The organism is Pseudoalteromonas sp. NCCP-2140 (assembly GCF_023708065.1).
In the GTDB taxonomy this organism is placed as follows: Bacteria; Pseudomonadota; Gammaproteobacteria; order Enterobacterales; family Alteromonadaceae; genus Pseudoalteromonas.
In genome coordinates, this window is the sequence record NZ_BRCZ01000005.1 from 258,809 (window position 1) to 316,479 (window position 57,671).

At 40.7% G+C, this 57,671-nt stretch carries 54 protein-coding genes (1 of these 54 cut by a window edge); 25 read left to right on the forward strand and 29 right to left on the reverse strand.

All coding sequences use genetic code 11. The features are described from left to right. The first annotated feature begins 26 nt into the window (after positions 1-26). Together NFU46_RS20495 and NFU46_RS12650 are read left to right on the forward strand one after the other, a co-directional pair. Complete coding sequence (locus NFU46_RS20495; RefSeq protein WP_054563095.1) at positions 27-344, forward strand: hypothetical protein; 318 nt, start codon at positions 27-29, stop codon at positions 342-344. Between the two features lie 255 nt (positions 345-599). Beyond that, positions 600-2,159 carry a PAS domain-containing methyl-accepting chemotaxis protein gene (locus NFU46_RS12650; RefSeq protein ID WP_175081425.1) on the forward strand — a complete coding sequence of 520 codons (1,560 nt, stop codon included), beginning with the start codon at positions 600-602 and terminating at the stop codon, positions 2,157-2,159. 11 nt (positions 2,160-2,170) lie between these two features. Here NFU46_RS12650 and NFU46_RS12655 read toward each other — a convergent pair whose 3' ends face one another. The 5 genes from NFU46_RS12655 to NFU46_RS12675 all read right to left on the reverse strand — a co-directional run bounded on the left by NFU46_RS12655 (position 2,171) and on the right by NFU46_RS12675 (position 7,745). Then, positions 2,171-3,220, reverse strand: a complete 1,050-nt coding sequence (locus NFU46_RS12655; protein ID WP_175079956.1) for a patatin-like phospholipase family protein — start codon at positions 3,218-3,220, stop codon at positions 2,171-2,173. A 27-nt stretch (positions 3,221-3,247) separates the two neighbouring features. Then, the gene (locus tag NFU46_RS12660) at positions 3,248-4,657 is read right to left on the reverse strand and encodes a sodium:alanine symporter family protein (protein WP_250660674.1); all 1,410 of its coding nucleotides are present in this window, start codon (positions 4,655-4,657) and stop codon (positions 3,248-3,250) included. Between the two features lie 120 nt (positions 4,658-4,777). Next, complete coding sequence (locus NFU46_RS12665; RefSeq protein WP_175079958.1) at positions 4,778-5,734, reverse strand: patatin family protein; 957 nt, start codon at positions 5,732-5,734, stop codon at positions 4,778-4,780. A gap of 174 nt (positions 5,735-5,908) precedes the next feature. Continuing rightward, positions 5,909-6,904 (reverse strand): LLM class flavin-dependent oxidoreductase, encoded by a 996-nt coding sequence (locus NFU46_RS12670; protein ID WP_175079959.1) that lies wholly within the window; start codon positions 6,902-6,904, stop codon positions 5,909-5,911. A gap of 67 nt (positions 6,905-6,971) precedes the next feature. Then, the gene (locus NFU46_RS12675; protein WP_175079960.1) at positions 6,972-7,745 is read right to left on the reverse strand and encodes a siderophore-interacting protein; all 774 of its coding nucleotides are present in this window, start codon (positions 7,743-7,745) and stop codon (positions 6,972-6,974) included. Between the two features lie 112 nt (positions 7,746-7,857). Here NFU46_RS12675 and NFU46_RS12680 point away from each other — a divergent pair, with 112 nt between their 5' ends. From NFU46_RS12680 to NFU46_RS12690, 3 genes are all read left to right on the forward strand, one after another. After that, on the forward strand, positions 7,858-8,292 hold the full coding sequence (locus NFU46_RS12680; protein ID WP_054563088.1) for a MarR family winged helix-turn-helix transcriptional regulator: 435 nt from the start codon (positions 7,858-7,860) through the stop codon (positions 8,290-8,292). Positions 8,293-8,355: 63 nt separating this feature from the next. Beyond that, positions 8,356-8,769, forward strand: coding sequence for a LexA family transcriptional regulator (locus tag NFU46_RS12685; protein ID WP_054552219.1), 414 nt, complete (start codon positions 8,356-8,358; stop codon positions 8,767-8,769). Then, complete coding sequence (locus tag NFU46_RS12690) at positions 8,757-10,013, forward strand: Y-family DNA polymerase (RefSeq protein WP_251602300.1); 1,257 nt, start codon at positions 8,757-8,759, stop codon at positions 10,011-10,013. The genes NFU46_RS12685 and NFU46_RS12690 overlap by 13 nt, the downstream gene beginning before the upstream one ends. Here the strand turns inward: NFU46_RS12690 and ybaK are convergent. Then, positions 10,010-10,471, reverse strand: coding sequence for a Cys-tRNA(Pro) deacylase (ybaK, locus tag NFU46_RS12695; protein ID WP_058584327.1), 462 nt, complete (start codon positions 10,469-10,471; stop codon positions 10,010-10,012). The genes NFU46_RS12690 and ybaK overlap by 4 nt on opposite strands. 150 nt (positions 10,472-10,621) lie before the next feature. Here ybaK and NFU46_RS12700 point away from each other — a divergent pair, with 150 nt between their 5' ends. The 3 genes from NFU46_RS12700 to NFU46_RS12710 all read left to right on the forward strand — a co-directional run bounded on the left by NFU46_RS12700 (position 10,622) and on the right by NFU46_RS12710 (position 12,414). After that, the gene (locus NFU46_RS12700) at positions 10,622-10,858 is read left to right on the forward strand and encodes a hypothetical protein (protein ID WP_130167504.1); all 237 of its coding nucleotides are present in this window, start codon (positions 10,622-10,624) and stop codon (positions 10,856-10,858) included. A 77-nt stretch (positions 10,859-10,935) separates the two neighbouring features. Continuing rightward, positions 10,936-11,280, forward strand: coding sequence for a DUF3302 domain-containing protein (locus NFU46_RS12705; RefSeq protein ID WP_054552213.1), 345 nt, complete (start codon positions 10,936-10,938; stop codon positions 11,278-11,280). A gap of 3 nt (positions 11,281-11,283) precedes the next feature. After that, the gene (locus tag NFU46_RS12710; protein WP_251602302.1) at positions 11,284-12,414 is read left to right on the forward strand and encodes an HlyD family secretion protein; all 1,131 of its coding nucleotides are present in this window, start codon (positions 11,284-11,286) and stop codon (positions 12,412-12,414) included. A gap of 75 nt (positions 12,415-12,489) precedes the next feature. Here NFU46_RS12710 and dnaJ read toward each other — a convergent pair whose 3' ends face one another. Both dnaJ and dnaK read right to left on the reverse strand, forming a co-directional pair. Continuing rightward, the gene (dnaJ, locus tag NFU46_RS12715; protein ID WP_054563084.1) at positions 12,490-13,629 is read right to left on the reverse strand and encodes a molecular chaperone DnaJ; all 1,140 of its coding nucleotides are present in this window, start codon (positions 13,627-13,629) and stop codon (positions 12,490-12,492) included. Between the two features lie 233 nt (positions 13,630-13,862). After that, the gene (gene dnaK, locus NFU46_RS12720) at positions 13,863-15,785 is read right to left on the reverse strand and encodes a molecular chaperone DnaK (RefSeq protein ID WP_175081430.1); all 1,923 of its coding nucleotides are present in this window, start codon (positions 15,783-15,785) and stop codon (positions 13,863-13,865) included. Between the two features lie 239 nt (positions 15,786-16,024). Here dnaK and NFU46_RS12725 point away from each other — a divergent pair, with 239 nt between their 5' ends. Further along, a complete protein-coding gene (locus tag NFU46_RS12725; RefSeq protein WP_251602304.1) occupies positions 16,025-16,825 on the forward strand; it encodes a thioesterase family protein in 801 nt (266 codons plus the stop codon). Here the strand turns inward: NFU46_RS12725 and NFU46_RS12730 are convergent. Further along, entirely contained in the window at positions 16,814-17,590 is a 777-nt protein-coding gene (locus NFU46_RS12730) for an ABC transporter substrate-binding protein (RefSeq protein WP_251602306.1), read from the reverse strand. The genes NFU46_RS12725 and NFU46_RS12730 overlap by 12 nt on opposite strands. Before the next feature lie 140 nt (positions 17,591-17,730). Between NFU46_RS12730 and NFU46_RS12735 the strand changes: the two genes are divergently transcribed. Genes NFU46_RS12735 through NFU46_RS12745 form a run of 3 tightly spaced genes read left to right on the forward strand, consistent with a single transcriptional unit; the run spans position 17,731 to position 21,232 of the window. After that, the gene (locus NFU46_RS12735; protein ID WP_063529372.1) at positions 17,731-18,969 is read left to right on the forward strand and encodes a PqiA/YebS family transporter subunit; all 1,239 of its coding nucleotides are present in this window, start codon (positions 17,731-17,733) and stop codon (positions 18,967-18,969) included. After that, positions 18,966-20,621 carry an intermembrane transport protein PqiB gene (gene pqiB, locus NFU46_RS12740; RefSeq protein ID WP_251602308.1) on the forward strand — a complete coding sequence of 552 codons (1,656 nt, stop codon included), beginning with the start codon at positions 18,966-18,968 and terminating at the stop codon, positions 20,619-20,621. The genes NFU46_RS12735 and pqiB overlap by 4 nt, the downstream gene beginning before the upstream one ends. Further along, a complete protein-coding gene (locus tag NFU46_RS12745; RefSeq protein ID WP_130167506.1) occupies positions 20,621-21,232 on the forward strand; it encodes a membrane integrity-associated transporter subunit PqiC in 612 nt (203 codons plus the stop codon). Before pqiB ends, NFU46_RS12745 begins: the two co-directional genes overlap by 1 nt. On the opposite strand, the gene NFU46_RS12750 is transcribed toward NFU46_RS12745, so the two are convergent. After that, complete coding sequence (locus NFU46_RS12750) at positions 21,215-21,706, reverse strand: GNAT family N-acetyltransferase (protein ID WP_062565485.1); 492 nt, start codon at positions 21,704-21,706, stop codon at positions 21,215-21,217. The two genes, NFU46_RS12745 and NFU46_RS12750, sit on opposite strands and share 18 nt — an antisense overlap. Before the next feature lie 3 nt (positions 21,707-21,709). Beyond that, positions 21,710-22,114 (reverse strand): NUDIX hydrolase, encoded by a 405-nt coding sequence (locus NFU46_RS12755; RefSeq protein WP_251602310.1) that lies wholly within the window; start codon positions 22,112-22,114, stop codon positions 21,710-21,712. Between the two features lie 285 nt (positions 22,115-22,399). Here NFU46_RS12755 and NFU46_RS12760 point away from each other — a divergent pair, with 285 nt between their 5' ends. Beyond that, a complete protein-coding gene (locus tag NFU46_RS12760; protein ID WP_251602312.1) occupies positions 22,400-23,782 on the forward strand; it encodes a Na+/H+ antiporter NhaC family protein in 1,383 nt (460 codons plus the stop codon). 49 nt (positions 23,783-23,831) lie between these two features. Here NFU46_RS12760 and NFU46_RS12765 read toward each other — a convergent pair whose 3' ends face one another. Next, complete coding sequence (locus NFU46_RS12765; protein WP_251602314.1) at positions 23,832-26,717, reverse strand: insulinase family protein; 2,886 nt, start codon at positions 26,715-26,717, stop codon at positions 23,832-23,834. Between the two features lie 166 nt (positions 26,718-26,883). On the opposite strand from NFU46_RS12765, the gene NFU46_RS12770 reads away from it, so the two are divergent. Then, positions 26,884-27,297 carry an MAPEG family protein gene (locus NFU46_RS12770; protein WP_175080616.1) on the forward strand — a complete coding sequence of 138 codons (414 nt, stop codon included), beginning with the start codon at positions 26,884-26,886 and terminating at the stop codon, positions 27,295-27,297. A 61-nt stretch (positions 27,298-27,358) separates the two neighbouring features. Here the strand turns inward: NFU46_RS12770 and NFU46_RS12775 are convergent, their stop codons facing one another. Then, positions 27,359-28,066, reverse strand: a complete 708-nt coding sequence (locus tag NFU46_RS12775; protein WP_405030664.1) for a peptidylprolyl isomerase — start codon at positions 28,064-28,066, stop codon at positions 27,359-27,361. Between NFU46_RS12775 and NFU46_RS20535 the strand changes: the two genes are divergently transcribed. The 3 genes from NFU46_RS20535 to ushA all read left to right on the forward strand — a co-directional run bounded on the left by NFU46_RS20535 (position 28,044) and on the right by ushA (position 30,224). Continuing rightward, the gene (locus NFU46_RS20535) at positions 28,044-28,112 is read left to right on the forward strand and encodes a hypothetical protein (protein WP_350338400.1); all 69 of its coding nucleotides are present in this window, start codon (positions 28,044-28,046) and stop codon (positions 28,110-28,112) included. The two genes, NFU46_RS12775 and NFU46_RS20535, sit on opposite strands and share 23 nt — an antisense overlap. Before the next feature lie 231 nt (positions 28,113-28,343). After that, a complete protein-coding gene (locus tag NFU46_RS12780) occupies positions 28,344-28,541 on the forward strand; it encodes a hypothetical protein (protein ID WP_054563072.1) in 198 nt (65 codons plus the stop codon). A gap of 75 nt (positions 28,542-28,616) precedes the next feature. Then, positions 28,617-30,224: a bifunctional UDP-sugar hydrolase/5'-nucleotidase UshA gene (gene ushA, locus NFU46_RS12785; RefSeq protein WP_251602318.1), complete on the forward strand. Its 1,608-nt coding sequence runs from the start codon at positions 28,617-28,619 to the stop codon at positions 30,222-30,224. 58 nt (positions 30,225-30,282) lie between these two features. Here ushA and NFU46_RS12790 read toward each other — a convergent pair whose 3' ends face one another. Beyond that, positions 30,283-31,230, reverse strand: a complete 948-nt coding sequence (locus NFU46_RS12790; RefSeq protein WP_251602320.1) for a hypothetical protein — start codon at positions 31,228-31,230, stop codon at positions 30,283-30,285. Continuing rightward, a complete protein-coding gene (locus tag NFU46_RS12795; protein WP_251602322.1) occupies positions 31,217-32,119 on the reverse strand; it encodes a hypothetical protein in 903 nt (300 codons plus the stop codon). The genes NFU46_RS12790 and NFU46_RS12795 overlap by 14 nt, the downstream gene beginning before the upstream one ends. 219 nt (positions 32,120-32,338) lie before the next feature. Here NFU46_RS12795 and NFU46_RS12800 point away from each other — a divergent pair, with 219 nt between their 5' ends. Both NFU46_RS12800 and NFU46_RS12805 read left to right on the forward strand, forming a co-directional pair. Further along, positions 32,339-33,202 (forward strand): S1/P1 nuclease, encoded by an 864-nt coding sequence (locus NFU46_RS12800; protein ID WP_251602324.1) that lies wholly within the window; start codon positions 32,339-32,341, stop codon positions 33,200-33,202. 34 nt (positions 33,203-33,236) lie between these two features. Further along, complete coding sequence (locus NFU46_RS12805; protein ID WP_251602326.1) at positions 33,237-36,362, forward strand: TonB-dependent receptor; 3,126 nt, start codon at positions 33,237-33,239, stop codon at positions 36,360-36,362. A gap of 329 nt (positions 36,363-36,691) precedes the next feature. Here NFU46_RS12805 and NFU46_RS12810 read toward each other — a convergent pair whose 3' ends face one another. From NFU46_RS12810 to NFU46_RS12830, 5 genes are all read right to left on the reverse strand, one after another. Continuing rightward, positions 36,692-37,702, reverse strand: a complete 1,011-nt coding sequence (locus NFU46_RS12810) for an ABC transporter ATP-binding protein (protein ID WP_251602328.1) — start codon at positions 37,700-37,702, stop codon at positions 36,692-36,694. An 11-nt stretch (positions 37,703-37,713) separates the two neighbouring features. Further along, a complete protein-coding gene (locus NFU46_RS12815; protein ID WP_251602330.1) occupies positions 37,714-39,213 on the reverse strand; it encodes an iron ABC transporter permease in 1,500 nt (499 codons plus the stop codon). Continuing rightward, on the reverse strand, positions 39,213-40,253 hold the full coding sequence (locus tag NFU46_RS12820; RefSeq protein ID WP_251602332.1) for an extracellular solute-binding protein: 1,041 nt from the start codon (positions 40,251-40,253) through the stop codon (positions 39,213-39,215). Before NFU46_RS12820 ends, NFU46_RS12815 begins: the two co-directional genes overlap by 1 nt. Beyond that, entirely contained in the window at positions 40,253-41,065 is an 813-nt protein-coding gene (locus tag NFU46_RS12825; protein WP_251602334.1) for a hypothetical protein, read from the reverse strand. The genes NFU46_RS12820 and NFU46_RS12825 overlap by 1 nt, the downstream gene beginning before the upstream one ends. A gap of 94 nt (positions 41,066-41,159) precedes the next feature. Next, positions 41,160-41,615 (reverse strand): MarR family winged helix-turn-helix transcriptional regulator, encoded by a 456-nt coding sequence (locus NFU46_RS12830; protein WP_175081443.1) that lies wholly within the window; start codon positions 41,613-41,615, stop codon positions 41,160-41,162. A 103-nt stretch (positions 41,616-41,718) separates the two neighbouring features. Here NFU46_RS12830 and hmgA point away from each other — a divergent pair, with 103 nt between their 5' ends. Both hmgA and maiA read left to right on the forward strand, forming a co-directional pair. Then, complete coding sequence (gene hmgA, locus NFU46_RS12835) at positions 41,719-43,023, forward strand: homogentisate 1,2-dioxygenase (protein ID WP_251602337.1); 1,305 nt, start codon at positions 41,719-41,721, stop codon at positions 43,021-43,023. After that, positions 43,023-43,652: a maleylacetoacetate isomerase gene (gene maiA / locus NFU46_RS12840; protein WP_251602339.1), complete on the forward strand. Its 630-nt coding sequence runs from the start codon at positions 43,023-43,025 to the stop codon at positions 43,650-43,652. Before hmgA ends, maiA begins: the two co-directional genes overlap by 1 nt. A gap of 53 nt (positions 43,653-43,705) precedes the next feature. Here the strand turns inward: maiA and NFU46_RS12845 are convergent, their stop codons facing one another. Beyond that, positions 43,706-43,936, reverse strand: a complete 231-nt coding sequence (locus tag NFU46_RS12845) for a TIGR02647 family protein (RefSeq protein ID WP_054563059.1) — start codon at positions 43,934-43,936, stop codon at positions 43,706-43,708. 77 nt (positions 43,937-44,013) lie between these two features. Here NFU46_RS12845 and NFU46_RS12850 point away from each other — a divergent pair, with 77 nt between their 5' ends. Continuing rightward, entirely contained in the window at positions 44,014-44,313 is a 300-nt protein-coding gene (locus NFU46_RS12850) for a DUF1496 domain-containing protein (RefSeq protein ID WP_175081446.1), read from the forward strand. 56 nt (positions 44,314-44,369) lie between these two features. After that, positions 44,370-44,636, forward strand: a complete 267-nt coding sequence (locus tag NFU46_RS12855) for a VF530 family DNA-binding protein (protein ID WP_054552185.1) — start codon at positions 44,370-44,372, stop codon at positions 44,634-44,636. Between the two features lie 4 nt (positions 44,637-44,640). On the opposite strand, the gene NFU46_RS12860 is transcribed toward NFU46_RS12855, so the two are convergent. Continuing rightward, positions 44,641-46,263 (reverse strand): diacylglycerol kinase family protein, encoded by a 1,623-nt coding sequence (locus NFU46_RS12860; protein WP_251602341.1) that lies wholly within the window; start codon positions 46,261-46,263, stop codon positions 44,641-44,643. Positions 46,264-46,567: 304 nt separating this feature from the next. On the opposite strand from NFU46_RS12860, the gene NFU46_RS12865 reads away from it, so the two are divergent. Both NFU46_RS12865 and NFU46_RS12870 read left to right on the forward strand, forming a co-directional pair. Next, complete coding sequence (locus NFU46_RS12865; protein ID WP_251602343.1) at positions 46,568-47,257, forward strand: anti-sigma factor domain-containing protein; 690 nt, start codon at positions 46,568-46,570, stop codon at positions 47,255-47,257. 179 nt (positions 47,258-47,436) lie between these two features. Then, positions 47,437-48,534: a HupE/UreJ family protein gene (locus NFU46_RS12870; RefSeq protein ID WP_251602345.1), complete on the forward strand. Its 1,098-nt coding sequence runs from the start codon at positions 47,437-47,439 to the stop codon at positions 48,532-48,534. 8 nt (positions 48,535-48,542) lie between these two features. Here the strand turns inward: NFU46_RS12870 and NFU46_RS12875 are convergent, their stop codons facing one another. The 7 genes from NFU46_RS12875 to NFU46_RS12905 form a co-directional block, all read right to left on the reverse strand. After that, positions 48,543-49,160, reverse strand: coding sequence for a TetR/AcrR family transcriptional regulator (locus tag NFU46_RS12875; RefSeq protein ID WP_058584303.1), 618 nt, complete (start codon positions 49,158-49,160; stop codon positions 48,543-48,545). A gap of 128 nt (positions 49,161-49,288) precedes the next feature. Beyond that, a complete protein-coding gene (locus NFU46_RS12880; protein ID WP_251602347.1) occupies positions 49,289-50,692 on the reverse strand; it encodes an efflux transporter outer membrane subunit in 1,404 nt (467 codons plus the stop codon). Next, a complete protein-coding gene (locus NFU46_RS12885) occupies positions 50,692-53,823 on the reverse strand; it encodes an efflux RND transporter permease subunit (RefSeq protein WP_054563051.1) in 3,132 nt (1,043 codons plus the stop codon). Before NFU46_RS12885 ends, NFU46_RS12880 begins: the two co-directional genes overlap by 1 nt. Before the next feature lie 12 nt (positions 53,824-53,835). Further along, on the reverse strand, positions 53,836-54,999 hold the full coding sequence (locus tag NFU46_RS12890) for an efflux RND transporter periplasmic adaptor subunit (RefSeq protein ID WP_063529955.1): 1,164 nt from the start codon (positions 54,997-54,999) through the stop codon (positions 53,836-53,838). A gap of 213 nt (positions 55,000-55,212) precedes the next feature. Next, positions 55,213-56,301 (reverse strand): 6-phosphofructokinase, encoded by a 1,089-nt coding sequence (locus tag NFU46_RS12895; protein WP_175081452.1) that lies wholly within the window; start codon positions 56,299-56,301, stop codon positions 55,213-55,215. Between the two features lie 71 nt (positions 56,302-56,372). Continuing rightward, the gene (locus tag NFU46_RS12900) at positions 56,373-56,786 is read right to left on the reverse strand and encodes a hypothetical protein (RefSeq protein WP_250660651.1); all 414 of its coding nucleotides are present in this window, start codon (positions 56,784-56,786) and stop codon (positions 56,373-56,375) included. 87 nt (positions 56,787-56,873) lie between these two features. Then, positions 56,874-57,671 carry the final stretch of a cyanophycinase gene (locus NFU46_RS12905; RefSeq protein ID WP_251602349.1) on the reverse strand. 897 nt of this gene lie beyond the right edge of the window, so only the last 798 of its 1,695 coding nucleotides appear in the window; its start codon lies beyond the right edge, outside the window; the stop codon is at positions 56,874-56,876.

Sequence of the window (57,671 nt, forward strand, 5' to 3'; positions counted from 1 at the left end):
CTAAACAATAATAACAAGGATTCATCATGAGGAAGTTTTTTCTAATCATCATAATTGGCTATTTCGCATGGGATTATTATGCAGTTAATTATGGGGGTATCTCACCAACACAAACGCTTCAAACAAAAATTATTGATCCCGTAAAATCAAATTACAGCCATAATCGAGATATCACAATATCTGATTATGAAAAGCCAGAGTATGAATGTGATGGCCGACAATATTGCAGCCAAATGAACTCTCTAGAAGAAGCGTTATTTTTTACTAAAAATTGCCCTAACACAAAGTTAGATCAAAGCCCTGGTGAAGCCCCCTGCCAGAGTGATTTTATTTTGCGAGATTAATGTATTTTAAAAATCAAGTTGGCTAAATTTTACAATTTAGCTAACTTTTAACCCATCTCCCCAACTTTTCTTAGTTAAATAATATTAACTTTTGTAACATAAAACCGGAATTTTCCTAGTTCTTTATCACGAATTTATCGCTAAATTGTTTATAAACATTAGTGTTCAAATTAACACTACCTCTTTCTGGTTCAGACTGTTTTTACTCCGCTAATTTACTTTCTGAACTTAAAGCTGTACTTGGGTGATTTTAACGTGAAACATAGAATTAATACCGATACCGAAGTTAAATTTTCTGAATCTGACATCCTCTTATCAACTACAGATTTACAAAGTCATATTACTTATGCCAATGATGAGTTTTGCAAAATAGCTGGTTTCACGCTAGACGAAATGCTAGGTAAGCCTCATAACCTTGTTCGTCACTCTGATATGCCAAAACTGGCTTTCGCTGATTTATGGCAACATCTAAAAAATGGTCAATCTTGGATGGGGCCTGTTAAAAATCGCTGTAAAAATGGTGATTATTATTGGGTTAATGCCTTTGTAACACCGATTAAAGATAAAAGTGGTCGTACCGTTGAGTTTCAATCAGTCAGAACTAAACAAAGTGATGATGTCGTACAAAGAGCGACCGCTGAATACGCTAAAATAAACAATAATCAAAAATCTCATGCTACAGCAGCCAAGTTCGATTCCACTCTTTACATAAGTGCCCTATTATTCATTAGTTTTTTAGGTTCGCTGGCTGCCGTTTTTAGCTCTGGATTCGATATTTTTAATTGTCTACTAGTTCTATTTTTAGCATCAGCTAATGGGCTTATGTATTTTTGGCGTCAAAAATATTTAGCGCTTATAAATAAAGCAAAACAAGTGTTTGATAACCCTTTAATGGCCTACCTCTACTCTGGTACTAATGATCAATCTGGCTTTTTACATCTTGCCCTTGAGATGCAACAAGCTAAATTAAAAGCGGTTGTTGGTCGTGTAAATGATGTGACCATGGGCGTTAATTACAACGCGCAACAATGTGCAGAGTCTGGTCATAACGTGACTGAACTTTTAAATAAACAAACAGATGAAGTCTCTCAAATTGTTGTTGCCACAGAGCAAATGACGGCCTCAATCAATGAGCTTTCATCGAGTACAATGCAATCTAATCAAGCTGCTGAAGAGTCAAACCAAGCAACCGAACAAGGCTCACTTGCGGTCAAACAAACGATAACTTCAATTAGTGAGCTTGATGAAAAACTCAAAGCAGCGAGTAGCCAAGTAGAAAACTTAATTGAAGGCAATCAACACATTGTTGCAATTTTATCTGAGATAAACGCCATTGCTGATCAAACTAATTTACTTGCTTTAAATGCGGCCATCGAAGCTGCCCGAGCAGGCGACCATGGCCGTGGCTTTGCCGTTGTTGCTGGTGAAGTACGTGCATTGGCCTCACGTACTCAGCAATCCACAGAAGAAATAAACAATGTATTAAATCAGCTCACACACGCCTCAAAACAAGCACAACTTGCCATGCAAGATGGACTTAATTTGTCGGCTAAAAGTGTTGAGCTTGCACATCAAAGTGGTGATAGTTTAGACCATATTAAAGCTCAGTCTATCAAACTAAGTGAACTCAATAGCATCATAGCGCATGCAATGAACGAACAACTAACAGCAAGCCAAGTTATTGCTACCAACTTAACGTCAGCACAAGACTTTGCTCATGAGTGTACAGAGCTTGGCCATACTTCGCAGCAACTTTGCGAAGCGCTCCTCAGTAAAGTGACAGAGCAAACTTCCTTGATTAATCAGTTTAAGTAGCGAAAGCAATACTATTTAATAAGCTTTATTTTCGGTGTGTGCTTATTAGTACACACCGCATCGAATGCTTCTGCTAGCCGTTCTGTTTCTTTGAATACCTGCTGCCAATATTTAATGCGTGTATCAGCATCAAGTTCTGTAAAGTCTTTACGATCAGGGATTTTGCCATAAGGTAATGAAGCAACAAAGTCAGCTGATGGAGTGATCATCACTACGTTATCATAGTTACTCGGGGTAATACCGCGCTTTAGGCTCTTATCAAACCAACCTGCTTTAGGGCTGTTATTAAAATGCGGATATAAAATAAGCCCGTCATTATGAATACTTAAGTCAAAGTGATAATCGATAATACCGCCATCACGATACATACCAGGCGGTGTTCCTGTTATATTTTTAATACCCTGCATGACTAACGGAATAGAGCCTGAAGCAAGTAACGCATCCGCTAAATTATCTTCGCTTAGCTCAATAGTATGGGTATTGAAAGTATTATTATCGGAAAAAGATAACTGACTATCCGCAGGCTGAAATACATAACGTTCATATTGCTTACTTAACAAACGTCTATTCATTCGATTGACTAAGTAGCTTTTAGATAAACCCATTAACTGCATCACTTTGTTTTCTGATGCTGTAAAGCCATTCGATTTTGCAACTATAAAGTGGGCTTTAAAAATAGGGTTGTTAATGATTTCTTGAATACCATTTTCAGCAAAAACTATGCTTAATAACTCTCGCGCTTTTGTTGTTATTTCTTCTGGTTTTGCTTTATTCGATGAATAGCGTGTTTCAGAGTAAGACTTGGCTAATCGAGATATTGCAGCAACAGGGTCATTTTGTGCAAAACAAGCAGATCTAAATGCCCCGGCACTTGACCCTAATAAGTTTAAAGGTGTGGTACGGCCTTTAAAAAACTCACCAAATAGATATTTATCCAAACCAAATAATGTAAACCACTTGGGCCCGCCGCTTGCTCCTAAAAAGGTATTAAACAAATCGGCAGACAGGCCTTGCTCTTGAATTACTTTTGCAGCACTAGGCCCTGCATAAATATCTATCATGGTTACTTTTCTCGTTATTGTTTTAGCTTATTTGCGCCAAATCCCTTGTTCTGTTTGACCTTGAACCTGCACTTTTTCAGAATCAAAACTAGGTTCTTGTCCTGCTTCACGTTGACTATGATAGTCTTTTGTCACAGATAAGATGGTTGGCGTTAAGCGTATGATAGCGATAACGTTCACCACTGTCATTAAACCTAAAGCAATGTCTGCAAGATCCCACACTTGTTTAATGGTGGCCGATGCGCCCCAAATCATCATTGATAAATATAAACAGGTATAAATACCTCGGCCTAGTTTATTATCTAGTTTAAATAAATGTAGGTTACTTTCTGCATAGGCATAGTTTGCAACCACAGAAGTAAACGCAAATAAACAAATTGCAGCTGCTACAAAGTAAATGCCACCAGCAGCCATATGCGCTGTCATCGCAGATTGAGTTAAGCGGATCCCTTCCATTTCGCCGCTAATATCAATGTCAGCTAATAAAATAATCACCGCCGTACAACTACACAGCACAATGGTATCGAAAAACACCCCTAGCATTTGAATGTAGCCTTGAGTGACCGGATGATTTGGTACGGGTGATGCACAGCCAGATGCATGGGGCACACTCCCCGCTCCGGCTTCATTCGAATAAAGTCCTCGCTGAATACCATTTTTAATTGCTGCGCCCATTGCCCCTGCGCCGGCCTCTTGTAAGCCAAAAGCGGAGAGTAAAATATCTTCAATCATCGCAGGCACTTTACCGATATTCAATAAAGTAATAATAATGGCGGCGAGTACAAATAATATGCCCATGACTGGTACAATGCGTTCAGCAAAGCGGGCAATAGCTTTAAAGCCACCTAAAATAATAGAGCCTGCCAGTATCGTGATCACAATACCTGAATACAAAGTTGGAATTTCAAATGCGTAATTAAGGGCATCGGTAATGGTATTCGTTTGCATGGCACTAAACGTAAAGCCATAACCAAGGAATAAGCAAAAAGCAAAACACACTGCAAGCGCTCTGCTGTCTAAGCCTTGCTGAATATAATAAGCAGGACCGCCTCTAAACTCGCCATTGGCATCCCTAACTTTATAGACTTGCCCAAGTACGCTCTCAGCAAAACCAGTGGCCATGCCCAAAATGGCAATCACCCACATCCAAAATATTGCACCGCTGCCCCCTAACGAAATTGCAACGGCAACCCCTGCAAGGTTACCAGTACCTACACGTGCTGAAAGACCTGTACATAAAGCTTGAAACGAACTGATTGAGTTTTTATCGGTGCTGCTACTCGACTTTAATAGGCTGAACATATGGCGAAACTTAACTAATTGAATCGCTTTTAGCCTTACCGAAAACCAGATCCCAGCAAACAGAAGAATATAGATAAGAATTTGGCCTTCTCCCCAAAGAAGACCATTGATTGTCGATACAGCACTGTTAAACATGGTAAGCCTTTATTGTTCTTGTAGATAAAAAATCACAAAAAATGAATAGCTAACCACTTTAACTCTATTTACAAATATCTCAAGTAGGCAATGGGATTAATTAACTGAGCCTGCTACCAACTAATTTAGCAGTTGCTTCTCTAAAAAGGCACGACCTGCCGCTAGGCCTAATTTGTGATCATAACGAAGATCATAGTCTGTGCTACCCAGTAGCTTACTGCGTAATTTATCGCCTGCAAAAATTTGCGTGATACGGGCATCACTTGGTGGGTTGGCAATGAAATCCAGTTCATCTTGATAAGCTTGTTCGTGTTGAACCAAGTAATCAATGGTTTTAGGGCAATAACCTGATACGCAAACCAGTGACTTTAACTTATTTACCCATTCAGATTGTACTTGAAAGTTTTCATCAACAGTTCTAATAACCACAATATCACGAGCACCACGGTTATAAGCTTCTTTCACAGGTAAAGGTGCAGCTAAGCCACCATCTAAATACATATCATGCACTAAATCAGTATTAGAGCTTTGAATAATGGCATCGTTTGCGGCCTTTGTTGTTAACCAAGGTGTTAAGTTAACGCCGTCTTTATATAAAAAGGGTAATGCGCTTGATGCTTTTAACAAGGCCAACCATTGTGTATCTTCACCATTTGGGCTCAAATAATACGGTTTACGGTCAGCCGCGTTTGTGGTTGTGATCAACAGTTCGCGTTTACCTAGGCTTTGTGTTGCTGTTTTAAAATCAAGGGCACGGTTTACCTCTTTGGTTTTATCAAAATACCAATCAAGGTCAACAATGCTTTTACCAAACAGCCCGCGGCCAAGTTGGAAAAAACGTTTATGACGAGAAAGGCCTCTGATCAAACGTTTTGCATAGCCTTTTTGACGCGCTAAATAACTTGTTAAGTTCTGTGAGCCTGCTGATGTACCAATGAATAAATCGAATGGATCATAATTATTTTCTAACCACGCATCGAGTACACCTGCGGTAAAAATCCCTCGTTGCCCACCACCCTCAGCGATTAATGCTGTTTTTGTTTGTGGTTCTACTGCGGCAATTGTTTGAGATTTCACGGTGCACCTTCCTAGGGTAATAGTTAATAAATGTATTGTATAAAGTTAAATTCAATCCTTAAAACGGATTATATAAATTGATTTAATCTATAAAACCGTTTAATAAATGAGTGTCAGGGCTTAAGCAATGCGCATAAAAACTCATTACACGCATTAACTATTTGCTAAACCGTATTAGTGCATGATGCTTGCTAATATTTCCAGCGCATGTTGTCTGTCACTCAATTCATACAGGTCATTTGTAAAAATAAACTCATCAACCTGTAGCGTTTGTTTAATCATACTCAGCTTATGCTTAACGCTCGCTTGACCGCCAACAACTGAAAGCCCTAAAAAGCTTTCTACTTGCATTTTTTCTTGCGCTGTCCACAATCCTTCCATTGTTGCAACAGGCTCTTTAAGCCAAAGTGGCTTGCCGCGCATAAGTGCTAAGATACGTTGTTTCGCTGTGGTTGCTAAAAACTGTGCTTGTTCGTCGGTGTCAGCGGCAACAACAGGCAAACCAAGCATGACGTATGGCTTATCTAATACCTCAGATGGTTGAAATTCTCTGCGATACAATGCTATGGCATCTTCAACAAAGCGTGGCGCAAAATGACCCGCAAATGCATATGGCAAACCTTTTTTAGCAGCAAGCCCCGCACTATAAAGGCTTGAGCCCAGTAACCAGATTGGGACATTAGTGTCTTCACCTGGGATTGCGCGTACTGGAGAGTCACCTTTATATGGGCCAAGTAAAGCTTGCAGCTCCGTTACTTCATCATTGAAGTGTTCAGCGCGTTGTTCGTCACGGCGCAAAGCACGGCTGGTAATTGGGTCACTACCTGGTGCTCGGCCTAAACCTAAATCAATGCGACCGGGGTATAAACTCTCTAGGGTGCCAAATTGCTCAGCAACCACCAGCGGTGGATGGTTAGGTAACATCACCCCACCTGCACCTACGCGGATATTCTGAGTTTTACCTGCGATATGACCTATTAGTACTGAAGTTGCGGCACACACGATACCGCGCATATTATGATGCTCTGCCATCCAAAACCGATTAAAACCCAGTTTGTCGGCTGTTTGTGCATAGGTAACACTGTTAGCTAGTGTTTGCGAAACGGTTTCATGCTCTTTCATTGGGCTCAATTCAAGCAATGAAAAAGGTGTGTTGCTAAGATCTGACATTCGCTCTCCAAAGTTTAACTCTTTATACTTAGTTAATGAGAGCGAATGGCTATTTTTCAAATGCTAATTAGGCACGGCTTTGTTGCTGTTTTTCCACCTTTAGGCCATCGGCATCAATACCACGCTTCCAATAGGCCGATGCAACTATGTGTTCACGATCAATTTCAAAACTGCTTGTAATTAAACGGCGAATTGCCTTCACCAAATTTGCTTCTAGCGCCATAAACACCATAGGTTGCGTGTTATAACCTGCGCATAAGCGTGTTATTTGGTCGAGCAGATCGGTTTCTGGCTCATCTGTAACTAACCATTCAACACTGTGTTGGGTATGTGCTTTAATTTGCTCAAGTTCAATGATGTCGGCTTTATCAGCAACATGAATAATGACATCGACAGTGGCATCTTGTGGCAGGGCTTGTAAGTAGCCATTGATTGCATTTACAGAGGTTAAATCTGCCAGCATTAAATAATGTGTTTGCGTAAAATCAGTGAGTTTTTTAGGGCCTGGGCCTGCTATGCCTACCTCGTCGCCTACACACGCATTTTGTGCCCAGTTGGTTGCCACGCCTTGATGTTGGTTAACCACAAAGTCGAGGGTAATTGCACCGTTAATTGGGTTGATATCACGAATAGTGTAAGAGCGCATTAATGCAGGATGCTCAGCGTGTAAATCAAGTTCAACCTTAGATTCACCGGCATGCGGGAGTAATACCTTTACGTACGCACCTTTTGCATCTTGTGGAAAATCGGCAAACTCCTCTGAGCCAACAACAATTCTTTGTAGATGCGGGGAAATACGTGTAGTACTTAATACGTTTGCACGACGAACTTTTCTAGCCATCTTGGTCTCCTAGCTGGTTAAATTGCACAACGCCCCAATAGTTGATATAGTCAACTATACGCTTTTAATTGACTTTGTCAACTAATGAAAACTTGCTTAACTTAGGTGAACCATGCCACAAACCTCTCTTTCTTCTGCTTTATTTACACTGGCACAAAGTTACCGTGTCACTGTTCGCGAAGCCATTAACGCCAACGAGCTTGGTCTTAACGCACTGCATGTACGCTGCTTACATATCATTGCCGAAACACAGCACTGTACTGCCAATGATATTGTTGCCAAAACAGGTCGTGATAAAGCACAAATAGCACGCTTAGTAAAAGAGCTTATAAAGCTTGAACTGGTTTCTAAATGTGCTGACGAAAATGACAAACGCTGTTTAATTTTATCCTTTACTGATCAAGGTAACGCCCTGTTCTCGCGTTTAGAAGTTGCAGAGCAAGAGGTTGATGCCAAACTTTGCCACGGTTTAACTGATCAGCAAGTACGTGATTTTATCGCTATTGCCACAACCATGATCGAAAATATCAATCACAACACCCCGTGATCTTATTGGCAAGATAACCACAAACCACTATACTGTACAAACGTACAGTATAGTGGTTTTGTTATGCGTGTTATTCCTATTTATATCGAAGCTGGCGTATGTGGTTTTGAATCACCGGCAGCACAATACAAAGAGCTAGGCTTATCATTAGATCAGCTATTGATTAAACACCCTGATGCAACATTTATTGGTATTGCCTCTGGCGAATCAATGCAAGGTGTGGGGATTTTTGATGGTGACTTATTACTGGTTGATCGCGCCGAAGATGTTAAAAATGGCGATGTCATTGTCGCGAATCTAAATGGTTTATTTGTTTGTAAGCTATTAGATAAACACAATGCCCAGCTATTATCAGCCTCGCCTAAATACCCTGCAGTGCAACTACGCCAATCGGATGAATTTCAATTAGAAGGCGTGGTCACTCGCTCAATTCGCTTACATCGCAGTAGTAAAGAGCTATTAGCATGTACGCCTTAGTCGATGCGGTGGCCTTTTATGCCAGCGCCGAAAAAGTATTTGACCCAGCTATTCGTAGTAAACCGGTCGTGGTTCTTACTAACAACGATGGCTGTATTTGTGCCGTGTGCCCTATTGCACGAAAGCTGGCTATTCCAAAATTTCAGCCTTATTTTCAAGTAAAGAAAATACTCGAAGATAACCAAGTGGTGATCCGCTCATCTAACTATGAGCTGTATGCGGATTTAAGCGAGCGGATGATGAACGTGATTGGCCGCTTTTGCGATAATCAGCACATATACTCTATTGATGAATCATTTTTAAACTTTACTGGTTTCAAAAAACTTATCCATGATTGGCATCGCTATGGCCATGATATTCGCCGTACCGTATGGCGCGAAACAAAGCTGCCTGTCGGTGTTGGATTTGGCCCAACAGCAACCCTAGCCAAAGCCGCCAATCATGCAGCGAAAAAACTCCCCGGCTTTGATGGCGTTGCAGTGATTGACTCAGAAGCTTCACGGGTAGCCATTTTAAAAGCCATGGACGTACAAGATGTTTGGGGCGTTGGTCGACGCTTAGCTAAAAAACTCAAAGCAATGAATATTAATACAGCCTTTGATTTAGCCGAGCAAGAACCACGAAAAATAAAGCGCCTATTTAGTATTGTATTAGAGCGCACAGTGAACGAGTTACGCGGTAAAAGCTGTTTAGCCTGGGATGAAGTACGCCAAGACAAAAAAGAGATTTTTTCGACCCGTAGTTTTGGAGAGCGTATCACTGACGCCACCGCGCTGAAAACGGCACTGATCAATCATTGTGTCATTGTAGCAAGAAAACTACGTGCGCAAGGCTCACACACTCAACGCTTATTAATGTTTGTGGCCAGTTCTCCTCACCAAGATGGCTATTATAAAAAGTCCTATATTTATGAGTTTAGTGTCGCCACCGCCGATAGTTGTGTGTTCGCCAATGCTATCAGCGAAGTATTTGAGCACCTTTATAAACCTGGAGTACGATTTTATAAATGTGGTGTAGGTGCTCTTGAGTTATCAAGCCAAATGTTCCAGCAACCTGATCTATTTCAAGCGCCTATCGATAACCCAAAACTGATGAAGTGTCTTGATAGCATTAACACTCGTTATGGCGTGGGTACCCTTGCCATAGCCAGCGAAACTCCAACGACCCGTTGGCATATGAAACGCGCGTACTTATCACCTCATTACACAACCCGCTGGCATAACCTACCAAAAATACATTGTTAAAAGTCTGCCAGCTTAGCATTTAATAAACTGCATAAATCCTTAGGCGCCAAAGCAATCTCAAGGCCTCGCTTACCAGCTGAAACATACATCACATCAAAGCTATCTGCAGATTGATGCACATAGGTATTAAGGCGCTTTTTCTGACCTAGCGGGCTTACCCCACCTAAAATATAACCTGTGGTATTTTCGACTTTTTGTTGTGGAGCCATTTGTACTTTTTTAACCTTTGCCGCTTTTGCTAGCATTTTAAGGTTAACTTGCTGGCTAACTGGCACAATAGCAACCAAAAGCTGGTGGTCAGCATCTTCAAGTACTAATGTTTTAAATACTTGCTCTGCTGGTAGCTTAAGCTTTTCAACCGCTTCAAGGCCAAACTGTTGTTGCGAAGGCTCATGCTGATAGCTGAGCACATCAAAACTAATACCTTTCTTCTTCAGTAAGTTTATAGCCGGCGTCATTGATTTTCCTATAACTAATTAATTAGCAGTCACTTTATGAAACATACCGTGAACAAGGAATATAAGGCAATAGAAAAACCGCTACAAAACACACTAAATAGGCCTAATTCGACTACACTAAAGTAATGAATCCTGGGCAGGGTATCAAGCATGTCTAGACACACAGGGCTCTATCTAGCCAAACAGTTATTTATCATACTCACCCTATTGTATGCAGTGAATTTTGTGTGCAACGAATACCTAGCATGGAATGCTTACATGGATTGTCAGAGCAAATGCCATACGCTTGGCTTAGAAAAAGGCCGAATACAAAACACTACATTTTCAGAGGATGTGACTTTATGTCGTTGCCTTGCTGATACCGACTACTACGTTGTGCTGAACTAAATCTGAAAATACCGACTAGGAATTAGGTAAATTTCACGTATTATTAAATTGATTATAAGTTAAACAAAGGAAAGTACATGTTTTTAGACTACTTTGCACTGGTCATGCTAGTGTTTGTAACGGTAGTAATATTTTATGGTGTTATTGCCATTCACGATATTCCCTACGAAATTGCCAAAAAGCGTAATCACCCTCATCAAGATGCCATCCATTATGCAGGCTGGGTTAGCCTATTTACCCTACACGTGCTGTGGCCATTTTTATGGGTTTGGGCGACATTATGGCGTGATGACCGCGGTTGGGGTTTTAACCAGATCCAAAAGGAACAAGAAGACTTAGCTGAAAAAGTGGCAAGCCTGACAGCCACAGTGGCAGCGCTACAAGCACAAATAAATGCTCAATCGAATAATAAAGAGAAATAGAATATGGATTTGTTATTAATACTCACCTATACCGCATTGTGCATTGGTATCTTTAAAGTTTTTAAAATCCCACTTAATAAATGGACAGTACCTACCGCGGTACTCGGTGGTGTGGTCCTTATCGGCGCTTTGATCCTGTTAATGAACTATAACCATCCACATTCAAATATGGCCAGCAGTGCCTATGTCACAACACCGATTGTGCCAAATGTACGCGGTACCGTTGAAGAAGTTGCAATAAAACCAAATCAGCCTGTTAAAAAAGGTGCCTTACTGTTTCGCCTAGACGATACCTTATATCGAGCCAAACTAAATCAAGCGATTGCCGCTTTGCAAGATGCAAAACAGTCAGTGCTCGGTTTAGAAGCGGCCTATAAATCAGCACAAGCCAGTGCCCTAATGGCTAAAGCTGAATATGATCGTAGTAAGAAAGAATACGAACGTTATGAAAAAGGCGCAAAAAGCGGTGCTTACTCAAAAGGCCAAGTTGATAATAAATTAGGTGTATACTTAGCAGCAAAGGCAAGTTACGAAGCAGCACAGGCCGAAGAGTTACGTCAGAAACTTGCATTTGAGTCAGAAATAAATGGTGAGCAAACTAAAATTGCCGCAGCTCGCGCTAATTTAGAGCAAGCTCAATTTAACTTAGACAGCACAAGCGTTTATGCACCTACCGATGGCTATGTTACACAACTAACATTACGCCCTGGGATGATTGCAGTACCAATGCCACTACGCCCAGTAATGACCTTTGTGCACAAAGAAGATACCGTTTACGTCGCTGCATTTAGACAAAATTCACTATTAAGACTCGAACCAGGCTACAAAGCAGACTTTATCTTTAAAGCTATTCCTGGCAAAACCTTTGCGGGTGAAGTAATCGATGTATTACCTGCTATTGGTGAAGGGCAAGTACAAGCACAGGGCACACTGATGGGCACTGAGTTTTTTGCTCGCCAAGGCCGCGCAATTGTCACCTTAAAAATCACAGACGACATGAGTGAATATCACCTACCACAGGGGACAAGCACAGAAGTCGCTGTTTATTCAGAACACTTCGAGCACGTATCAGTAATGCGTAAAGTATTGATCAGAATGAAAAGTTGGCAAAACTACCTATTCTTAGATCACTAAAGTAGGCAATTACCAATAAAAAAAGGCGCTTATTAGCGCCTTTTTTACTCTCTAACTAAAGTTGCTTAACTAGAGTTACTTAGTTAGGTCATCGAAGAATTTCTTCACACCGTCAAAGAAACCTTTTTCTTTTGGACGGTTTTTAGAGCCATCTTTACCCATGCTTTGCTCAAGTTCTTCAAGCAATTCACGTTGACGATCATTAAGATTAACCGGCGTTTCAATAACCACTTTACAGATCAAGTCACCTTGAGCGCCACTACGTACAGACTTAACGCCTTTACCACGCATACGGAACATCTTGCCCGTTTGGCTTTCTGATGGGATCTTCAGTTTTGCACGGCCATCCAGTGTCGGAACTTCAATTTCACCGCCCAGTGCTGCTGTTGTAAAGCCAATAGGCACTTCACAATACAGGTTATTACCATCACGTTGGAAAATCGGATGTTCACGTACAGAAACCTGAACGTATAAATCACCAGCTGGTGCTCCATGCATGCCCGCTTCACCTTCGCCCGATAGACGAATACGGTCACCTGTATCAACACCCGCTGGGATCTTAACTGATAAGGTCTTAGTTTTTTCTACGCGACCTTGACCATGACAGCTGTCACATGGATCAGAAATAATTTGACCTGTGCCCTGACACGTAGGACACGTTTGCTGAACCGCGAAGAAACCTTGGCGCATTTGTACTTGGCCTGCACCATGACAGGTAGTACATGTTTTTGGTTTAGAACCAGCTTTTGCACCGCTACCGTCACATGGCTTACAGCTAACCCAGGTTGGTACTTTAATTTCGACATCTTTACCACGAACAGCCTCTTCAAGGCTTAAGTCCATGTTGTAACGTAAGTCCGAACCACGTTGTTGACGTGATTGACGACGACCACCGCCACCACCAAAGATATCTCCAAACACATCACCGAAAATATCACCAAAATCACCATGACCGCCGCCGAAGCCACCGCCATGACCGCCACCACCTTGTTCAAAGGCTGCATGGCCGTACTGATCATACATTTGACGCTTTTGCGGGTCAGTTAGTACTTCGTAGGCATCTTTTACTTCCTTAAATTTAGCTTCAAGGTCTTTATCGCCTGCGGTACGGTCTGGATGATATTTCATCGCTAAGCGCTTATACGCTTTTTTTATGTCTCGTTCGCTGGCATCTTTGCTCACGCCGAGAACTTCATAATAATCGCTTTTTGACATATCTATCACACTACTCTTTTTACTGCAGCTACACTGCGTAAGGTAAATCGACTGATACAAATCGTATTATGGTCAAAACCATTTAAGAGGATTAGCAACTTATCAATTTACCATTTATATACATGCAAAAGGCGCGTCAAGCGAAATCGCTGGCGCGCCTCAATCATTTCATCCTAACTTAATTGGCTAAACAAAGCAGCCATTATTACGTTAGGCAGAAGCGAAACAAGCAATTACTTGTCGTCTTTCACTTCTTCGAACTCTGCATCAACAACATCGTCGTCTTGTTTTGCAGAAGATTGCTCAGCACCTGCATCCGCACCGCCTTGTTGCTGCTGTGCTTTAGCTTGTGCAATTTCCATTAGCTTTTGTGACTTCTCAGCAAGAGCTTGTGTTTTCGCTTCAATCTCTTCTTTATTGTCACCTTTAATCGCCGCTTCTAGCTCTGTAAGCGCAGCTTCGATTGCTTCTTTATCTTCTGCAGGTAATGCATCACCCGCTTCTTCGATTTGCTTACGTGTACCGTGAACCATTGCATCAGCTTGGTTACGAGTCGCTACTAGCTCTTCGAATTTCTTATCTTCTTCAGCGTGCGCTTCAGCATCACGAACCATTTTTTCTACTTCATCATCGCTTAGACCTGAAGAAGCTTGGATTGTGATCTTCTGCTCTTTACCTGTATCTTTATCTTTAGCAGATACATGTAAGATACCGTCCGCATCTACGTCGAATGTTACTTCGATTTGTGGAGTACCACGTTGTGCTGGGCGAATACCTTCTAGGTTAAATTGACCTAGTGATTTGTTATCGCTTGCACGCTTACGCTCACCTTGTAGTACGTGAATCGTTACCGCTGATTGGTTGTCTTCAGCTGTTGAGAAAACTTGTGATTTCTTAGTAGGAATCGTCGTGTTTTTCTCGATTAGCGCTGTCATTACTTGACCCATAGTCTCGATACCTAGTGATAACGGAGATACGTCAAGTAGTAGTACGTCTTTAACGTCACCAGCTAGTACACCACCTTGAATCGCTGCACCTACTGCAACTGCTTCATCTGGGTTAACATCTTTACGAGGCTCTTTACCAAAGAACTCAGCAACTGTTTTTTGTACTAAAGGCATACGTGTTTGACCACCAACAAGGATGATGTCATTTACGTCGCTTACTGATAAATCAGCATCAGCTAGTGCGCGCTTAAGTGGCTCGATTGACTTAGTTACTAAGTCTTCAACAAGTGACTCAAGTTTTGCACGAGTAACTTTCACGTTCATGTGCTTAGGACCAGTTGCGTCAGCAGTCACGTACGGTAAGTTAACTTCTGTTTGTTGTGCAGAAGAAAGTTCAATCTTCGCTTTTTCAGCAGCTTCTTTAACACGTTGCATTGCAAGCGGGTCGTTCTTAAGGTCGATACCTTGATCTTTCTTAAACTCTTCAACTAAGTAGTTGATAACACGGTTATCGAAATCTTCACCACCTAAGTGAGTGTCACCGTTAGTTGCTAGAACTTCAAACGTGTGCTCGCCTTCAACTTCGTCGATTTCGATGATAGAGATATCGAAAGTACCACCACCTAAGTCATATACTGCAACAACGTTTTCACCTTTGTTTTTGTCCATGCCGTATGCAAGTGCAGCGGCAGTTGGCTCATTGATGATACGTTTAACTTCAAGACCAGCAATACGACCAGCATCTTTAGTTGCTTGACGTTGTGAGTCATTGAAGTATGCAGGTACTGTGATTACTGCTTCAGTAACCGCTTCACCTAGGAAGTCTTCTGCTGTTTTCTTCATTTTTTTCAGCACTTCTGCTGAAATTTGTGGTGCAGCACGTTTCTCGCCACGTGCTTCAACCCATGCATCACCGTTATCAGCTTTTACAATTTTAAAAGGCATGATACCGATATCGCGTTGTACTTCTTCGTCTTCAAAACGACGACCAATTAGACGCTTGATTGCAAATAATGTGTTAGTTGGGTTAGTTACTGCTTGGCGTTTTGCAGGTTGACCAACTAATGTTTCACCGTCTTGCGTATATGCAATGATCGATGGTGTTGTGCGATCGCCTTCCGCGTTTTCGATAACGCGTGCTTTATCACCGTCTAGTACTGCTACACAAGAGTTAGTAGTACCTAAATCGATTCCAATAATTCTACCCATGAATCTTCTCCAACTTCAAAATTCGTTAAAACGTTCGATGACTAGTAGATAGGGGTGCAGGAAACTGAATTCAACTGTAAAAATGAAAAAAAATTACTTTTTTTTGGAATATTTTCGAAATGGGCGTTTTTTCCACAAAAAGCGCTGTTTTCTCAGCCTGCTTGCAGGATAAACAAACTGGTCTGATGACTTTAGCTATGCTATAACAAACACCATAACAATAAATGTTAAGGAAAATTATGCATTTTGAACAATTACTCGCCATGGCAGCTGAACTAGGCAAAGACAAAACAAAAGTTATGCAGTTTCCAGAAAACTGGTGCCAAGGTCGCACAGCGTTTGGTGGATTATCTGCAGCTTTATTATATCAAGCAATACGTCAGCATATCGATAGCTCTCGCCGTTTATTATCTTTAAGCACTAACTTTGTTGGCCCGTTAATCGCTGACAATGATTTTTCAATCGAAGTTGACGTTTTACGCGAAGGCAAAAACAGTGCGCAGGTACTAGCAAAAGTGATTCAAAATGGCGATGTTTGTGTTATTACACAAGCCTGCTTTGGTGCACAGAGACAGTCCGATGTTCGTGTAGATGTCACTAAGACCATGCAGCTAAAACCGGTTGATGAGCGTTTCACTCTACCTTATAAGGAAGGCGTCATGCCGGCATTTTTCCAGCATGTGGCATTGTGTTTACAAGACGGCAATATGCCTTTCTCTGGAGCAGATACCTCACATTTAGGTGGCTGGATGAAATTCAAACATGTGCCAGAGCAAATGACTGAAGCCCATATCATCGCCCTAACAGATGCATGGCCACCAACCTTATTACAAATGTATAAGCAACCTGCACCAGCAAGTAGTATGTCGTGGTACATAGAATTTGTAGAAGAGCCTGCAATTGCCCATGATGCTTGGATTGGCTACGAAGCGGTTACACACCATAGTAAGGATGGCTATGGGCTAGAAGATGGCTGCATTTGGAGTGAAGACGGTAAGCTAATTGCGCTAAGCCGCCAAACCGTCGCGTTATTCGCGTAACTCGGGCTTTGAAAGTTGCGCGTACTCAGTACCATCAAGGCGAATAATTGCTTGGTACTGGCCTGACTCAATGATCTCACCAAGACCCAAATTAAAGGTGTTTTTTAAGGTTTTACTGTAAAAGAACGCAGGTCTTGGTGCTTCTTTAAAAATTGCATGCACAATAAAAGGTTTAACCTCAGCGCTTTGTTTATATTTTTCTAAATAATATAAAAACACTCGGCGCTCTAAGATAATTACATCGACCCAGCCTTTCATAAGGTGATCAACTTGTGCTTCTTGATTAACTACTTCTTCATAAGAACGCAAAATATTAGTAACCGATTTAAAAGGTGCTTCAATGAAATTCGTCGCATTTTGAAAGGCAAGCACGCTTTTACCTGCTAAATCGTAAATACTATTAATTTTCAGCTCTTTATTGGCAAGGCTAACCGCCACATTTTGGTAGCTCAGTAGCTCGTCACTTTTATAAACATGCGGCGTGAGTACGGGTGGAAAATTTAATGCAATATCTACTTTGCCCTGCATAAGCTGCTGCTCAGCACGCTTATTAGACATGTAATGGATATCGATATTAGATATGCCTTGCGATTTTAAAGCAGCTTTCAATATTTCGAGTTGAATACCGCTGTTAGTGTCTTGAATGACGTAAGGAGGCAAAGAGGCGCTTGCAGCAACAACTATAGGCTTTTGCGTATTTGGCTCAGATAAACACTCACCTTTAACACTAACAAACAACATTAAAAGGATAAATAATTGCTTCACTGCTCACCTTAAAGAATTAAATGTATTAAAAAGCGTAATCGCTTTGTACAAATATTAGCTTATATTAAACAAAGGTGCATTTGAATTTATACACTATTTGATGCAAACTTAACTAAGTTCTTGTTTAAGAGACCCTAAGTTTGCAAACAGCCTGTCCTAGCTGCGATCTTGTCATTGAGATCCCACACTTAAGTGCAAAACAAGTGGCAATATGCCCTCATTGCAATACAAAGCTTTCGGCATCGCAAGCTAACCAAGATAGTATGGTGGTCGCACTAAGTTTAAGTGCTATTGTTATGCTACTGAGTAGTATGTTTTACCCATTTCTGTCTTTTACCAGTAGTGGTATTACCCAAACAATCACCTTACCAGATGCCGCACGTATTCTCTTTAATTACGACAACGACTTTTTAGGTTTGTTCATCGACACCAGTATTATTGGTCTGCCACTACTTTTATTAGTACTCATAATTCCTCTGCATTTAGGCTTACTAAAAGCGCTGCCGTATCAATGGGGAAAAAGACTGTTAAAAACCACCTTTGCGTTAGAGCCTTGGATCATGTCTGAGATTTTTTTAATTGGTGTGATGGTCAGTATGGTTAAAATCATGTCGATGGCCGATATTGAATTTGGTGTAAGCTTTTGGGCTTATAGCGCTTTTGTTATCTGTTATGTGGCAGCCACAGCAAAATTAAATAAGCACACCTTATGGCAACAATTAAAAGAACCAGAATATATAGAGCAAACACAGCCAAATACGCGTGCTATTGATCAAGGTTTAAGAGCATGTCATGTTTGTGGGCAACTGTGTGCGACCGAAATCTGTTCACGCTGCGACTCTAAAACTTACAGTCGTAACCCTTTTAGTGTGCAAAAAGCCGCAGCATGGTTATTAACCTCAGTGGCCTGTTATATTCCTGCTAATGTCTATCCTATTATGTACACCACAAGCCTTGGCGATGAAACTCCATCGACCATTATTGGTGGCGTAATGATTTTATGGAATAGTGGCTCGTACCCTATCGCAATGATCATCTTTTTAGCGAGTGTGGTTGTTCCCCTTGCCAAAGCGCTAATATTAAGTTTTTTATGCTTTATGGTGATGAGGCCAGCAAACAGACAAACTAAAAGCTATACGCGTATCTATCAATTGACTGAATTTATTGGTAAATGGTCAATGATCGATGTATTTGTTGTGGCGATTCTAGTAGCCTTAGTGCAACTCGGAAACTTAATGTCAGTAACACCTGGCATTGGCACAATATTTTTTACAACCATGGTTATTTGCCAGATGTTGGCAGCCCATGCGTTTGATCCCCGTTTATTGTGGGATAACCCAGATAACTTAAGTACTGCGAAACAAGAGACCTTGGCATGAGCGAAACCGCTAAAATAAAAACAGCGCCAAATATATCGGCAATCTGGATCATTCCAGTTATTGCCTTATTAATCGGCGCATGGATGTTGTACCAGTATCAAGCAAATAAAGGCACCACCATCTTCATCAAAATGCCTCATGCAGAAGGTATTGTAGCCGGTAAAACAGAAATAAAAGTACGTAGCGTGAAAATTGGCCAAATCGACCATGTTCGTTTATCAGATAAACAAAATAGCGTTATCGCACGGGCGCAAATCGATAAACATTACGACGATTTACTCACAGATGATGCGAAAATTTGGGTTGTAAAACCACGGATTGACGATACCGGCATAAGTGGCATGAGTACCCTACTCTCTGGTGTGTATTTAGAATTTGCACCGGGAGAGAGTAAAAAGCTGGCCGAAAGATTTGAGCTACAAGATGAACCGGCTTTAATTGGTAAAGATGTAAAAGGTGGGCGCTTCACACTGTTAAGTTATAACGCAGAAGTGCTTGATGTGAGTACCGGTATTTACTTTAAAGATTACAAAATTGGCCAAATAGAAACCGCCACCTTTGATTGGAAGAATCAAGCGATGAAATATGGCATTTTTATCAATGAGCCATATCAAAACTTAATCACCTTAAACTCTATTTTCTGGGTAAACTCAGGCATCGAAATAGACCTCTCTGCAGATGGTATTAATGTTAATACAGGCTCGTTAAGTAAATTGCTCAAAGGCGGTATTTCTGTTGGTATTCCTGAGCAACAAGCGCCCGGTGAAGTTGCCAGTAACGGCCATAGTTTTTCTTTAAGTAATAGCTACAAAGCCGCCTTAGAGGAACGCTTTTATGATTTTGACTATTACTTAATTGACTTTGAGCAATCAATTCGCGGCTTACGCGCTGGCGCTCCTGTAGAATACCGAGGTATGCGTATCGGTAGTGTAGTTGAAGCACCTGCAAGTGTGATAATAGATGGTAAGCCTGCACACTTTAGAACTGATAACACCGCAGTACCTGCCCTGATAAAGATTGAATATGGGCGCCTCTACCACGACAGTACAGCAGCACGCGAGTTTTGGCATTCGAGTTTAAATGGCTGGATCAAAAATGGTCTTCGAGCATCTTTAAAGCCGGGTAACTTACTCACTGGCGCCGTGTACGTTGACTTAGATATTTACGATAATGCAGAGCCTGCCGAATTAAAGACAATAGCCGAGTACACTGTATTCCCGAGTGTATCAAGCGGTATTACAGTCATAGCCGACCAAGTCTCTGATGTATTAAATAAAGTAAATAACCTTAAAATTGAAGATAGTTTGGCACAAATGCAGACCACCTTTGCCGAGTACCAAGCGCTTGCTCATGACATGAGAGAGTTACTAAATAAGCAAGATACACAAGACTTACCGGGTGATATAAATCGCAACTTTGCAGAAATGACTAAGAGCATGCAACAGTTCGATAAAACCATGAAACAATTTGAAAAGACCATGGCAAGTTATGAGCAAGGTTCAACATTCCACCAGCAGTTGCAAACGACTTTATCTGAATTTAAACGTTTAAGTGAAGAGCTACAGCCATTCACAAGAGGTTTAAACCAGCAACCTAATATGTTGATCTTTGATAAAGAGCTACCTGCCGATCCAACGCCGAGGAAACAATAATGAACTATAAACTCTGTGCTTCAGTGGCATCAGTGCTGTTACTTTCGGCCTGCAGTCAAACGTCATTCTCGACCATTGAGTATTATCAATTTTCGCAGCCAATTACTGCGATGCAACGCTTAGCAGAAAATACGCAAGCTCAGCTCAGAATTAACACCGTACAGCTACGTGGTGCGCTTAATAATCGCGGTATTGCTATGGTTCTCGACAACAACCGAGTCAATGCTGCTAACTACCATTTATGGAGCGAATCACCTGATTTAATGTTAACCGCCAGTGCCCATCAACAGCTTTACACTGACCTTGATAATTGGATGGTAATAAAAGGCTTGCCAGTGATCACCGATTTAGATCAGCAAAGCTTTTATGAATTAGAGTATGAGCTACATCACTTCAACGGCGATGAACAAGGCAATGCCAACATTGCCGGGCTTTGGCGTTTGTACTATACAAACCCTGAATCTGGCCGAAAGTTAAAGGCGGTCAATTATTTTAATGAGCTTACACCACTTCAAGACAGTGATTACGAAGGGCTTGTCGCAACACTTGAGTCAACGTGGCTAAAGGTCAACAAACAGGTTGCAAACGAAGTATCAAAGCTTGCTCTTTAATAAGAGTTTTAGAGGCTGATTGTCATCGTTAATGATGACATCGCCTAGAAACTCAAAACCAAGTTTCTGTAACACCTTCTGTGAACCAATATTTGTTTGCGAGGTTATTGCAGCAAGCACACCAAGCTCTAATACGTGTTTTTTTGCCATCAATAACCGAGCAGCAGCTGTAATAATACCCTTGCCTTCATATTTAGCTAACAATGCAAATCCTAAATCGGGGATAGCTAACGCATCGCGCTGAAAGAGCCCCACCATTCCAACCGGAGTATCATCAGCTAAACAAACAATATAACTGCCAAAGCCCAATTGCTGGTGGCTATTTATAAACGTTTGTTGAATATAATGCTCAGCTTGTACAGGCGTATTAATATTTTTATTACCAATGTGCTCTAAAAATGTTGCTTGGTTTAAAAGCTCAACGATAAAAGTCGCATCATCAGGCTGCCCGGCACGTAAATATATATCTAACATTTATTAAAACACCTTACTAACGACATCATTGGTAAAATCAAGGCAGTCAAGAACACGCTCTTTTTGTACTTTAGATAACTCGTCTATATCGAAGTAGCCGAACTCTGTGTGCTCATCGCTCAACATTATCTCAGCGTCCTCAGCCATATGAGCACGGAAAATAAACGCATGAGAGTTAAACGCTGTGTGATAATAAACACCACTTAAATAAGCTATTTCTACGTCACAATTAAGTTCTTCTTGGCATTCGCGAAGTAACGCTTGATGAATGGTTTCACCTTTATCTAAAGCGCCGCCAGGTAACCCCCAACTTTTTTGACCGTAATCAGCTTTTAGTAATAACACTTGCCCTTGGTTGTTGGTGATAACCGCATGGCTACTGAGTCTGTAAGTATCTGAAAATGCCATAATCCCTTTGCTCATTTAATAAAAAGTGACGTTATTGATGAGTGTAAAATAATTATCATCGCAATAAAAATTGTTATTGACTAAATTAATATTCAGGATTATTTTTCTTGCGATGTTTTGGGCAAAACAAAAGCAGTATACCCTCTATACTGTCTGGCGCCAGCCAACGCAGGCACTTTCCCTAATGGGTCCATAAAAGTGTGTTCGCGTAAAGCAGTTACTTGAGTCGATAGACTTCTGATTTCTGTAAGCAATCTCGCATTGCTTAACTGTGTGAAAAATATAATGCAAGAACCTTCTGCGTTAAGTTTACTGCCGCCAGTATTGGTGGTGGTTTTGGCCGTATTTTTACGCCGCCCTATTTTATCTTTACTAATTGGATCTTTGTTTGGTTTAGCCATGCTAGGCCCAACCGCTGTGTTATCCAATTTTGCTGATATTTCATTAAAAGTAATGCAAGACGAAACCATTGCTTGGCTAATTTTAGTCTGTGGTGGGTTTGGTGCATTAATCGCTTTATTAGTGAGAACCGGAGGTGCAAGTGCCTTCGCCGAATTAGCGTTAAAATTTGCAAAAGGCCAGCGCTCATCGTTGCTGATGACCTTTGTGCTAGGTGTGATTATTTTTATTGATGATTACTTAAATGCATTAACCGTTGGTGAAACCATGAAGCGTATCACCGATAAGTTTAAAATTAGCCGTGAAATGCTCGCTTATGTTGTTGACTCAACTGCTGCGCCTATCTGTGTGCTTGTACCACTCTCTACATGGGCCGTTTTTTTTGGCGGCTTGTTAGTTGATAATAATGTTGCACCAGAAGGCCAAGGTATTGCCGTCTACATTCAAGCAATCCCTTATATGTTATACGCTTGGTTTGCAGTCATTGTGGTATTACTGGTTAGCTTAAATGTCATCCCTGCTTTTGGTCCGATGAAAAAAGCACAACTACGTGCCATGAATAATCAAATCGAGATCTCAAGCAGCCTATACACAGATATTCAAACAGCAGATGAATACGCAGTGAAAGCAGCGGAAGAAAACTTTGAAACAGCAGCATCAAACGGCAAACTCTATAACTTTTTAGTGCCGATAGTTTTACTTGTTGCGTTTACTGTTTACTTTGACATTGACGTATATAAAGGATTGCTTGCAACCTTTACCGTTGTTTTACCTTTTTACATGTTACAAAAGTTAATGACATTGTCAGAACTCGTTGAGCGTATGCTCGATGGTTTTAAAAGCATGATCCCCGCTATTGGGACTGTGGTTGCTGCATTTATATTTAAAGATGTGTGTGACCAATTAATGCTTCCGCAATATGTCATTAATACATTAAGCCCTTATATGACAGCACAGTACTTACCTGCCGTGGTGTTTTTAGCAATGGCAGTCCTTGCTTTTGCAACGGGTTCAAGCTGGGGGATTTTCGCGGTAACGATTCCTATTGTAATGCCACTGGCTTACGCAATTGATGCCAATATTCCTTTAGTGATTGGTGCTTTGTTGTCGGCGTCGTCATTTGGTAGTCAAGCGTGCTTCTATTCTGATTCCACGGTACTTGCCGCGCAAGGCTCAGGGTGTGATTTAGTCAGCCATGCTATCACGCAACTGCCTTATACCTTACTTGCAGCAAGCGCTGCATTTATAGGATTTTTGCTTATCGCATAAATCAAAAAGCCCAAGCAATTGCTTGGGCTTTTGTTTATCAACTATTAAATTACTTTTGGAATTTGATCCCTTTGTAATAACCCTCTAAGTTTTCAACTTTTGTTTGGTCTTTCAGATCAGCAAATGGCTTATCTGCAAACTTACTACCACGCATTTGAATATTTAAACGTGCAGCTTCACTATTGAGCATGGTTTTCTTGTAGTAATCTTTCAGATCAGCCAATGTCACTTTTTCAACTTCAGCGATAAGCTTTTCTTTAGAGTCAAAGTTGAAGTTTTCACGGTACCAATCAGAAATAAGCGGTGACATTTCATCACTTAAATTCTTAGGTTGCTCTTTTAAAGACACAAGCGTTGCATTTTTAAGTTGTGCAAATGTTTCTTCTGTCATGTTATCAAGCTCAACAGCGTATTGCTTTTTGAACTCATCAAAACGCGCTTGCATTTCTTTAGGGCCTTTAACCGGTGTTTGAATATAAAGACCCAATGCAGAGTAGTCTTCGATAGGACGCGCTAATGCACCAACCGCATAAGCTAATTGCTCTTCAGTTCGTAACTTATCAAACGCTACGGTTCTAAAGTGGCTTTGTAAAATTTGTGCCTGTGCTTTTTGCTTATAGCCAGGGGTTGGGTGTACAACCATATCAATAATTGCTACATCCGCTACATCTATATCTTTTTGCAGTACAATACGCTCACCAGGCTGAGGTAACCAGGCTTTGCTTCTGGCAAACTCAGTCGCTTGATGACCTTTAGGTAGTATAGCGGTTAGCTTACTCGCAATAGATTCAACATCGTTTTGGTTATAGTTACCAAAAGTGAATACGCGTAGATCATTGGCAGCAAGTGTAGATTGTTTAATAGCCGCGAAATCAGCAAGGGTTAGTGTATCTGCCGCTGCAATCAAGGTTTCGGTGTCAAATTTACCACTACGTGTAAGCTTAGAGTACTCACCGAATGCTTGATAGAATGGGAACTGCTTTTGTTGATTGAGTAAATCACGCTTAAAACGATCGATTGCTTGGGCAAAACCTTCTTCAGACACATCTAACGTTAGATTTTCAAGGGCCTGAGCTAAAAGTACATCTTGTTTATCAGTGAAACCACTTAGCGATAACACAAGGCCGTTACTAGGCTGTAGTCCTAGACTCATACCAGCAACAGCTGCTTCTGTGCTAAGTTTGCTTTGTTGTAAGTTATAAAGATCAGCCCACACTGCATAAAGAACTTGTGATTTTACATTCACAAGGGCATCCGGCGTATTAATGTAAACTTCAACAAGGCCTTTTGGCTGTTCAGCAAACTGCTGACTTGCTTGGCGCCAAACTTTTACACCTTGCTTATCAAATACTAGTTCAGGGTGCGCCTGTTGTTTAAACTCAGCGGTTTTAATTGCGAAGCTTTCAGGTAATAAGCGGTTTACTGTTGGTAATGCTAAAGCGTATTCACTTGGTTTATTCCAGCTAGCAACTTCTGCTTCGCTGATATCTTCAATGCGGTATTTACCATCGTAAAAATGCAGCTGTGAATCTGTTTCTTCTTGCTTTGAAATATACCAAATACGTAGCGTATCTTCGTTTAATTGTGAAAGCACATTTTGCACCGCATCTGCATCAAACTTTGCATAATAATAAGGTGCGTTAATTGCGTTGTTCACAGGGAACTTTTGCATGCTATCAGTTAAGTTACTTACATAACCAAACTCATCACCTTTTTCAAGGAATTGAAATTCATTGTTTAACGATGTACGAATTTCATTAAAGTATTTGCTATCAACACCCTGCTCTTTAATAAGCGCAATGTACTGCATAACCATAGCGACAATTTCTTCGCGGTTTTGCATGCCAGCATCAGTCAATTCAATATTTACCGTTAAGCTGCCGTAGTTACCATATTGTGTTGGAGCATCAGAAGCAGATAAACGTGACACCCAGCCTTTATCACGCAAGATTTGCGCAGGACTACCTTGCATTTCGTTACTTAAAAGGTAAGAAACAAAACGATTTGGTTTCACCGCAAACTGTGAACTGTTATCAGCAATTGTGAACTCTAACTGTAGTTGTTTTACATCTTCATTTGGTGAGTAGTAAACACGCTTTCCGCCAGCAACAGAAAAGTCTAACTTATCAGTCACCGTTGGTTTTTCGATTTTTTTATTTTCAATATCAGCAAAATACTGTTTAGCTTTTGCTTCCATTTCAGCTAGTGGACGATTTGAGATCATCGCCACTTTCATAATGTTCGATGAATAATATTTGTTATAGAAAGCAACGGTTTCTTTATGCAGATTGCTGCCTTCTTTGTCCCCTAAAGTTTCTAGGTTACCAATTAAGAAACGGTTTGCAGGGTGTGAGCCCATCATTTGACGCGCTAGTTTAAATTGGCCAAAAAAGTCCATTTCACGGCGCATTGACCATTCTGCATTTACCGCATTTTTTTCTTTATCTGTGTACTCAGGATAAAGCTTTGGAGATTTAAAGAAATCCGCAAAACGATCAAGTGCTTCATCGTAAGCATCATTGTTCACTTTGAACATGTAGTTTGTGATATCTAACCAGGTGTAAGCGTTATGCGCGCCACCATTTTTGGTCATGAAATCACTGTAACCTTTAGTGTCTGGGTAGCGGTCTGTACCAAGGAACAGCATATGCTCTAGGTAGTGCGCCATGCCTTGTTGCGACATAGGGTCATGCAATAAACCAACGCCTACACTCAAAGCAGCAGCTGATTTTTCAGCACTAGGATCTGAAATTAAAATTACATCAATTTCGTTATCTAGTTTTAATGTTTTGTACTCACGGGTGTCGTTTGGGCTGATAACTAACGAGTCAGGAATAAGGTTAGTATTAGCTGCAGGAGGCGTTGTGGTAGAAGTAGAAGAACAACCTGCTAACACTGCAAAAGCGATTGCACTGAGTCCAATTATTTTTTTCATTATTTTGTATCCATTAGAAATTGAATAAATTTTTATTTATCATGTGTTTTCGAACGCCGCAATTCAATGCTTTTCAGCTAAGTTACAGCAAAACTTTGTAACACATTGTGAAAATGTAATACTTACGGTTAAGATTAATAGCAATAACTATAACAAAGGATGAGCTATGGAAAAGTGGCTAATTGTAGCAATGTTCACTCAGGTCTTTCTGACTTTTGCAGTCATGTACATTATGGGTAAGCGTCGTTTTCGTGCGGCAAAACAAAAAACCATCGAGATGAAAGACTTCTTAACAATGGAGCTTGAAAAGGCTGGGGATAATGTTCGCGTAGCAGATCGTAACTTTATCAATCAATTCGAAATGCCTGTGCTGTTTTTTATTGCCTGTTTAACAGCTCTGCAAGTCAATGCTGTAGGTACTGTATTTGTTGCCCTTGCTTGGGTTTATGTTGCATTAAGAATTATTCATAGCGTAATACACTTAACTTCAAACACCTTGAAGGCGCGCTATTATAGTTTTGTTGTCAGTAGCTTTATAATGCTAATAATGTGGGTGCTTATTTTAGTTAGAATCTTCTAATAAACATCAATACAAAGAAATAAGGCGCTTTTTAGCGCCTTATTAACTTTATTGATTGGAATTATTTACGACGACTAAAGCCTGCAAGAGCTAATAAAGATAGCATCCACGCAAGACTCCCGCCTGAGCTACTACCTTCATTGTCTGAAGAGTTATCTTCATCAATTAGCGTGTTCTCTTTTGGTGACAAAGAAGCAGACGAATTCGGATCATCATCAATCACAGTCACGCTGTTAATGTAAAATAAGTTTTCACCACTGAAACCTGATGTTGTATCTGGGCACTGCTCTTCATTAAGATTTACTACTGGGATTTCTCCACAGTGAACTAAAGAGGTGATTTGTTCTAAAACATCCATACTCTGTACAGTTACTTCACCAAAAACAGTAAAGCCACCATTTTGTAAGTCGAGGTTAGCGCTGTTATCTTTTAAATTGAAAAACCACTGACTTGTCGCACTATTAGCATTACCACCAACTTTCGCCATTGCAATGGTACCTTTAACATTCGACAGCTCTGGCTCATTGGTAATAGCGTCAGCAGTTTCTATCGCCTCAAAATCAGTATCAAATTTAAAACCACCACCTTGCAATACAAAGTTATCAACTGAGCGATGGATAACCGTACCGTCGTAGCTGCCATCTGCAACATAGTTTAAAAAGTTTTCAACGGTAACAGGTGTATGTTGGTCATAAAGGTGAACAGTAATACTGCCCAGATCTGTCTGCATTTCAACAATAGTAGCATTGGCTGTAAAACAGCTAGCCAATAAAGCAGTTGCAAGTAGATGTTTTTTCATTGTTTATCTTTCCTGATAATTTTTATTATAAAACTACAAGAAGCTTAAACAAAATAGACTGACGCTTAAATAGCAAACAAAACAGTTACACAAAACGCGCCAAAGCAATTACATCTCAGTTACATTAATTTACACCATGTATTCATTATGGTTATAAAAAATTTAAAGAATAAATCAAAATCGTCTTATCAAATAGGCTCAGTTTGTTAGTATCAGCACGACAACAATGAACACACAGGAATGAACCATGGCGAATGAAGAGAACGCAATATGCGATTTTGGCCTACACCAAGGTGAGCCTTACAGTAAGTTACCCGCTAGTTTTTTAAATTGGATGGTCGGCAATAATCATCAAAAGTCTCATTACGCAGAACAAGAACTACAACGCAGACAACTTGCCGCAACAGGACAACTAAATACAGAAAATAGCGACAAAAGTTTATAAAATACATTTAATTTAAACTTAAGTCGTTTAAACTAAGCGCATAATTAACCTACTGCTCTATTCAGGCAAACAATTATGCGCTTTTTTTTACTAACATCGCTACTGGTTACCCTAACCGCATGTAGCTCCTCTTCTAATAATACTGATTCAGCCCAATATTTAACTCTGCTTCATACTAATGATAACCATGGTCGTTTTTGGCATAACGAACAAGGTGAATATGGCATGGCTGCTCGTAAGACTTTAATTGATCAACTAAAAGCCAAAGCTAAAGCACAAGGCCATGCTGTTTTACTGCTTTCTGGTGGCGATATCAATACGGGTATTCCAGAGTCTGACTTACAACACGCGGAGCCAGATTTTAAAGGTATGTCGGTAATTGGTTATGATGCTATGGCAATTGGTAACCATGAGTTTGACAATCCACTGGCAGTACTTGATCAACAACAAAAATGGTCAAACTTCCCTTTTCTATCAGCAAATATAATAGATAAAAATACAGGTAAGCCACGCTACCAAGCTTACGAAATCTTTGAAAAAAATGGGCTGAAAATTGCTGTCATTGGTTTAACTACGACAGATACAGCTAAAATAGGTAACCCACAGTATATTGGTGGTCTTGATTTTAAAGGGCCTGTTACAGTAACAGCTAATTTAGTGCCAAAAATAAAAGCACAATACAACCCAGATATAACTATCGCTGTTACACATATGGGTCACTATGTTGATGCTAGCTTTGGTATTAATGCCCCCGGTGATGTGACTATGGCACGCAACTTACCAAAAGGGATGCTTGATATTATTGTTGGCGGTCATTCACAAGAGCCTGTGTGTATGAAAGAGGACAATGTTGCTGACGAAAGCTTTATGCCAGGTAAAGAGTGTAAGCCTGACCAACAAAATGGAACTTGGATCATGCAAGCCCATGAGTGGGGTAAATATGTTGGTAAAGCTGAATTCAAATTAGAAAACGATGAATTAACTTTGCTCAATTACTCACTTATTCCGGTAAATCTTTATATCGATGATGAAAACGGTAATAAAAAGCTAGCGGCTGAGTACATTGAACCAAACAAAAACTTACAAGACATCCTTGCGGTTTATCAGCAAAAAGGCGCAGCACAAATTGCTGGTAAAATAGGTAACGTGGATGCAAAACTTGAAGGTGACCGCAAGAAAGTACGCTATGAACAAGTAAACTTAGCACGTGTTATTATTGCTGCACAAATGCAGTCAGTGGGTGCTGATTTTGGTTTGATAAGCGGTGGCGGTATTCGCGATAGCATTCAAGCAGGCGATGTAAGTTATAAAGATATTTTAAAAGTTCATCCTTTTAAAAACCGTATCACCTATATTGATATGACAGGCCAAGAGCTATTTGACTACTTACAAGTTGTTACTTCTTTCCCACCTGATTCAGGTGCTTACTTACAATACTATAAGCTAAGCTTTAAGCGCGACAATGAAACTTTATCTGATGTTAAAATTGCCGGTAAACCACTTGATATGGCTAAAACTTATCGTATGAGCATTAACAGCTATAATGCCTCTGGTGGTGATGGTTACCCTACACTTACCAATAAAAAAGGCTTTGTGAGTACAGATGATACAGATGCACAGGCATTAAAACGTTTCTTTGAGCAAAATAGTCCTGTTAAAGCGGCTGATTACGCCCCTAAATAAAGACTACTTAAATAGAAAAAGGGAAGTCAGTGACTTCCCTTTTTACTTTTAAACTAGATTACTTCCCAATGACTTCAATATCGGCAATCTCAATCGCTTTCAATCCGTAATGATGTAATCGAGAACGAGAGCCTTCACCATGGGCCTTAGGTGGATAATAGGTTTCTTTTATCTCAGGCTGCTCTTGCCAAACTTCATCAAGTGCTGCCCGAATTTCACTTAATGTTTTTTCTAAACTATTGGTAAAGTTTGGGCGCTTACGTATTGTGTGACCAAGCTCTACTAACCGGTAAAAATACTTGTTTGCTAAAGTCAGTAATTCTTCTGGGACATCTTTATTTTGATTAAGCACTACATCAGGATGTTCAATACAAAACTCAACCAATGCAAGGTAAAAGCACAGCGGTTTATTAGCAAGCGCCACTGTTTTATCAACAGCACAGCTAGCAGCCAAAGTCTTATTTTGAAGATCGACTATCAATTTAGGCTTTTCTTCTGCCTGAATTGCAACTTCTGGTTCATGTTTAGCAATTTGGATTTTAGTGCGTTCACTTATAAATAATAAATAAGTAAATGCAGCTGCAAATAAGCACACCAAAATCAACACAGCGATATCATCTTTAGCAAATAAAGACGATGCCACAACAAAGCTAACAGTTAATGATTTTTGTGGTGCATGCAATTGCTTAGTGATTAAATCTGCACGAGCAGGATAATCAGAGATCCCCTCAATGGAGTAAACCATCACGCCGGAGTCAGCTAATTGTGCATTAAGACGCGCGATATAATTGAATACCATATCTTTACTACCTGAATGCTTTAAAAAATCATCAGGTAAATTTAAATGGTTTAAATCAAGGGCAATGCGGTTTTCGACTTTTGCTAGAGTCAGGGCATCATTAGTTGTTGTCTTATAAGCTTTTGCTGTAATAAAGCTGGCAAATAAAACCAAGCAACAGCTTATAAATACTCCGCCATAAGCAAGTTTTACTCTAATTGGCAGCATTGCTACCCCCGACTTTCATTGTTTGCTGAGTCGACTCACATTCCCAAAAAGACTCAACATGATTAAAGTAATGAGAATTTTGATTGTGTGCTAATTGAGTTAACTGCGCTTGAACTGCACATAAAAGGTCGGTGTTTTCATCCTGCATTTTTAAATACCAACGACTACCACTTATATTGTCGCGTATAGGCGTAATGTAGTTTTTAGAAAAGCGTTGCTGGTCGCTGTCTTGCCAATAAGAAGAAATTAAATCGACCTTACCACTTGCAAGCAGCTCTCTTAATTCAGTATGCGAACTTGCGTAAGTGATATTAAGGTTTTCTAGGTTGATATCTAATTTTTTAAATAATTGTTTAGGTAAAATGTGTCCAGAGCGGCTAGTTGGGTAATCAAGCAAACCAATACGTTTATCTAAAAAGTAGCTTTTTTCAATGCGTGGCTTTTCTTTACTAGAAATTAAATAAGCAGTGTAGTCAGGAAACCCAACAACTGCTTGGTAGTTATAGGTTGACTCGGCCATAAAGGCATTAATCAAGTTTTCTTTAGCCAGGATCAAATCTGCAATCCCTTTACCTAAAAACTCAATTGTGTCAGATGTTTTATAACCCCAATAAGAGGTGACCTTGCCGTATTGTTTACTAATGATGTCATCAGCGCATAAAGTTTTAGCAACATCCTCAGCCAATACTTTGCCAGATGAATACACCACCAACTCGTTGAGATTAACCTCTGATTTAGTATCACATTGGAATGATGTTTCAATAAATGCATCTATATCAGATACAGCCGGTTTACCCTGCAAAATTCCGATATAAAAAAACAAAATAACTGCTAGAAACAAAAATGTAACAATCGACGATTTTTTTATTAGTATTGTTCTTAAATTCAATTTTAATAGCCAACTACGCTTCGTTGTCTCTATTTGAACAATTATTCTTACTTATTACAACAAGTAATTTTACCTGAATATTTTAAGTTATTGATAAATAATATATATGAACAAGAAATTATGAATCTTATTGAGTCCTTTCTATTTGCTTTTAAATTCAGGAAAATATGCATCAAGAAATCGTGCTTCAGGGCACATTCATTTTTGGACACTGAGTCAATGTTACAAAAAACAATAAAAATGTTGCTGTTATCGACACCAGTTATTTCAGCTGTGTTAAGTAACCCGGCTAATGCATGGGGTCAGAATGGTCACCGTATTATTGGTGAAATTGCATCTAAGCATATTACATACACCACCAAGCAAGCATTAGTTCCTTTACTTGATGGTGATTCTTTACCACAGGTAGCGACGTGGGCTGATGAAATGCGTTCTGCTCCAGAAAAATTCTGGCAAAAGAAGTCTTCGCGCTGGCATTACATTAACTTTAAAGAAGGCGATGCTAAACCTCATTACGACTCACATGCCCACCATAACAAAGAAACCGTGTCAGATATCCTTGAAGGCATGGAATATTCAATCTCAGTATTACAAAACCAAAAAGCTTCACTAGGTGAAAAACAGTTCGCACTGCGTTTTTTAGTTCACCTTGTTGGTGATAGCCATCAACCGTTTCATGCAGGTCGCGGCGAAGATCGTGGCGGCAACAATATTTCTGTAACATTCTTCGGTCAAGATACCAATTTACATAGCTTGTGGGACACAAAACTCATTGAAAATGAAAATTTGTCCTATACTGAGTTTGCGCAATTTATAAATACATCAAATCAAGCGTTAATAAAGGACTATCTTGCCAGTTCACCTAGCGATTGGTTAATCGAATCAAATAATATTGCAAACTCTCTGTATAAAGAAAATGAAACAAACGTAAGTTATAGTTATATCTATACAAACTTACCGATTGTTAAAACTCGCCTACAACAAGGCGGGATAAGATTGGCAGGTTTATTAAATAACCTATTTGATAAATCAGCAAAACCGTTAGTAAAGGCACTTAAGATGCCAACTGACAGCAAACTATAAATGAAACATAACCTCTAACACGGGAAATAACATAATGAAAATCCAACTCCGCAAAACAGCTCTATCACTTGCTATTGCAGCATGTGTTGGTGTGAGTGGTGCAGCGTTAGCAAATGAAACAACATCTGCTATCAAGGGTCAAATCAAAGGTCCTAGCGGCAACCCTGCTGCAGGAACTAAGATTACTATCGTTCACTTACCTTCAGGTTCAACTAAAGAAACTGAAACGAACGATGCGGGTTACTTCACAGCAAAAGGCCTACGTGTAGGTGGTCCTTACCGCGTTGTTGTAGATTCTGACGTATTCGCAGATCAAACATTCAACAACATCAACCTACAAGTGGGTGCTGACTACCCAGTTAATGTTACGTTAGAGAGACAATCTGATGTAGAACAAATCGTAGTTACTGGTCGTCCAATCAGCCGTATGTCTGGTGGTACAGGCCCAGCTGCAACGTTCACACTTGAAGATTTAGAAAACCAACCAGCTATCAACCGTGACTTAAAAGATATCGTTCGTATCGACCCACGTGTAACAATTGACGATAGCCGCGGCTCAATCAACTGTGGTGGTGGTAACCCACGTTTCAACAGCTTAACGCTAGACGGCGTTCGTATGAACGATAACTTCGGTTTAAGCTCTAACGGTTACCCTACAATCCGTGCACCTTTCTCTTTTGACTCAATCGAACAGGTTGCAGTTGAACTAGCACCTTTTGATGTTCAATATGGTGGTTTCACATCATGTAACATCAACGCTGTTACTAAATCAGGTGGTAACGAAGTACACGGTGGTATGTTCTTCGATTACACAAATGATTCAATGAAAGGCGACAAAATCGAAGGTGAAGACTACGATAACGGTGATTACACTGAAAAACGTTATGGCTTCAACGTTGGTTTACCACTAATTAAAGATAGCCTTTTCTTATTCACATCTTACGAAAAACTTGAAGGTGTTAAGCAATACAACTACGGCGGCCTAGACACAGGTAGTGTTACAGCTGCAGACGTTGCACGTGTACAACAAATCGCTCAAGATGTTTACGGTTATGACGCAGGTGGCATGCCATCGAGCGCACCAGTTGAAGATGAAAAAATCTTAGTTAAGTTAGACTGGAACATCAACGATGACCACCGTGCAAACTTAATCTATAACTATAACGATGGTTTTACACTGTCTCAGTCAGATGCTTACAGCAACACTGTTACTCTAGATAATCATTTCTTCAAGCAAAGTGCTGAATTTACATCAATCATTGGTTCACTTTACTCAGATTGGTCTGATGAATTTTCAACTGAAATTCGTTTAGGTAAATCAGAGTTAGATCAGACTGTTCGCTCTTTAGATGCAGCTAGTAGCTTCGGTGAAATGCAAATTCGTACAGAAGACGGCGGTACTATCTATATTGGTCCAGATGATTCTCGTCAATCAAATGCTCTTAGCTACGAAACAGTGACAGCAAAAATTGCAGGTACATATTACCTTGATCAACACACGATCACAGCTGGCTATGAGTTTGAAGAATTAGACGTATTTAACCAATTCGTTCAGCACACTCAAGGTGAGTGGCGTTTTAGATCTGTAGATGATTTTGAAGATGGTTTTGCAGATCGTGTCTACTACAATAACGCAGCTGGTACAAATGATCCAACTGATGCTGCGGCTAACTTCTCTTATGCACAACACACTTTATATGTGCAAGATGAGTACAGCTTTACAGATTTAGATGCAACATTAACGTTTGGTCTACGTTACGACAAATACACAAGTGACGACAAACCAAACTACAATGAAAACTTTACAAACCGTTACGGTTTCAGCAACCAATCAACATTCGACGGTATCGATTTAATTCAACCACGTGTTGGTTTTGAATGGTACGCAACAGATGCATTAGAAGTACGTGCAGGTGTTGGCCTATTCTCTGGTGGTAACCCGAACGTTTGGTTATCTAACTCATACTCGAATGATGGTATCACTAACATTGGTACATCAATCAGAGGTGGTGTTGACTTATTCGCTACACCAAACGTAAACGGCGGTACACCGGGTTACGAAGTACCTCAAAGCCTTTACGATCAAGTTGCAAACACAGTCATTGGTTCAGGTGATTCATCGGTAAATGCTGTTGACCCTGATTTCGAAATGCCATCAGAGTGGAAATACTCAGTAGGTGCAACATACACAACTGAAGATGAGTATGTATTTTCACTAGATTACTTATTCACTAAACGTAAAGATGCTGCTTTCCTAGAAGATATCGCGTTACAAGATTCTGGTGAAACAACATTTGATGGTCGCCCAATTCTTGAAGAAAAAGAAACAGGCCGTAGCGGCGATTTACTACTGACTAATGTAAGTGGTAACAGCGGTGAGTCTCATGTTATCTCAGCTGCAATGAGCAAACGTTTTGATAACGGTATTAGCGTACAACTAGCTTATGCTTACACTGACTCAACTGATGTTAACCCTATGACAAGCTCTGTAGCGAGTTCAAACTACGGTAACTTAGCGACATATGATCCGACTAACCCAGGTGCACACACATCTGATTACGAGATCCCACATCGCTTTACTATGACATTAGGTTATACAACTGAGTTGTTTGATGGTTACAACACACGTTTCAACCTATTCAGCGAAACATACAAAGGTCTACCTTACAGCTACACATTTGATGATAGAGACAATGATGTTTGGGGTGATAACAACTCAAACGGTAGTCGTCAGTTAATGTATATCCCTGAAGTGAATGACCCGAATGTTGTTTACGACATGACTCCTGAAGAAGTAACTGAGTTTAACGAGTGGATTTCTGCTCAAGGCTTAGCTCGTGGTGAAATCTCTGGTCGTAACCGTCAAAATGCTGATTGGTTCACTAAAGTTAACTTCAAGATGACTCAAGAGTTACCTGGTTTCATGCCTGGTCATAAAGGTGAAGTGTTCTTCGTTATCGATAATTTAACAAACATGTTAAACGATGACTGGGGCGTACTTAAGAAAGGTAGCTTTGTTGGTAACAGCATGGTGACCGTAGACCTTGATGATCAAGGTCGTTACGTATATTCAGACTTCAACCCTAACAATGGTAAAACTGCAACTCAAAGCAGCGCATCAGTTTGGGAAATGCGTGTAGGTGTACGTTACACATTCTAATAACGAGTTAACCTTGTTATAAAACAAAAGCCCGCCCCTACTGGCGGGCTTTTTACGTTTTAGAGAAAGTTAGCGAGTAGCTAGTTACGAGAGTAAAGCTACTAGGGGAAAGTTAGTAAGGAACAAGGGTAAAGCTTCTAGAGTAAAGTTAGCAAGTAGCAGCGATTTTATATCCCGTCTGATGCCAGAGTGCTGATGTTTAACTCGATCTAAGATTGTTATGTAGGTCGTCATTTATGGCGACAAATGTTTAAACACTGAATGATGACGGGCTAAAGCCCGACCTACTTTGATGAGAAAATGCAGGCCAGTGAGACCTGCACAGATATTTAAGCTGCGTAAACTGCAAGTGGGTGTGTTGTGTTAATAGATACATGCACTGCATCACCTGGGCGTACCATCACTTCATGGCTTACTCGGCTTGTCACTACAGTATCACACGCTAATTTTACAGCGCATAAGCGACTGCCACCTTCGTAACGTACCCATGTCACTTTACCATTGCTAGTAGCTGCATTTTGAATAAGGTGAATATCATCAGGGCGAAGTAATACATCAACTTTTGCAGTATCATGATCAATCCTAATCGCTGGTGCATTACCTAAATTAGTGGTGGCAATATCATCTTCACAATTACCAGCAATGAAACTTGCTTCACCTAAGAAGCGTGCAACAAAGCGATTGCTTGGTAAGCTAAAACAACGTTCAGGAGTATCGATTTGCTGAATAATGCCTTCTTTCAGTACGCCAACACGGTCACCGACAGATAAGGCTTCTTCTTGGTCATGGGTTACCCAAATAGCAGGAACACCCGCATCTTTTAATGCATTACGAATATCCCAACGAAGGGTGTCTTTTAAAGCTGCATCAAGGTTTGATAACGGCTCGTCAAGTAATACGAAGTCAGGTTCGTGAGCTAGTGTACGGGCAAGGGCTACACGCTGCTTTTGACCACCCGATAAAGTAGCGGGCTTTTTATCACGAAATGCTTCAAGACCCAGTAACTTAATCCAATGATCTGCTTTTGAGGTATCGGTTAACCTAAAGCAAATATTTTGCTGTACCGTTAAGTGCGGAAACAAAGCAAAGTCTTGAAATACCATTCCTACTTTACGCTTTTCTGGTGGTACTTTTAATTTGGGTGTTGCCCGCCATGAGCCTAAGTTAATTTCGCCTTCGCTGATAGGAATAAGCCCAGCTAACGCTTGTAAAATTGTACTTTTACCACAGCCAGTTGGACCAACTAGCATGAGGATCTCACTTTCCCCAAGTGATAAGTTAAGTTCACTTACCACACGATTGCTACCATAATCGATAGACAGCTTACTAACTGATAGCATTAAACTGATCCTTAATGTTCTAATTGACTGCGCTTTTCACCTGAGAGCATTATAGCTAAGCCACATGCTGATATCACTACCAACAAGAGCCCAGGAATGGCAGCGCGACCGAAATAACCGGCTTCATAAACTCGCCACAAATAGGTTGATAGGGTTTCAAATCCTGTTGGGCCGAGTAACAATGTTGCTTCAAGCTCTCGCATTGATTCTAAAAATACCAAGGCTGCACCAGCAATGATACCGCGCAGTGTTAAAGGCAAGGTAATACGCATAAATGCTTCACGAGGGCTGGCACCTAATACACGTGCCGATTTGATTAAACTCGAGTCTAAGTGTTCTGTACTGGTACGCACTGAGCCAACTGCAAGCGGTAAAAAGCGCAGCACATAGGCAATCACTAATAATGCCAGAGTTTGGTATAAAAGCGGTAATTGCAGTCCACCATAGACAAGCGCCGTCCCCATTACGATACCCGGAATACCAAATCCGAAATAAGTGACTCGTTCCATAATGCGCCCTACTTTACCGCTTAAGGCAGCATGCGCTACAGGCACAGCAACGACAACAGCAACAATAGCCGCAATACCAGATGCATAAGCAGAATTCCACGCAATGCTGAAATCAAAATCAGCAACACCATCGCGGGCAAGCCAGAGAGTAAAAATGGCTAACGGTAAACAAATAGCAAGTAATAAAACCGGTAGAAAAGTCACTAACATGGCTAACTTTTGCCCGTTAGATGGAAATAACATTAGCGGTCTACCGTGGCGCTCAGAAGCAGTTTTAATTTGTGATTCGATGAACAGTAAAAAGCCTACTATCACCATTAATTGTAGCGATAACATCGCTGCTCGGCTTAGACCAAAGGCGTTATATTCAACATAGATAACGCGAGTAAAGGTATCTAAGCGCATCATCGCCGGTGTACCAAAATCGGATAGAGTATAAAGTGCAACCAGTAATGAGCCCGCCGCAATACCGTTTATTACACGCGGTAATATGACTTTAAACACACTCATTGGCATCGACATACCTAAAGTGCGAGCCGCGTTTACCATGCTGGCATCTAGACTAAGTAAAGACGAACGCGTTGTTAGCATTACAAATGGAAACGTGTACAGCGTCATTACAATGGCGGCACCCGTTAAGCCATACATAGGCGGGGTTTCAAAGCCTAACAGCTGATTAATTTCACCACCGGGGCCAAATGCTGCATATAAAGTAAACGCGCCAATATAACTTGGAATAGCAAGTGGAGCTGCAAACAAAACAAGCCAAAGCTTTTTAAAAGGAAGTTGAACATAGGCACTAATAAACGCCAGAGGCACGCCAATTAAAATAGAGCCTATAACAGTTAACACCATAAGTGATAAAGTGTTACCCAGAATTTTTAAATTGTGACTATCAAAAACAGCCGTCGCATCACTGGCTAAAGTGATGAGAATATAAACTGGCACTAACGCCAAAAGCGCTGCAAGCAGCGCCATGGGATAAGAAGCAGGTATGCGCATTATAAAACACCGCTGCTGCGCATAAGGTCGAGTGTTGGCCTTAAATCTGCCAATTGAGTTAAATCGATTTTCGGCGGCGACACATCCGTTAAGGCTGGTAATCCAGCTGGCTGGTCAATACCTTGAATCAATGGAATTTCGTAGGCTTCACGTGCTAAGTAACTTTGTACTTCAGAACTTAGTAAGTAGCGCATAAAGTTCATTGCGTTCGGGTTGTCTGTCAGCGATAACACACCTGATGCATTAACTAAGCAACCGGCATCTTGATTGGTGAATGCAAGATCAAGGTTTGCATCTGGTTTACCTGATTTAAGACGTAAGGTGTAATAATGGTTTGCAAAACCAATATCCACTTCACCACGTTCAACGGCCATCACTACACCAAGCTCGCCGGCATAGGTTTTCGAACGTTTTTGAACTTTCTTAAGCCATTTAGCGGTTTTATCTTCACCTTCAAGAATACGCATTGCCGTGACAAATGATTGGAAAGAAGCATAAGCAGGTGCCCAACCAATTGATAAATCGCTATCAGCAATGGCCATTATGCTATCTGGGATCTGATCTTTTGATAAACGCTTAGTGTTGTAAGGTAATGTACGAATACGACCTGTCACTGGTGCCCAGCCCGGATAGCGGAACTGCGGTTGTAATTGCGCTTCTAAGTCAGATGGTAAGGCTTTAGCTAAACCTGCGTCTGTTACTAAGCCAATCGCACCTGAGTCAACGGCCCAAAATAAATCAGCACGTTTAACACCCGCTTTCGCTTCAGCCACAATCATGTTGGCAAGTGCTGCAGTTGGGCCACGGCGAATTGATAAATTAAGTTTTGGGTTTTTCTTTTGGATTGATTGCAGTACGTTTTCGTACAAACCACCTTCACCACGGCCTAAATATAAGGTTAAGTCACCCTCTAGGGCCGGTAAGTCTTTCACTGAAATTGGGCTTGCAGCAGAGGCTGCAAAGGCACGAGAAAGAGGTAGCGGCATTGCGCCCACCACCCCAAACGCAGCCAGGCCTTGAATAAAGGTCCTACGCTTCACTAAAATACATCCTTACGTGCTTTTTCGGCTTCTTCTAGTAACACCTTAGCGCGATCTAGTTTTTCTTGCATATCAACAACCACTGCACGTACTTGGTCAACAGACCCTTTATCAGAAATAGCTTTAGGCAGGGTTACGTTAAAATCTTTTTCGAGAACTTCTACTAACTTCGCATCTTTTTCGATAAGTGTACCTTCAACACCTTCGAATAAGTGAAGGTAAGTATCGTGTACAATTTGGGTTGCTTCATCGCTTAAACGTTCTGCGTATTTTGCAACAACACGGTCTAATTTATGTTTGATCTCATCGATAGTAGCGCTTTGCGTCATTGTTTCAGAAGCAGTTGCTTTTACAGCTTTTAATAAGCCTTTTTGCTGGAAGTCGGCAGCAAGTTTAACAGCTCCAAGACCCTGCCACAAGGCAGCATTTAAGGTCTTTTGGTGCTCTCGAACTTCGCTTGCTGGTTTTTTGTCATCAATGGCCATTTTGATACCATAAATGCCTTGCCAGATTGATGCATAAACCGGTACATAATTCGTTTCAATCGCACTGTGAATCTTTACTGATTCCCAGTATTCAATTAAATCATCGCTTTTAACTGCTTTTGCGCCTTTTGTTTCATAATCGGTAACCATGGTGTCAACTTTACCGATCATCCACTCAACGTCTTCTGAGTAATCTTTTAAATTTTCTTTTAGATGATTAACGTGCTCACCAATTGGGCCATTTGCCAATACAGGTTGGGCAATAAAAGTAGATGCTAATACTAGGCTAAGACCTAGTGTTTTAACGGTGTTTAACGCTAATTTCATAGGGGGACATCCAAGTTTCTAATTGTAAATGATAGCCATTATCATATACGTATCGATTGTCTAAATCAATTGCTATAAAGCCTTGATTACAGAATTACACATTTTTATTTAAGTGATTGGAAAGCTTACTAAGAGTGTTCATAAATTGTTTAAGTTCTTGGCTATCTAAGTCACTCACTAAACCGGCTTGCCACTCGTTTGCTAATGGCACAATTTGTTCATGCAAACGGTTCCCCTCAACGGATAGTGATAATAAATTTGCGCGTTTATCCTTAGGGTTTTCTTTGGCTATTATAAGGTTTCTGGTCAATAGCGACTTTACTGCACGAGACACCGTTGATTTATCCATTTGTGCCATATCACATAATTCTTTGGCAGTACGCTCGCCATATTGGGCCAAATTCGCAATTATACGCCATTGTGGCACGGTTAAATCGAACTGCTGTTGATATAGCTCACTAAACTGCTCACTCATTTGCATTGCAATATTGGTTAATGAATAAGGTAAGAACTGTTTTAAATCGAGCGTTGTTTGATTATCTGTCGTCATGGCTGCACTACTGTCAAAGAATATTTACACAAGTAAATTCAGTGTAGTTTGAATTTAGTCTCACATGAGAGTATCTTACCTAAAACCTTTCAGGAGTCTAGTGATGAATAACGAATTACAATATATGACAGGCTTTGGTAATGAATTTGAAACCGAAGCATTACCCGGTGCATTACCTATCGGTCAATTCAGCCCGCAAAAAGTTAAATACGATTTATATGCTGAGCAGTTCAGCACAACGGCATTTACAGCGCCCCGTGCTGATAACCGTCGTACTTGGTTTTACCGCATTCGCCCGTCAGTAATACAAGGTGATTACACGCCAATTGATAATGGCCTTATTCGTACAGCTCCTATCACCGAAGTGCCAACACCACCGACAATGCTACGTTGGGACCCAATTGAAATTCCAGAACAGCCAACTGATTTTATAGATGGTTTAGTCACTATGGCTGCCAACGGTAGTGCCAATGCACAAACAGGTATTGGTATTCATATTTATGTCGCTAATAAATCAATGAAACAGCGTTACTTTTATAATGCTGATGGTGAAATGTTATTTGTGCCGCAACAAGGTGAGCTATTACTTAGAACTGAGTGCGGGCAACTAACCGTTCGTGCAGGAGAAATTGCCGTAATTCCTCGTGGCATTAAGTTCGCAGTTGATTTACTTACTGATACAGCACGTGGTTATATTTGTGAAAACTATGGCCATGCCTATATTTTACCAGAGCGCGGCCCAGTGGGTGCTAATGGTTATGCTAATGACCGTGACTTCCACTACCCTGTAGCGGCTTTTGAAGATGTAGAAGGTGATTTTGAACTCGTTGCTAAATTCAATGGCAATATGTTCCGTTGCGATATTGGCCACTCGCCATTAGATGTGGTTGCTTGGACGGGTAACAGTGCACCTTACAAGTATGACCTTGCTCGATTCAATGTTATGAATACAGTAAGTTACGATCACCCAGATCCATCAATCTTTACTGTATTAACATCACCATCGGGTACAGAAGGTGTCGCTAATATCGATTTTGCTATCTTCCCTCCACGTTGGATGGTGGCTGAGAATACATTCCGCCCACCTTATTACCACCGTAATATTATGAGTGAGTTTATGGGCTTAATCGAAGGTGTGTACGATGCTAAAGAGCATGGCTTTGTACCAGGTGGTTCTAGCTTACATAACTGCATGTCGCCACATGGTCCAGAAGCCGATGTATTCGAAAAAGCATCAAATGCTGAGCTTGAACCACAACGCTACGAAAACACTTTGGCATTTATGTTCGAATCGCGTTACGTTATTTCACCAACTAAATATGCCCTTGAAGGTAAAGAGCGTCAGCCTAACTACACAGATTGTTGGCGCACGATTAAAAAACATTTCACAGGTAAACAGGACGTATAATGAAACTTTATAGCTATTTTCGTTCATCAGCTGCATACCGAGTTCGCATTGCGCTTAATTTAAAGAACATTGGTCACGAGTTAGTGACGGTTAATTTATTAAAATCAGAGCAACAAAGTGACGAGTACCTAGCTAAAAACCCACAAGGGTTATTGCCAGCACTTGAAACTGATCAAGGTGTACTTGCGCAATCGCTGGCTATTTTAGAGTGGTTAGAAGAAACTCATCCAGAAACGCCTCTTTTAACGGGTGATGCATGGCAAAAAGCTCAGATCCGTAATTTATGTTATGCCGTAGCGTGCGATATCCACCCTATCGATAATTTGCGCGTATTAAAGTACTTAGCTAACGATCTTGGTGTTGATGAAGAAGCAAAAACGACCTGGTATAAGCATTGGGTTGAAGTTGGCTTTGAGAGTATCGAAAAGCTACTTGATGAAGCGAACACTTTTTGTGTGGGCAACAAACCAACGCTTGCTGATGTGTGCTTAGTGCCGCAAGTATTTAATGCCTTGCGCTTTAAGGTTGATATGACCAAGTACCCTAAAATTGCTGCTGTATATGAGCAATGTAATAAGCTTGATGCCTTTATTGATGCTGCACCACAAAATCAGCCAGATGCAATTTAGGCTTTAAGATTTGTAGTTAAAAAGGCCCGAACGCTTCGGGCCTTTTTTATTTTTTATCTAAGCGCTGAGTTAATCACACTCACATGGTTAATTAAATCGAGCCCTAAGTCGGTTAAGTAGCCACCATCTGGACTATCTGTAATACCTTTATCATAAAGACGTTTTGCTGCATCTTTAATTGAGCTTTCGGCATCGGAATGAATTTTAATTCCCTGCATTTGGGAGTTGCGAGGAAATTTTGCAAGCAGGGTTAGTTCGTCGATCATATTTTTATCAAATTGCATGTGTTCACCTTTTTATTATTTATTCCTTGTCATAAGCTTAGTGTAGTTATACAGATCTGCCCAACGGGAGGCGTATTTTGTTAAAGAAAATTTTACTGTTAAGTACTTTGTTTACTTTAGGGTTTCTAAACCAAGCGCTAGCAAAGGAAAAACCACTAATCGTGCTTGATGGTCAAGAGGCATTAAACAATCAAAAAGTGTGTTGGTATGAAAATAAACGCTATACCGAAGGTGCCTATATTGCCGTTGGCGATATTAGGTTAATTTGCACTGCCAAACAGCCTAATTTTTCAAACAGTGATTTGGCTTGGCTCAGACTAAGTGCTAATGGCGAGATTATTTACCCTAAACAAGCGAAAACGATTCACGTCAATTAGCTTAAAACGCACAGATAGGGTACTATTGCGCGGTTGCAAATAACCTAAGATTTATCATGGACAATCAACCAAATAATCCGTTACATGGCGTTAAACTAGCCGACATCGTTACTAAACTTGAAGAAAAACTTGGTTGGGAAGGTATGGCAGCGCACGTCGATGTACGCTGCTTTCAGAATGACCCAAGTGTAAAGTCGAGTCTTAAATTTTTACGAAAGACCCCTTGGGCACGAGAAAAAGTAGAGCAGTTATATATTGATACCTTTATCAATAATGACCTAGCTGATGATGGCACTTTCCAATGGAAAAGCATCAAAAAGTAACCACTTAATCTTCAGCTGCTACCATCACCGAAAGCGATTTCGGTGATATCTCCACCACTAGTTTATCTGCGGTTTTCACTTCACCATCAATAACATAGCTCAATCCTTTTTCTGCGCTTACTGTCACTCGTTTAGCATTTGTGTGGTGACTGTTAATGGCAAAACTAGTTTGCGTAATACTTGAGAACACTAACTCCGCAATACTTAAAGTACTCGCTTTAGAATCGGCACTAGGTGTTAGCCAGTTAACATCAAGTAAACCATCTTGGTGATCTGGCTGCCCTGCAGATTGAGCAAGTAAAGTAGTAAATGGCGCTGCGTTGGCGATGATTAAACTGGTGGTATTGATTGTTTGCTCATCGTTATTATCAAGAGTAACAACGTAGTCTTGAGCTTCATGCTCACCTAATGCTTGCCAAAATCCTTGTAAATACGCTAATTGCCCAGACTCATTTTTAGCATCACGATGGGCTTTTTCAATCATCTTTTGTTCAAAACCAATCCCTGCTAGTAATAACATACGCTCGCCATTACATACAGCGGTATCTATCCGACTCGCCTGCCCTTCAATTATTAGCTCACACGCCTGCTCTACCGGAATAAGCTTCGATTGTATACCCATCAACACATGAGCGAGGGCATTGGCAGTACCTAAAGGAATAATACCCAGTTTACAGTCTGTATTAACAAGTACACTTGCCACCTCTGTTACTGTGCCATCGCCACCACAGGCGATGACTACATCAGGGTTCAATTCAAGTGCTTCTTTGGCTAACTCAGTACCATTTACCTGTTCTGACGTGGTGTAAACAGTTAAATCGTAATACTCAGACAAACGAGATGTAATTTGCTTACGTTTAGCTTCCCACAGTTTTGTTCCAGAAACAGGATTAGCAATGAGCACAGCTTTATTTTTGATTAGTAAGTCACCTCTACGATGGCGACGCACAAGATGACGCAGCTGGCGCTTGTTTAAATTTGCAGTTTCTCGTGTCTCTTTAATTTGTGCGAGTACTTGGTGCACATCGGCATCTTTGTTTTGGCTAAGTAAGTAAGCTGCCATCACAAATACTGAACGGCCACGCCCTAAAGCGCAATGAACTACAACACGTCTATCTGCTTTTACTTGATGGTCAATCCAATTAATCGCTTGGTGTAGTTGCGCGCGTGTTGGCACGCTATGATCAAGAACAGGGATATTTAAATAACGAATATTCTCTTGCGTAGAAGACCATTCAAGGCCATCAAACTCGCAAGTTACATCTAAAATAGCTGTAATACCCATTTCTTTCATGGTGTCTATATCTGAAGGAAATAAACGACAGGCTAAAAATAAATGCTCATTAATTTGTTGTAATGGTGGCACTTTGTCGTGTTTTCTCGACCAAGCATTGTAAAGTTGTGCACCCAATAAAAATGGAATAAAAGCCCAACGAATATAGATAGGAATAACGCCATTTTCACGTTTTCTAAAAATACGTGCAATATTAAAAAAATATGCGCCACTAACCAAAAGTAACGACAAAGCCGTCCAATAAAAAAACAGCGCAAAGTAAACAGTTTCTACCCGAATAGCCGCAATTATAAATACAATCGCTAAAGCTAAGTAACTAAATGCTGCCCACATAATCACTCCTTGTTATTCTAATTGCATACTAGGTTGCAAGTTTCACTCCAGTAAAAGCCGTTAAATTACCCCTACTGGCTATTTAAAATCAGTAACTTAGCATTTATAAAAAAGCTTACCATTTTAGTTTAGGACATTTTTTCACAATTTTATGAATAACTTACAATAATTTACATAGAACCAATTGCATAGATTTGCCAAGTACTCTTTCCCTGCTAGTCTAAGTTAAAAGCCATGCCTAATAATCACAGGTTTTTAGTAGAGCTTTCGTCAAAAATTTAAATCAACCCGAGCCTAATTCGTTATGAAATACGATGACCAAACGCTACTTAATTTACTTGCAGCAGAATATGTTTTAGGCACTTTACATGGCCATGCCCGTGATAGATTTAGCCGCTTAATGCGCACCTCTCCTCAAGCCCGATACGCAACCTCATTATGGCAAAGACATATAAAAAACCTAGAAAACGCGGTTGAATCTAACCCACCGGATCAGCAAGTATGGGATAAAATAACAAAACGGATTGACCCACTTTTATTACCAACACAGAAGAAAGCAAAAGACCCTAACTATGGAATTTTTAAGGCTTGGGCTGCTATTGCAACCGCGGTCTGTATTGTGTTGATATTAATTACTTGGCAACCGCAAGAGTCGTTTAGTGATAAAATCAATCACTCGGTAACGTTTTATGACTCAGCAAATAATCCAGTTTGGAATTTAGAAATAAGCGATCACAGTATTTTACTTAAAGCTGCTAGCGGCATGAGTTTACAAACTGATTATGATTACCAGTTGTGGATCCGTTTAAAAGACTACCCGAGCGCCATCCCTATTGCTTTATTACCAAAAACAGATAGCAAAGAAATAGCCCGAAACGCAATATTTAAACCACAAGATATCACTTTACTTGCGATAAGCCGTGAGCCAATTGGCGGCTCACAATCAGGTAGCCCAAGTGAAATTATTTATACAGCCTTACTCGATGCGAACTAATCATACACAGACTAGAAACAATATATAAATACGAGCAAAGCCTGCATTTCTAAGATAGATGACCTAGTCGATAAACCTTTGTACTTGCTATATTGACAGCCTCTTTTTATATCCGCTTTAAAAAATAGGCGGTAATTCGAGTATTAGACTCGTCTCCTTGTATTATCTTAGGAATAAAAATGAAAAAGTCGTTGTTGTTTACGCTATTTCTATTAATTTTTAGCTCTATCTGTCACGCCCACCAGCAAAGCACCGCTTATCTTAATTTAGAACAACAAACGAGCAATAAGCTATTGCTAGTAGGCTCTTGGCAAGCCTCGGTGAATGATCTCGATAAAGCGCTCAACTTCGATAAAAATCAGGATAATGTAATTACATGGCATGAAATTACATCACAACAGCAAGCAGTATTAGACTATCTAAATAGCCATTTTAATGTGTTACAACAAAATCAAAGCTGCAAGGTCACGGTTGATGGTGCACTTAGTATAGATAACCACTTTAATCAGTCGTATATCCATGTGCCACTACAAGTTGATTGTCCATCTGATAGTTCTATAACAGTTAATTACACAGCCCTATTTGATATAGATGAGCATCATCAAGCAATTGCCGCCATTGCTAAATCAAGCCGCGTATTTGAACAAAATACGCCAAAACAAGTTATCAACTTTAAAGAGCAAAGCTTCACCACAACGTTTATTGAATATGTACATCAAGGCATATTACATATTTGGATGGGCACAGATCACATCTCGTTCTTAATTGCCCTATTGCTGGGCGGTGTGTTAGTTCGTAAGCAAGGCGAGCGGCAACGTGTCGAGTCTAAAAAACAAATTTTAATTGATACAGCGTGGATAATCACCGCTTTTACACTTGCTCACTCAATTACCCTCACAGCGACTGCTATGAATATCATATCGCCAAACACCCGATGGGTAGAATTAGGTATCGCGCTTTCAGTATTATTTGCTGCAATAAATAATATTTGGCCAATGATTGTGCGCTTAGGCTGGATCACATTCTGTTTTGGTCTATTACACGGTATGGGGTTTGCGAGTGTTTTAGGTGAGCTTGGTTTATCAAATGAATACCAGCTAATGAGTATTTTAGCCTTTAATTTAGGGGTTGAGATTGGTCAACTGGTTATTTTAGCAATCTGTTTACCACTGCTAATGCTACTTAGAAATAACACTTGGTACAAAACAGCTATTATGCCAGCAGGCTCAGTGGTAATTGCAATTATGGCAATCCAATGGTCTATAGAGCGCTTTTAATAAGTGCTTTATTCAAATGGTAACAATAAGGTTTTCATTGTTGGACGTAGCGCTTTAAGTAACTCATGAATATCTAAATCTGGGTTGAGCATTTTACGCAGTAACAGGCCACCCATTACTGAAAACATTACTTCAATACGGGCATTCACTTCTTCAAGTGCTGTGCCTTGTAATGGCCCTCTTTCACCCACTAATAATTCACGCATAGAATCACGAGCGTGGCTATCTGACTCTCGTAATAAGTTAGCCACTTTTTCGTTACGAGCAGCTTCGGCGAGCATTTCTAAATCAAGCGCACCTTGATTCAAATCGGTATGGCGCTCAACGCCTCTGCCTAGACCATCTAGTAATACAGTGACACGATCGCCGGGTTTATCAGCAAACTCTTTAAAGATTGAGAACATTTCTTCCATATCACGCTCAACAATCGATTCTATAATCGCTTCTTTACTGGCGAAATAATTGTAGATGTGGCCAGCACTCATACCCGCGGTTTTAGAAATTTCGGCCATTCCCGCGCCATGATAACCCTTACGTCGAAAACAATCCGCTGCGGCACAAAGCACTTGATTACGTCTTGCCTCAGCAAGCGCAGGGTCATTGTGTCTTTTCGTTTTTTGCGTCATGGTTTCTCCAAGCTTTACTGACTAGGGTTAACTTTAATTTAAACAAGGTTTACAGGATCTTAATCTTGGAGGAGAGTCAAAACAACTAAGAACCTGCAAAACCTTAAATAAATTATGCTTTTGCTGATTTATTGCACAGATTTTTGTGCATTCCAGCCGCCACCCAGTGCTTTATACAAATTAATTTGGCTCGCCAGATACGCTTGCTTACCCAAAATTAACTGTTGTCCTGCACTGTACCAATTTCGTTGTGCATCCAATACTTGCAAGTAGCTGTCGGCACCCTTTTGAAAACGCGCATCCGATAAAGTAAAAGATAGCTCATTACTTTGATACAAGTCATTCAGGGCATCTAGCTGTTGCATATAACCTTCACGGTCAGCAAGGGCATCAGATACTTCTTTAAATGCCTGTTGAATGGTTTGCTCGTAACTGGTTATAGCCATTTCTTGTTGAGCTTTTGCAACATCGAGATTAGCTTGATTACGACCCATGTTAAAAATAGGCAAGTTTACCGAAGGCACAAAGCTCCAAGTACCTGAGCCCGAATCAAAAAGATTACTCAAGTCAGCTGAAGCTGTCCCCGCATTCGCTGTTAAACTGATGCTTGGATAAAATGCCGCTTTTGCCACACCAATGTTTGCATTGGCAGCCAATAAATCATGCTCTGCAGCTTTGATATCAGGTCGCTGAGTCAATAGCTCAGACGGTAACCCTACTGGCACATCAGGCAAACTAAGTACATCATCTATACTTTCACTTGGTAATAAATCTGCAGTGACGGTTTTACCTACTAGAAAATCGAGGGCATTTTTATCACGCTTTAGTAAACGCTGATAGTTTGCAATATCGACTTTAGCGGTTGCTACTGTGCTTTCAAGTTGCGATAGCGTTAACTGAGAAGCAGCACCTAGAGCAAATGTCTTACGAGTTAGCTCTAAAGACTCCTGCTGAGACTTCAAAGTCTCGTTTGCAAGTGCCAAAAGCTCTTTGTCCGTTGCATAGTTAAGCCATGCATTTACTAATTCGGAGATCAAACTAATTCGCACACTAGTCAAACTGTATTCAGCCGAATATAGGTTTTGTAATGCTTGTTCTGATTGGTTACGTACTTTGCCCCAAAGATCAATCTCATAAGCGGTTAGGCCTACAGTTGCTGTATAGTTTTCAGAGATAGTTGCTTGACCAGTACCAGATAAATCTGCCGGAAGACGCTGACGTGTACCCGATGCATTGAGATCAATGCTTGGGTAAAGCGCTGAATCTTCAATCTGATACATTGCTCTAACCTGCTGCACATTCAGTGCAGCAGTTTTTATGTCTTTGTTGTTTTCAAGTGTGAGCGCAATCAACTGTTGAAGTTGCGCATTACTGAAAAATGACTGCCAATTGAGCGCATTTATATCGCCCGCTGTACCTTGGATATCATAGTTTTGAGCAACGGGTAATTCACGTTGCTCCATATCTGGCGCCATATTACAGGCAGATAACATAAGTGCAGCAACAGACACTGAGATAAGTTTAGCTTTCATTATGCCTGCTCCTCATTAGTTGATTTTGTTTTGCCTGGGAATACTCGGCGCACCAGTACAAAGAACAGCGGCACAAAAATTACCACAATGGTCGATGACGCAAGAGTACCACCAATAACAGCAATACCTAGTGCGTTTTGTGCACCTGAGCCTGCACTTGATGCAATTGCCAATGGTAGTACACCACACACAAATGCCATTGATGTCATAAAGATTGGGCGTAAACGTAGACGAATAGCTGCTACCGCGGCATCGACAAGTTTCATACCTTCATCCATTTTATGAATAGCAAACTCTACAATTAAGATGGCATTTTTTGATGCCAGACCTATGGTGGTTAAGAGACCCACTTGGAGATAAATATCGTTTGATAAATTAAATACAAATGACGCAATCGACGCACCAAATACACCAAGCGGTACAATGAGCATAACTGCTGCAGGAACTGACCAGCTCTCATATAACGCCGCTAAACATAGGAATACAACCAACAATGAAAGTGCATAAAGTAATGGCGCTTGACCACCACTTAAACGTTCTTCATATGAAATACCTGTCCATTCGAACGATACACCCGGTGGTAACTTCTTAACCATTTTCTCAACTTCAGCCATCGCTTGACCAGTACTGTAGCCCGGAGCAGCAGCACCTTGGATTTCCATCGCTGAAAAGCCGTTATAACGCTCAAGACGAGGTGAGCCATATGTCCAATAAGAGTGAGCAAAGGCTGTAAATGGCACCATGTCACCATTGGCGTTACGTACATACCACTCATCTAAGTCTTCTGGCACCATGCGTGATTCAGGCGTACCTTGTAAGTACACTTTTTTCACACGACCACGGTCAATAAAGTCATTTACATAGCTACTACCCCAAGCCGTTGATAACGTATTATTGATATCTGCTTGAGTAAGACCTAATGCTTCGGCTTTCGCTAAATCAATGTCAAGCTCTAGCTCAGGTTTATCTTCTTGACCATTCGGGCGCACACCTGATAACACCGGGTTTTGTGCAGCCATACCTAAAAACATGTTACGTGCTTCAAGTAGTTTTTCGTGACCTAGACCAACCCTATCTTGTAAGAACAAGGTGAAACCGTTTGCAGTACCAAGCTCAACAACCGCAGGAGGTGGGAAAGCAAATACGAACGCTTCTTTAATCGTTGAGAAGTATCCCATGGCTTTACCCGCAACCGCACCGACGGTTAGATCAGGACGCTGACGTTCATCCCAGTGTTTTAAACCCACAAAGCCGATTGCCGCGTTTTGACCAGAACCTGCAAAGCTGAAACCTGTTACCGTAAAGATAGACTTAACCGCTTCTGATTGCTCTTCTAAGAAGTGATGTTCCATCTTTTCAACAACTTTTAAAGTTTGCTCTGTTGTTGCACCGGCAGGTAAGCTTACTTGGTTAAACAAAATACCTTGGTCTTCATCTGGTAAGAATGCCGATGGTAATTGTGAGAAAATAAACACCATGCCACCCACGATTAAACCGTAAATAAGTAAATAGCGTTTACTGTGCTTGATCATGCGAGACACAAAACCTTGTGTACCCGAGTTCGTTCTGTCAAAACCACGGTTAAAGCCAAGGAAGAAACGACCAAATAAAGATTTATCGTTATGTACATGACTTGGTTTAAGCATTGTCGCACACAAAGCAGGTGTTAAAATCAATGCAACAAGTACTGATAAACTCATCGCAGTTACCAAGGTAATTGAGAACTGACGATAAATAACCCCTGTTGAGCCAGGGAAGAACGCCATAGGCACGAATACTGCCGACAGCACCATCGCAATACCAACAAGGGCACCTTTGATTTCATCCATTGATTTACGTGTTGCCTCAAGAGGAGATAAGTTCTCTTCGGTCATTACACGTTCAACGTTTTCAACCACGACGATTGCATCATCTACAAGTAGACCAATGGCAAGTACCATCGCAAACATGGTTAAGGTATTAATTGAGAAGCCAAACACTTGCAAGATAGCAAACGTACCTAGCAATACAACAGGTACTGCAATAGTCGGAATAAGTGTTGCTCTGAAGTTCTGTAAGAATAAGTACATGACCAAGAACACCAGCACAACAGCTTCGATTAGAGTGCTGACAACTTTTTCAATCGAAAGTGAGACGAATGGCGTCGTATCGTAAGGAACAACCGTTGTTAAACCTTCAGGGAAGAAAGGCTCAAGTTCAGCAAGGGCCGCTTTTACGCCATCAGCTGTATCAAGTGCATTAGCACCACTGGCAAGCTTAACACCTAAACCTGATGCCGGTTTGCCGTTAAAACGCGCAACAACACCGTAGTTTTCACCACCTAATTCAACATCAGCAACATCACTTAAACGAACAACTGAACCATCAGCATTGGTTTTTACAAAAATATTTCTAAATTGCTCAGGTGTTTGTAAGCGGCTTTGTGCAGTTACCGTTGCATTTAATTGTTGGCCACTTACTGCTGGCAACGCACCTAATTGACCTGCTGAAACTTGTGCATTTTGAGCACTGATTGCAGCACTAATATCAGCAGGAGTTAATGAGTATTTAAGTAATTTAGCTGGGTCTAACCAAATACGCATTGCATATTGAGAGCCAAACAGCTGCACTTCACCGACACCATTTACACGAGAAATAATATCAAGCACGTTTGATGAAACATAATCACCGATATCGATGTTGTTCATACTGCCGTCTTCAGATACAAAGCCTACAACCATTAAGAAGTTACGAGCCGATTTTGCAACCGAGACACCTTGACGTTGTACTTCTTCTGGTAATAACGGTGTTGCAAGCGACAATTTGTTTTGTACTTGAACCTGTGCGATATCCGGGTCTGTATCTGCACTAAAGGTTAAGGTTAACGTCGCTGAGCCGTTAGACTCTGAGGTTGACGACATGTAGAGCAAGCCATCTAGCCCTTTCATTTTTTGTTCAATAACCTGTGTAACCGTATCTTCTAGAGTACGGGCCGACGCACCAGGGTATGTGGCTTGAATACTAATTGCAGGTGGTGCAATTGATGGATACTGCGCAACCGGCAAACTTCTAATTGCTAAGATACCTGCCAGCATCACAACGATAGCAAGCACCCATGCAAATATGGGCCGATCAATAAAAAATCGTGACATTAAGTTTCTCCGTTACTGGCTGTTAGCTGCTGATTCTGCAGGCATTGCATTGACTGGTGCACCTGGGCGGATTTTCTGTAAACCTTCAACAATTAACTTATCGCCATTGTTTAGGCCGTCTGTCACTAACCAATTTGAGCCAACAGTACGATCAGTTTTAAGCACACGTGCTTCTACGGTATTGTCTTTGCTTACAACCATGGCAGTAGGCTCACCTTTTGTGTTTCTGCTTACGCCACGTTGCGGTGCTAAAATCGCATCACTTTTCACACCTTCAACAATCACTGCACGAACATACATACCTGGCAGCAGTAATTTTTCAGGGTTAGGAAATTCAGCACGTAAGGTTACTGAGCCTGTGCTTGGATCAACAGTCACTTCAGAGAATTGCAATGTACCTTTATGTTGATAAGTACTGCCGTCTTCCATCTTTAATTCAACTTTTGAATGCAAAGCGGCATCTTTATCAAGATCACCTGCAGCAATGGCTTTTTTCAAACGTGTTAGTTCACTGCTTGACTGGGTTAAATCAACATAGATTGGGTCTAATTGAGTAATGGTTGCTAATGCAGTTGCTTGATTAGCACTCACAAGAGCACCTGCAGTGACATCTGATTTACCAATTTGGCCACTAATTGGCGCTAACACTTTGCTGTAGTTTAAATTTATTTCAGCGGTTTTAAGCTGCGCTTGAGCTGTCAGTAAGTCAGCTTTTGCACCTTTGTATGCTGCATCAGCTTCGTCGTAATCTTGTTGGCTTACTGCTTTGATGCTCAATAGCTCTTTATAGCGTTCTGCTTTTGCTTTGGCATTTGCAATACTTGCTTGAGCTTTAGTAATAGCGGCTTTACTAGTTGCTACTTCAGCTTCAAATGTAGATGGGTCAATCTGATATAAAGCTTGGCCTTTTTCAACCTCAGCACCTTCAACAAACATACGAGACTGAATAATACCGTTAACCTGCGGACGAATTTGCGCAATACGTGAAGCAGCCACACGACCCGGTAATTCTTTAGTTAGTGTAAGTGGTTTGCTTTGCATCTCAATAACGCCTACAGGAACAGCTTGAGCTGCCTGCGTTTGCCCTTGAGCCGATTCTGATTGGCCGCAGCCTGATAATAAAACAGCACCAGCCAAAGCTGACACTGCAAAAAATGGAATGCGAGAGCGCTGCATGTGTAGTTCCTTAGTTTAGAGTGAACGATCATTCTAAACTAAAAAAGGCACAGATCAACCATCTTTAAAGAACTTTACATTAAATAAAATGCTTGCTTTAACGCATGAATGTTGTGCAATAAATAAATTGCTAATTGAATTATTACGAACGTAACTGAGAAAGTTGTTTTAAAACTATTAGTTATGCGAATTGAAGTTATATCAATTCGCAGATTATTCGCCTAAACACATGCCCATTGCGCGGGCACTTGTTATTAAAGAATGTTCTAGAGGGATGACGCGATATTCAGAAGTAGCTTCTTTTAAACTGATTGGTTTAATTTCACCGTCTTTACTGACAGGAATAAAACCAAACTGACCTTGCTTTACTAGCTCGAATGCTTGCACCCCAAACTCTGCTGCAAGCACCCTATCAAACGCATTAGGTGTGCCTCCACGTTGAATATGCCCTAATACGGTTACTCTTACATCAAGATCAAGCGCCACACGTATTTGTGAAGCAAGCTGCTCAGCAATGCCACCAAGCACTGGGTTTTCGTAACCAAGTTCATTTGATTGTTTACTAACAACACCACCAGCAACAGGTTTTGCTCCTTCTGAAATGACAATGTTGGCAAATCCATGGCCTTTATCAAATCGTGATGTTAGTTTGGCTTTAATAGCTTCAATATCGTAAGGAATCTCTGGAATAAGTGCGACTTCTGCGCCAGCTGCAATAGCAGAGTGCAAACAAATCCAACCGGCATCGCGCCCCATTACTTCAGTCACAATCACTCGGTTATGACTTTGCGCTGTTGGTATTAAACGATCAATGGCTTCGGTGGCGGTATCGACAGCAGTCTGAAAACCAATTGTGTAATCAGTGCCATATAAGTCATTATCAATAGTTTTTGGCACGCCTACGATATTTAAGCCATGTTCAAATAAGTGCTGAGATACCCTATGTGAACCATCACCACCAATATTTATAACGGCATCAAAACCAAGTTGCTTAATAATACTGATTAACTCATCAGAGCGGTCTATAAACACTTGTTCACCCGCTATTTCAGCAGGAAATGCGGTAGGATTCCCTTTATTAACAGTTTCGAGAATTGTTCCACCACGAACATGAATACCCGCCACTACTTCACTGGTTAAGTGTATAATATCATTTGGCTTTTCAAGCACACCACAATATGCTCTTCGGCTACCATACACCTGCCAATTGCCATCATGTTCGGCTGCTTTAACCACCGCTCTGATCACCCCATTGAGCCCAGGGCAATCACCCCCACTTGTTAATAGCAGTAATTTTTTCATTGTGTTACCAACTTCGTTCACTGATTAATTACAGATTAGCTTATATGTTGAAGTTTCGCGTATGACTTACATCAACTAAAACTTGGTTTTTTATGCGTAGAAAAAAGCGCAACAAATAGCACTAGTAATACATACTTAGGCAAACTAGTCAGTAAAGTGTTGTTATCAATATTTGCAGAAAAGGTGTTAACAGCAAAATATAAATGGAGCGCTAAAAATGGTGTCAGCAATATAAAGTATGAATACGCTTTATCTTTAAGGTACAGGGACTTACTAATGAGTAAAAATACTAAGAGTAACGCTAATAAAGGAAGACCTAAAGTAACGATATCAACCATTGATAAAGCAAAGTTAGGTGACAAGTCATAAAGGGTTGAAAGTACTTCGGTTGGAATCGCAATAGCCGAGCCATAACCTATGACTGGTATAGATAAATAGGCAAATAAACAGCCAAAAATAAATAAAAGTAGTACGTTATATTTCATAACCCCATTCCATGGTTTGTTCATTATTAGTCTTACGCTAACTAATAATGAACAAATAATCCACTACTTTTTCAGTACCTTACATCGTTAAAATGTCTTAACTTTAAAGGCTAAGTTTTCTACCGCACAGCCTGTACTACTTGTGTTTACACGGTAATAATGAGTATTGTCAGTGGCATTTAAGTCCAATAAAAACTCATCGTGCTGAGCGACTGCTTGTTGTTCTTGAGTTAAACACATAGCTTGTACAAGCGAACGTAATTTAGCATCTGAAAATATAGTGCCGAAACGCTGCATCGGCAGTGGCGGAATTTTAATACTAGGGAGTGCATTATCAACTGTTCGTTTAGCGAGATTAAAACCATCCTTTGTTACATCAATAACTGCACCAGCAGGCCAATAACTGATTGCTCCGTTGTTTTTAGCGTCAGATTTAACATGCACGACACCGCTTTTACCAATCACCGTCATTAGTGCGGTTTCACCAGCTCGAATTGATACAAGGGCGGTGGTCTCATCAATGCCAAAGCCATGCTGTTGCCCGGTATCTGCCAGTAATCTTGCCAAACGCATTGTTCTGTTGCGCTCGCTAAAGTGTGTATCAAGAACACCATAAGTAAAGCTGCCAAGCCCACTTTGTTTTTCATAGGTAAGACTATCAGCCGAAATCTTATCACCGCATTCATTTTCACAGCGCTCACTCGGCGCAGACACCGCAAACGAGCCTTCTCTCATTGCCGCTAAACTTGTACCATTTGAAATCATCGGCACTGTGCCGTAGGCATTTTTACCACCACTTTGCACCGCTGTACCTGCGCTTGTGCCAACAAGTAATGGTCTTTGTAAAATTGCGTGAGTCCAAGGATATTGCTTACCGTTATCATC

Coding starts and splice junctions, on each gene's coding strand:
- NFU46_RS12885 (WP_054563051.1), bottom strand. CDS start 53,823: ATGTCACGATTTTTTATTGATCGGCCCATATTTGCATGGGTGCTTGCT.
- ushA (WP_251602318.1), top strand. CDS start 28,617: ATGCGCTTTTTTTTACTAACATCGCTACTGGTTACCCTAACCGCATGT.
- NFU46_RS12655 (WP_175079956.1), bottom strand. CDS start 3,220: ATGATAGATATTTATGCAGGGCCTAGTGCTGCAAAAGTAATTCAAGAG.
- NFU46_RS12755 (WP_251602310.1), bottom strand. CDS start 22,114: ATGGCATTTTCAGATACTTACAGACTCAGTAGCCATGCGGTTATCACC.
- NFU46_RS20495 (WP_054563095.1), top strand. CDS start 27: ATGAGGAAGTTTTTTCTAATCATCATAATTGGCTATTTCGCATGGGAT.
- NFU46_RS12875 (WP_058584303.1), bottom strand. CDS start 49,160: ATGACGCAAAAAACGAAAAGACACAATGACCCTGCGCTTGCTGAGGCA.
- maiA (WP_251602339.1), top strand. CDS start 43,023: ATGAAACTTTATAGCTATTTTCGTTCATCAGCTGCATACCGAGTTCGC.
- NFU46_RS12745 (WP_130167506.1), top strand. CDS start 20,621: ATGAACTATAAACTCTGTGCTTCAGTGGCATCAGTGCTGTTACTTTCG.
- NFU46_RS12760 (WP_251602312.1), top strand. CDS start 22,400: ATGCAAGAACCTTCTGCGTTAAGTTTACTGCCGCCAGTATTGGTGGTG.
- NFU46_RS12705 (WP_054552213.1), top strand. CDS start 10,936: ATGTTTTTAGACTACTTTGCACTGGTCATGCTAGTGTTTGTAACGGTA.
- NFU46_RS12890 (WP_063529955.1), bottom strand. CDS start 54,999: ATGCAGCGCTCTCGCATTCCATTTTTTGCAGTGTCAGCTTTGGCTGGT.
- NFU46_RS12880 (WP_251602347.1), bottom strand. CDS start 50,692: ATGAAAGCTAAACTTATCTCAGTGTCTGTTGCTGCACTTATGTTATCT.
- NFU46_RS12710 (WP_251602302.1), top strand. CDS start 11,284: ATGGATTTGTTATTAATACTCACCTATACCGCATTGTGCATTGGTATC.
- NFU46_RS12865 (WP_251602343.1), top strand. CDS start 46,568: ATGAAATACGATGACCAAACGCTACTTAATTTACTTGCAGCAGAATAT.
- NFU46_RS12800 (WP_251602324.1), top strand. CDS start 32,339: ATGTTACAAAAAACAATAAAAATGTTGCTGTTATCGACACCAGTTATT.
- NFU46_RS12680 (WP_054563088.1), top strand. CDS start 7,858: ATGCCACAAACCTCTCTTTCTTCTGCTTTATTTACACTGGCACAAAGT.
- NFU46_RS12685 (WP_054552219.1), top strand. CDS start 8,356: ATGCGTGTTATTCCTATTTATATCGAAGCTGGCGTATGTGGTTTTGAA.
- pqiB (WP_251602308.1), top strand. CDS start 18,966: ATGAGCGAAACCGCTAAAATAAAAACAGCGCCAAATATATCGGCAATC.
- NFU46_RS12670 (WP_175079959.1), bottom strand. CDS start 6,904: ATGTCAGATCTTAGCAACACACCTTTTTCATTGCTTGAATTGAGCCCA.
- NFU46_RS12845 (WP_054563059.1), bottom strand. CDS start 43,936: ATGCAATTTGATAAAAATATGATCGACGAACTAACCCTGCTTGCAAAA.
- NFU46_RS12675 (WP_175079960.1), bottom strand. CDS start 7,745: ATGGCTAGAAAAGTTCGTCGTGCAAACGTATTAAGTACTACACGTATT.
- NFU46_RS12805 (WP_251602326.1), top strand. CDS start 33,237: ATGAAAATCCAACTCCGCAAAACAGCTCTATCACTTGCTATTGCAGCA.
- hmgA (WP_251602337.1), top strand. CDS start 41,719: ATGAATAACGAATTACAATATATGACAGGCTTTGGTAATGAATTTGAA.
- NFU46_RS12765 (WP_251602314.1), bottom strand. CDS start 26,717: ATGAAAAAAATAATTGGACTCAGTGCAATCGCTTTTGCAGTGTTAGCA.
- dnaJ (WP_054563084.1), bottom strand. CDS start 13,629: ATGTCAAAAAGCGATTATTATGAAGTTCTCGGCGTGAGCAAAGATGCC.
- NFU46_RS12660 (WP_250660674.1), bottom strand. CDS start 4,657: ATGTTTAACAGTGCTGTATCGACAATCAATGGTCTTCTTTGGGGAGAA.
- NFU46_RS12750 (WP_062565485.1), bottom strand. CDS start 21,706: ATGTTAGATATATATTTACGTGCCGGGCAGCCTGATGATGCGACTTTT.
- NFU46_RS12855 (WP_054552185.1), top strand. CDS start 44,370: ATGGACAATCAACCAAATAATCCGTTACATGGCGTTAAACTAGCCGAC.
- NFU46_RS12790 (WP_251602320.1), bottom strand. CDS start 31,230: ATGCTGCCAATTAGAGTAAAACTTGCTTATGGCGGAGTATTTATAAGC.
- NFU46_RS12825 (WP_251602334.1), bottom strand. CDS start 41,065: ATGAAATTAGCGTTAAACACCGTTAAAACACTAGGTCTTAGCCTAGTA.
- dnaK (WP_175081430.1), bottom strand. CDS start 15,785: ATGGGTAGAATTATTGGAATCGATTTAGGTACTACTAACTCTTGTGTA.
- NFU46_RS12780 (WP_054563072.1), top strand. CDS start 28,344: ATGGCGAATGAAGAGAACGCAATATGCGATTTTGGCCTACACCAAGGT.
- NFU46_RS12870 (WP_251602345.1), top strand. CDS start 47,437: ATGAAAAAGTCGTTGTTGTTTACGCTATTTCTATTAATTTTTAGCTCT.
- NFU46_RS12770 (WP_175080616.1), top strand. CDS start 26,884: ATGGAAAAGTGGCTAATTGTAGCAATGTTCACTCAGGTCTTTCTGACT.
- NFU46_RS12690 (WP_251602300.1), top strand. CDS start 8,757: ATGTACGCCTTAGTCGATGCGGTGGCCTTTTATGCCAGCGCCGAAAAA.
- NFU46_RS12895 (WP_175081452.1), bottom strand. CDS start 56,301: ATGAAAAAATTACTGCTATTAACAAGTGGGGGTGATTGCCCTGGGCTC.
- NFU46_RS12815 (WP_251602330.1), bottom strand. CDS start 39,213: ATGCGCATACCTGCTTCTTATCCCATGGCGCTGCTTGCAGCGCTTTTG.
- NFU46_RS12860 (WP_251602341.1), bottom strand. CDS start 46,263: ATGTGGGCAGCATTTAGTTACTTAGCTTTAGCGATTGTATTTATAATT.
- NFU46_RS12725 (WP_251602304.1), top strand. CDS start 16,025: ATGCATTTTGAACAATTACTCGCCATGGCAGCTGAACTAGGCAAAGAC.
- NFU46_RS12830 (WP_175081443.1), bottom strand. CDS start 41,615: ATGACGACAGATAATCAAACAACGCTCGATTTAAAACAGTTCTTACCT.
- ybaK (WP_058584327.1), bottom strand. CDS start 10,471: ATGACGCCGGCTATAAACTTACTGAAGAAGAAAGGTATTAGTTTTGAT.
- NFU46_RS12700 (WP_130167504.1), top strand. CDS start 10,622: ATGTCTAGACACACAGGGCTCTATCTAGCCAAACAGTTATTTATCATA.
- NFU46_RS12900 (WP_250660651.1), bottom strand. CDS start 56,786: ATGAAATATAACGTACTACTTTTATTTATTTTTGGCTGTTTATTTGCC.
- NFU46_RS12810 (WP_251602328.1), bottom strand. CDS start 37,702: ATGCTATCAGTTAGTAAGCTGTCTATCGATTATGGTAGCAATCGTGTG.